General features: G+C 64.0%; 52 protein-coding genes (2 of these 52 only partly in view). 21 read left to right on the top strand and 31 right to left on the bottom strand.

What is annotated here, in order from left to right; all coding sequences use genetic code 11:
• The 3 genes in view from fdhF to JQ621_RS07045 are tightly spaced (at most 10 nt apart) and all read right to left on the bottom strand, a layout consistent with a single transcriptional unit that may run on beyond the window.
• Positions 1–1,062, bottom strand: partial view of a formate dehydrogenase subunit alpha gene (gene fdhF, locus JQ621_RS07055; protein ID WP_212233650.1) — the start only. Its footprint begins 1,812 nt before the window's first position; the window shows 1,062 of its 2,874 coding nt (coding positions 1–1,062); its start codon is at positions 1,060–1,062; the stop codon falls past the left edge of the window.
• 10 nt (positions 1,063–1,072) lie between these two features.
• Complete coding sequence (locus JQ621_RS07050; RefSeq protein ID WP_212233649.1) at positions 1,073–2,629, bottom strand: formate dehydrogenase beta subunit; 1,557 nt, start codon at positions 2,627–2,629, stop codon at positions 1,073–1,075.
• Positions 2,626–3,114, bottom strand: a complete 489-nt coding sequence (locus JQ621_RS07045) for a formate dehydrogenase subunit gamma (protein ID WP_212233648.1) — start codon at positions 3,112–3,114, stop codon at positions 2,626–2,628. The genes JQ621_RS07050 and JQ621_RS07045 overlap by 4 nt, the downstream gene beginning before the upstream one ends.
• Positions 3,115–3,340: 226 nt before the next feature.
• On the opposite strand from JQ621_RS07045, the gene JQ621_RS07040 reads away from it, so the two are divergent.
• Positions 3,341–4,234, top strand: coding sequence for a LysR family transcriptional regulator (locus tag JQ621_RS07040; protein WP_212233647.1), 894 nt, complete (start codon positions 3,341–3,343; stop codon positions 4,232–4,234).
• Between the two features lie 188 nt (positions 4,235–4,422).
• On the opposite strand, the gene JQ621_RS07035 is transcribed toward JQ621_RS07040, so the two are convergent.
• From JQ621_RS07035 to JQ621_RS06970, 14 genes are all read right to left on the bottom strand, one after another.
• Positions 4,423–6,753, bottom strand: a complete 2,331-nt coding sequence (locus JQ621_RS07035; RefSeq protein WP_212233646.1) for a PAS domain-containing sensor histidine kinase — start codon at positions 6,751–6,753, stop codon at positions 4,423–4,425.
• A 219-nt stretch (positions 6,754–6,972) separates the two neighbouring features.
• A complete protein-coding gene (locus JQ621_RS07030; protein WP_212233645.1) occupies positions 6,973–8,346 on the bottom strand; it encodes a cation diffusion facilitator family transporter in 1,374 nt (457 codons plus the stop codon).
• A gap of 244 nt (positions 8,347–8,590) precedes the next feature.
• Entirely contained in the window at positions 8,591–9,562 is a 972-nt protein-coding gene (locus JQ621_RS07025; protein WP_212233644.1) for a zinc-binding dehydrogenase, read from the bottom strand.
• Between the two features lie 88 nt (positions 9,563–9,650).
• Positions 9,651–10,646 carry an NAD(P)H-dependent flavin oxidoreductase gene (locus tag JQ621_RS07020; RefSeq protein WP_212233643.1) on the bottom strand — a complete coding sequence of 332 codons (996 nt, stop codon included), beginning with the start codon at positions 10,644–10,646 and terminating at the stop codon, positions 9,651–9,653.
• A gap of 423 nt (positions 10,647–11,069) precedes the next feature.
• Positions 11,070–11,711 (bottom strand): hypothetical protein, encoded by a 642-nt coding sequence (locus tag JQ621_RS07015; protein WP_212233642.1) that lies wholly within the window; start codon positions 11,709–11,711, stop codon positions 11,070–11,072.
• 50 nt (positions 11,712–11,761) lie between these two features.
• Complete coding sequence (locus tag JQ621_RS07010) at positions 11,762–11,965, bottom strand: hypothetical protein (protein ID WP_092188913.1); 204 nt, start codon at positions 11,963–11,965, stop codon at positions 11,762–11,764.
• Between the two features lie 170 nt (positions 11,966–12,135).
• On the bottom strand, positions 12,136–12,858 hold the full coding sequence (locus JQ621_RS07005; RefSeq protein ID WP_212233641.1) for a hypothetical protein: 723 nt from the start codon (positions 12,856–12,858) through the stop codon (positions 12,136–12,138).
• Positions 12,859–12,905: 47 nt separating this feature from the next.
• Positions 12,906–14,312: a hypothetical protein gene (locus JQ621_RS07000; RefSeq protein ID WP_212233640.1), complete on the bottom strand. Its 1,407-nt coding sequence runs from the start codon at positions 14,310–14,312 to the stop codon at positions 12,906–12,908.
• Between the two features lie 197 nt (positions 14,313–14,509).
• A complete protein-coding gene (locus JQ621_RS06995) occupies positions 14,510–15,295 on the bottom strand; it encodes a fumarylacetoacetate hydrolase family protein (RefSeq protein ID WP_212233639.1) in 786 nt (261 codons plus the stop codon).
• A complete protein-coding gene (locus JQ621_RS06990; RefSeq protein WP_212233638.1) occupies positions 15,295–16,314 on the bottom strand; it encodes a 2-dehydropantoate 2-reductase in 1,020 nt (339 codons plus the stop codon). The genes JQ621_RS06995 and JQ621_RS06990 overlap by 1 nt, the downstream gene beginning before the upstream one ends.
• Positions 16,315–16,413: 99 nt before the next feature.
• The gene (locus tag JQ621_RS06985; RefSeq protein WP_212233637.1) at positions 16,414–16,842 is read right to left on the bottom strand and encodes a CBS domain-containing protein; all 429 of its coding nucleotides are present in this window, start codon (positions 16,840–16,842) and stop codon (positions 16,414–16,416) included.
• A 194-nt stretch (positions 16,843–17,036) separates the two neighbouring features.
• Entirely contained in the window at positions 17,037–18,371 is a 1,335-nt protein-coding gene (oxlT, locus tag JQ621_RS06980) for an oxalate/formate MFS antiporter (RefSeq protein WP_212233636.1), read from the bottom strand.
• A 271-nt stretch (positions 18,372–18,642) separates the two neighbouring features.
• On the bottom strand, positions 18,643–19,932 hold the full coding sequence (gene oxlT, locus JQ621_RS06975) for an oxalate/formate MFS antiporter (RefSeq protein WP_212233635.1): 1,290 nt from the start codon (positions 19,930–19,932) through the stop codon (positions 18,643–18,645).
• 247 nt (positions 19,933–20,179) lie between these two features.
• Entirely contained in the window at positions 20,180–20,317 is a 138-nt protein-coding gene (locus JQ621_RS06970; RefSeq protein ID WP_212233634.1) for a hypothetical protein, read from the bottom strand.
• 296 nt (positions 20,318–20,613) lie between these two features.
• On the opposite strand from JQ621_RS06970, the gene JQ621_RS06965 reads away from it, so the two are divergent.
• Both JQ621_RS06965 and JQ621_RS06960 read left to right on the top strand, forming a co-directional pair.
• Positions 20,614–21,939 (top strand): Hsp70 family protein, encoded by a 1,326-nt coding sequence (locus tag JQ621_RS06965; RefSeq protein WP_212233633.1) that lies wholly within the window; start codon positions 20,614–20,616, stop codon positions 21,937–21,939.
• Positions 21,940–22,075: 136 nt separating this feature from the next.
• A complete protein-coding gene (locus JQ621_RS06960; protein ID WP_212233632.1) occupies positions 22,076–23,995 on the top strand; it encodes a hypothetical protein in 1,920 nt (639 codons plus the stop codon).
• Between the two features lie 29 nt (positions 23,996–24,024).
• On the opposite strand, the gene JQ621_RS06955 is transcribed toward JQ621_RS06960, so the two are convergent.
• Positions 24,025–24,468 (bottom strand): SRPBCC family protein, encoded by a 444-nt coding sequence (locus JQ621_RS06955; RefSeq protein ID WP_212233631.1) that lies wholly within the window; start codon positions 24,466–24,468, stop codon positions 24,025–24,027.
• 307 nt (positions 24,469–24,775) lie between these two features.
• Between JQ621_RS06955 and JQ621_RS06950 the strand changes: the two genes are divergently transcribed.
• Positions 24,776–25,042, top strand: a complete 267-nt coding sequence (locus tag JQ621_RS06950) for a DUF3551 domain-containing protein (RefSeq protein ID WP_212233630.1) — start codon at positions 24,776–24,778, stop codon at positions 25,040–25,042.
• A gap of 155 nt (positions 25,043–25,197) precedes the next feature.
• On the opposite strand, the gene JQ621_RS06945 is transcribed toward JQ621_RS06950, so the two are convergent.
• Positions 25,198–25,635, bottom strand: coding sequence for a DUF2147 domain-containing protein (locus tag JQ621_RS06945; protein ID WP_212233629.1), 438 nt, complete (start codon positions 25,633–25,635; stop codon positions 25,198–25,200).
• Between the two features lie 138 nt (positions 25,636–25,773).
• Here JQ621_RS06945 and JQ621_RS06940 point away from each other — a divergent pair, with 138 nt between their 5' ends.
• The 5 genes from JQ621_RS06940 to JQ621_RS06920 all read left to right on the top strand — a co-directional run bounded on the left by JQ621_RS06940 (position 25,774) and on the right by JQ621_RS06920 (position 29,224).
• Complete coding sequence (locus tag JQ621_RS06940) at positions 25,774–26,340, top strand: hypothetical protein (RefSeq protein ID WP_212233628.1); 567 nt, start codon at positions 25,774–25,776, stop codon at positions 26,338–26,340.
• A 5-nt stretch (positions 26,341–26,345) separates the two neighbouring features.
• Positions 26,346–26,594 carry a helix-turn-helix domain-containing protein gene (locus tag JQ621_RS06935; RefSeq protein WP_212233627.1) on the top strand — a complete coding sequence of 83 codons (249 nt, stop codon included), beginning with the start codon at positions 26,346–26,348 and terminating at the stop codon, positions 26,592–26,594.
• Positions 26,595–26,853: 259 nt separating this feature from the next.
• The gene (locus JQ621_RS06930; RefSeq protein ID WP_312015390.1) at positions 26,854–27,666 is read left to right on the top strand and encodes an alpha/beta hydrolase family protein; all 813 of its coding nucleotides are present in this window, start codon (positions 26,854–26,856) and stop codon (positions 27,664–27,666) included.
• A gap of 43 nt (positions 27,667–27,709) precedes the next feature.
• Positions 27,710–28,822, top strand: a complete 1,113-nt coding sequence (locus JQ621_RS06925) for an alpha/beta hydrolase family protein (RefSeq protein ID WP_212233625.1) — start codon at positions 27,710–27,712, stop codon at positions 28,820–28,822.
• Between the two features lie 180 nt (positions 28,823–29,002).
• Positions 29,003–29,224 (top strand): hypothetical protein, encoded by a 222-nt coding sequence (locus tag JQ621_RS06920; protein WP_212233624.1) that lies wholly within the window; start codon positions 29,003–29,005, stop codon positions 29,222–29,224.
• A gap of 297 nt (positions 29,225–29,521) precedes the next feature.
• On the opposite strand, the gene frc is transcribed toward JQ621_RS06920, so the two are convergent.
• The 3 genes from frc to JQ621_RS06905 form a co-directional block, all read right to left on the bottom strand.
• Positions 29,522–30,799: a formyl-CoA transferase gene (frc, locus tag JQ621_RS06915; protein WP_212233623.1), complete on the bottom strand. Its 1,278-nt coding sequence runs from the start codon at positions 30,797–30,799 to the stop codon at positions 29,522–29,524.
• Between the two features lie 64 nt (positions 30,800–30,863).
• The gene (gene oxc / locus JQ621_RS06910; RefSeq protein ID WP_212233622.1) at positions 30,864–32,597 is read right to left on the bottom strand and encodes an oxalyl-CoA decarboxylase; all 1,734 of its coding nucleotides are present in this window, start codon (positions 32,595–32,597) and stop codon (positions 30,864–30,866) included.
• Positions 32,598–32,683: 86 nt separating this feature from the next.
• Positions 32,684–33,379: a GntR family transcriptional regulator gene (locus JQ621_RS06905; protein WP_200495029.1), complete on the bottom strand. Its 696-nt coding sequence runs from the start codon at positions 33,377–33,379 to the stop codon at positions 32,684–32,686.
• Between the two features lie 344 nt (positions 33,380–33,723).
• Here JQ621_RS06905 and JQ621_RS06900 point away from each other — a divergent pair, with 344 nt between their 5' ends.
• On the top strand, positions 33,724–35,853 hold the full coding sequence (locus JQ621_RS06900) for an acetate--CoA ligase family protein (protein WP_212233621.1): 2,130 nt from the start codon (positions 33,724–33,726) through the stop codon (positions 35,851–35,853).
• A 58-nt stretch (positions 35,854–35,911) separates the two neighbouring features.
• Positions 35,912–36,787, top strand: a complete 876-nt coding sequence (locus tag JQ621_RS06895; RefSeq protein WP_212233827.1) for an IclR family transcriptional regulator — start codon at positions 35,912–35,914, stop codon at positions 36,785–36,787.
• Here JQ621_RS06895 and JQ621_RS06890 read toward each other — a convergent pair.
• Positions 36,765–37,979 carry a hypothetical protein gene (locus JQ621_RS06890; RefSeq protein WP_212233620.1) on the bottom strand — a complete coding sequence of 405 codons (1,215 nt, stop codon included), beginning with the start codon at positions 37,977–37,979 and terminating at the stop codon, positions 36,765–36,767. The genes JQ621_RS06895 and JQ621_RS06890 overlap by 23 nt on opposite strands.
• 250 nt (positions 37,980–38,229) lie before the next feature.
• Between JQ621_RS06890 and JQ621_RS06885 the strand changes: the two genes are divergently transcribed.
• The 5 genes from JQ621_RS06885 (at position 38,230) to JQ621_RS06865 (ending at position 44,169) form a co-directional block, all read left to right on the top strand.
• Positions 38,230–40,032 (top strand): adenine deaminase C-terminal domain-containing protein, encoded by a 1,803-nt coding sequence (locus JQ621_RS06885; protein WP_212233619.1) that lies wholly within the window; start codon positions 38,230–38,232, stop codon positions 40,030–40,032.
• 151 nt (positions 40,033–40,183) lie between these two features.
• Positions 40,184–41,974 carry a glyoxylate carboligase gene (gene gcl / locus JQ621_RS06880; protein ID WP_212233618.1) on the top strand — a complete coding sequence of 597 codons (1,791 nt, stop codon included), beginning with the start codon at positions 40,184–40,186 and terminating at the stop codon, positions 41,972–41,974.
• Between the two features lie 11 nt (positions 41,975–41,985).
• Positions 41,986–42,771, top strand: a complete 786-nt coding sequence (gene hyi / locus JQ621_RS06875) for a hydroxypyruvate isomerase (RefSeq protein WP_212233617.1) — start codon at positions 41,986–41,988, stop codon at positions 42,769–42,771.
• Between the two features lie 12 nt (positions 42,772–42,783).
• Positions 42,784–43,671 carry a 2-hydroxy-3-oxopropionate reductase gene (locus JQ621_RS06870; protein WP_212233616.1) on the top strand — a complete coding sequence of 296 codons (888 nt, stop codon included), beginning with the start codon at positions 42,784–42,786 and terminating at the stop codon, positions 43,669–43,671.
• A 114-nt stretch (positions 43,672–43,785) separates the two neighbouring features.
• Positions 43,786–44,169, top strand: a complete 384-nt coding sequence (locus JQ621_RS06865; protein WP_212233615.1) for a DUF1236 domain-containing protein — start codon at positions 43,786–43,788, stop codon at positions 44,167–44,169.
• Between the two features lie 73 nt (positions 44,170–44,242).
• On the opposite strand, the gene JQ621_RS06860 is transcribed toward JQ621_RS06865, so the two are convergent.
• Positions 44,243–44,839 (bottom strand): thiamine pyrophosphate-dependent enzyme, encoded by a 597-nt coding sequence (locus tag JQ621_RS06860; protein WP_212233614.1) that lies wholly within the window; start codon positions 44,837–44,839, stop codon positions 44,243–44,245.
• Positions 44,840–44,847: 8 nt separating this feature from the next.
• Positions 44,848–45,414 (bottom strand): thiamine pyrophosphate-binding protein, encoded by a 567-nt coding sequence (locus JQ621_RS06855; RefSeq protein WP_212233613.1) that lies wholly within the window; start codon positions 45,412–45,414, stop codon positions 44,848–44,850.
• 239 nt (positions 45,415–45,653) lie between these two features.
• Between JQ621_RS06855 and JQ621_RS06850 the strand changes: the two genes are divergently transcribed.
• The gene (locus JQ621_RS06850; protein WP_212233612.1) at positions 45,654–46,703 is read left to right on the top strand and encodes a hydroxyacid dehydrogenase; all 1,050 of its coding nucleotides are present in this window, start codon (positions 45,654–45,656) and stop codon (positions 46,701–46,703) included.
• 229 nt (positions 46,704–46,932) lie between these two features.
• On the top strand, positions 46,933–47,145 hold the full coding sequence (locus JQ621_RS06845) for a hypothetical protein (RefSeq protein WP_212233611.1): 213 nt from the start codon (positions 46,933–46,935) through the stop codon (positions 47,143–47,145).
• Positions 47,146–47,148: 3 nt separating this feature from the next.
• Here JQ621_RS06845 and JQ621_RS06840 read toward each other — a convergent pair whose 3' ends face one another.
• The 3 genes from JQ621_RS06840 to JQ621_RS06830 all read right to left on the bottom strand — a co-directional run bounded on the left by JQ621_RS06840 (position 47,149) and on the right by JQ621_RS06830 (position 50,890).
• Positions 47,149–47,727 carry a GNAT family N-acetyltransferase gene (locus JQ621_RS06840; RefSeq protein WP_212233610.1) on the bottom strand — a complete coding sequence of 193 codons (579 nt, stop codon included), beginning with the start codon at positions 47,725–47,727 and terminating at the stop codon, positions 47,149–47,151.
• A 6-nt stretch (positions 47,728–47,733) separates the two neighbouring features.
• Positions 47,734–50,091 carry an Orn/Lys/Arg family decarboxylase gene (locus JQ621_RS06835; protein WP_249124696.1) on the bottom strand — a complete coding sequence of 786 codons (2,358 nt, stop codon included), beginning with the start codon at positions 50,089–50,091 and terminating at the stop codon, positions 47,734–47,736.
• Positions 50,092–50,410: 319 nt separating this feature from the next.
• Positions 50,411–50,890 carry an Lrp/AsnC family transcriptional regulator gene (locus JQ621_RS06830; RefSeq protein WP_212233608.1) on the bottom strand — a complete coding sequence of 160 codons (480 nt, stop codon included), beginning with the start codon at positions 50,888–50,890 and terminating at the stop codon, positions 50,411–50,413.
• Between the two features lie 133 nt (positions 50,891–51,023).
• Here JQ621_RS06830 and ald point away from each other — a divergent pair, with 133 nt between their 5' ends.
• The 3 genes from ald to JQ621_RS06815 all read left to right on the top strand — a co-directional run bounded on the left by ald (position 51,024) and on the right by JQ621_RS06815 (position 54,104).
• Positions 51,024–52,139 (top strand): alanine dehydrogenase, encoded by a 1,116-nt coding sequence (gene ald / locus JQ621_RS06825; protein WP_212233607.1) that lies wholly within the window; start codon positions 51,024–51,026, stop codon positions 52,137–52,139.
• A gap of 557 nt (positions 52,140–52,696) precedes the next feature.
• The gene (locus tag JQ621_RS06820; RefSeq protein WP_212233606.1) at positions 52,697–52,915 is read left to right on the top strand and encodes a hypothetical protein; all 219 of its coding nucleotides are present in this window, start codon (positions 52,697–52,699) and stop codon (positions 52,913–52,915) included.
• Between the two features lie 130 nt (positions 52,916–53,045).
• Positions 53,046–54,104: a YeiH family protein gene (locus tag JQ621_RS06815; protein ID WP_212233605.1), complete on the top strand. Its 1,059-nt coding sequence runs from the start codon at positions 53,046–53,048 to the stop codon at positions 54,102–54,104.
• A 74-nt stretch (positions 54,105–54,178) separates the two neighbouring features.
• Here JQ621_RS06815 and JQ621_RS06810 read toward each other — a convergent pair whose 3' ends face one another.
• The 3 genes in view from JQ621_RS06810 to JQ621_RS06800 are tightly spaced (each overlapping or abutting the next) and all read right to left on the bottom strand, a layout consistent with a single transcriptional unit that may run on beyond the window.
• Positions 54,179–55,051: an ABC transporter ATP-binding protein gene (locus JQ621_RS06810; protein WP_212233604.1), complete on the bottom strand. Its 873-nt coding sequence runs from the start codon at positions 55,049–55,051 to the stop codon at positions 54,179–54,181.
• Positions 55,048–55,959, bottom strand: coding sequence for an ABC transporter permease (locus JQ621_RS06805; RefSeq protein ID WP_212233603.1), 912 nt, complete (start codon positions 55,957–55,959; stop codon positions 55,048–55,050). The genes JQ621_RS06810 and JQ621_RS06805 overlap by 4 nt, the downstream gene beginning before the upstream one ends.
• On the bottom strand, positions 55,956–56,431 hold the final stretch of the coding sequence (locus JQ621_RS06800; protein ID WP_212233602.1) for an ABC transporter substrate-binding protein. 946 nt of this gene lie beyond the right edge of the window; the window shows 476 of its 1,422 coding nt (coding positions 947–1,422); its start codon lies beyond the right edge, outside the window; its stop codon occupies positions 55,956–55,958. Before JQ621_RS06800 ends, JQ621_RS06805 begins: the two co-directional genes overlap by 4 nt.

Here is a 56,431-nt window from a genome sequence, read left to right as displayed (position 1 = left end):
ACGCGACGAGGTGATGCCGCCAATGGCGTCGCGGCCGTATTTCGTCTGGATGCCGCGCATCTTCGCGGCGGCAAACGAGAACGCTTCGTCCCAGGAGACTTCGCGCCAGGGATCCTCGATTCGCTCGCGAATCATCGGCTTGAGGATGCGCTCCCGGTGGTTGGTGTAGCCCCAGGCGAAGCGGCCCTTGACGCAGGAATGGCCGCGATTGGCCTTGCCATCCTTGTACGGCACCATGCGCACGACTTCCTCGCCGCGCATCTCGGCCTTGAAGGCGCAGCCGACGCCGCAATAGGCGCAGGTGGTGACGACGGAGTGCTCGGGTTGGCCGATCTCGATCACGGACTTTTCCGTGAGCGTCGCGGTCGGGCAGGCCTGCACGCAGGCGCCGCAGGAGACGCATTCGGAGCCGAGGAAGCTCTCGCTCATGCCCGGCGAAACGCGGCTGTCGAAGCCGCGGCCGGAGATCGTCAGCGCGAAGGTGCCTTGCACCTCCTCGCAGGCGCGGACGCAGCGCGAGCAGACGATGCACTTGGAGGGATCATAGGTGAAGTAGGGGTTGGACTCGTCCTTCGGCAACCAGGCGGGGTTGATCTCGCCATGGGATTTCGCGAAGACGTGGTTTTCACCCTCATAGCCGTAACGCACTTCGCGCAAGCCGACGGCGCCGGCCATGTCCTGCAATTCGCAATCGCCGTTGGCGCCGCAGGTGAGGCAGTCGAGCGGATGGTCGGAGATGTAGAGCTCCATCACGCCTTTGCGCAGCTTCTTCAGCCGTTCGCTCTGGGTATGGACGACGAGGCCGTTCATGACCGGCGTCGTGCAGGAGGCCGGCGTGCCGGCGCGGCCCTCGATCTCGACGACGCAGAGCCGGCAGGAGCCGAACGCGTCGACCATGTCGGTCGCGCAGAGCTTCGGGATCTGGTGGCCGGCATCCATCGCGGCGCGCATGATCGAGGTGCCCTCGGGCACCGTGACCTCTTTGCCGTCGATGGTCAGCGTGACCATCGTGGTCGATTTGGAGCGCGGCGTGCCGAAGTCGATTTCTTCGATCAGAGACATTGTCGTTCTCCTATTCCGCGGCCTGAAGCGTGGTCGGGATGGGCGCGAAATCCTCCCGGAAATGCTTCAAGGCGCTGAGCACGGGGTAGGGCGTGAAGCCGCCGAGCGCACAGAGCGAGCCGAATTTCATGGTGTTGCAGAGATCTTCGACCAGCGCGAGGTTTTCGCTGATACGTTCGCCGCGGATGATCTTCTCGATGGTCTCCACGCCGCGGGTCGAGCCGATCCGGCACGGCGTGCACTTGCCGCAGGATTCGACGGCGCAGAACTCCATCGCAAAGCGCGCCTGCTTGCGCATGTCGACGCTGTCGTCGAACACGACGATGCCGCCATGGCCGATCAGGCCGTCGCGCGCGGCAAACGCCTCGTAGTCGAACGGCGTGTCGAACAGCGCGCGCGGAAAATAGGCGCCGAGCGGACCGCCGACCTGCACGGCGCGAACGGGACGGCCGGTGAACGTGCCGCCGCCGATGTCGTCGACGAGCTCGCCGAGCGTCACGCCGAAAGCCGTTTCGAACAGCCCGCCCTGGCGGATATTGCCGGCGAGCTGGATCGGCATGGTGCCGCGCGAACGGCCCATGCCGAAATCGGCATAGGCCTTCGCGCCCTCGGCGAGGATGAAGGGGATGGCCGCGAACGACAGCACGTTGTTGATGACTGTCGGTTTGCCGAACAAGCCATGATGCGCCGGCAGTGGCGGTTTGGCGCGCACGAGGCCGCGGCGGCCTTCGAGGCTTTCCAGCAGCGAGGTCTCTTCGCCGCAAACGTAAGCGCCGGCGCCGACGCGCACCTCCATGTCAAAGCCACAGGCGGAGCCGCCGATCTTGTCACCGAGATAGCCGCCGCGCCGCGCCGCGACGATGGCCGCCTTCATCGCTGCGACCGCGTGTGGATATTCGCTGCGGATGTAGATGTAGCCCTTGCTGGCACCAACGGTGATGCCCGCAATGGTCATGCCCTCGATGACGAGGAAGGGATCGCCCTCCATGATCATGCGGTCGGCGAAGGTGCCGCTGTCGCCTTCGTCGGCGTTGCAGACGATGAATTTGCGGTCCGCGCTGGCTTGCGCGACGGTCTTCCACTTGATGCCGGTCGGAAACCCAGCGCCGCCGCGGCCGCGCAGGCCTGACGCGGTGACCTCGGCCAGGATCGCATCCGAGCCGAGCGACAATGCGCGCTCCAGGCCCTTGTAGCCGCCATGGGCGCGATAATCCTCGAGCGAGCGCGGGTCGATCACGCCGCAGCGGGCGAAGGTGAGGCGGGTCTGGCGCTTGAGCCAGGGAATTTCGTCGGCGATGCAAAGACGCAGCGCGTGCGGTCCATTGCTCGCCATCGACTCGAGCACGGAGGCGACCTCCTCCGCGCTGACCGGGCCGTAGGCAACGCGGCCCTCGGGGGTTGCGACCTCGACCATCGGCTCGAGCCAGCAGAGCCCGCGCGAGCCGGTCCTGACGATCTCGACCGGCAGGCCGCGCCTCGCCGCGACCTGCGCGAAGGTTGTGGCAATGTCATCGGCGCCGACGGCAACCGCAGCAGCATCCCGGGGAATGAAGATCTTCATGGTCATCGCTGCGCCTCCGCAACAAGTGCGTCGATGCGCTTCTCGTCGAGCCGGCCAATGAGGCGGCCATCGAGCATCGCGGATGGTGCGGTGGCGCACAGCCCGAGGCAGTAGATCGGCTCCAGCGTGACGCGATCGTCCGCGGTCGTGTTGCCGAGGGCGACGCCAAGCCTTGCCTCGGCGCGCGCCGCCAGCGCATCGCCGCCCGCGGCCTGGCAGGCCTCTGCGCGGCACAGCTTCAGCACATGGCGGCCGGCCGGCTTGCGGCGGAAATCATGGTAGAAGGTGAAGACACCGTGGACCTCGGCGCGCGACAGGTTCAGCGCCTGCGCCACCATGGGAATAGCCGCCTCCGGCACGTAGCCGAATGCGTCCTGAAGCGCGTGCAGAATGACGAGCGTCGCGCCTTCCTGGCTTGCATGTTCGGCGACGATGTCGGCGCCGCGTGTCTCGTTCCAAGGCTCGTAAAAAGGCTCAAAAGCCACTGTCATTCTTCGTTCTCAGATTGAGCGTCCCTTCCGCGCAAACTATTTGGAATCGTTCGAAGATCAATAAAGCTGTCTCATGCTGCGATTGCGAATTCTGATCGATCGGAAAGCGCAATCGATCGATAGGATCCTGGCAACGAAACCTGGATCGGCTGCCGGTTTTTGCGTGTTGCTGCAGGTCCGGCGTGATAGCCTGCAGGCCACGACTTGAGACCCAGGGGACGAACGGTTGATCGACAAGCTCGAATTGCTGCTGGCGCTGGCCAAGGAACGGCATTTTGGACGGGCGGCAGAGGCCTGCGGCGTCACCCAGCCGACGATGTCGACCGGGCTGAAGCAGCTCGAGGAGATCCTCGGCGTCATGCTGGTCCAGCGCGGCTCGCGATTCCAGGGTTTTACGCCCGAGGGCGAGCGGGCGCTCGACTGGGCGCGGCGGATCGTGGGCGATGCTCGCGCGATGCGCGACGAGATCAACGGATTGAAGCATCATCTCTCCGGCGAGATTCGCATTGCGGCGATCCCGACCGTGCTCGGCATGGTCGCGACGCTGACGACGCCGTTCCGCGCGCGGCATCCCGAGGTGCGGTTCAGCATCCGCTCGACGACCTCGTCGGAGGTGCTGGGACTGCTCGAAAATCTCGAGGTCGATGCGGGGCTGACCTATATCGAGAACGAGCCGATCGGGAAGGTGCGCACCATTCCGCTCTACAACGAGAGCTATCGCCTGCTGACCGCACCCGATGCGATGTTCGGAGACCGCGAGTCTGTCACATGGAGCGAGGTCGGGCAGGTGCCGTTGTGCCTGCTGACACCCGACATGCAGAACCGCCGCATCATCGACCGCGCGTTGCGCTCGGTCGGCGCGGAGGCAACGCCGACGCTGACGTCCAACTCGCTGCTCGTGCTGTACACGCACGTCAAGACGGGGCGCTGGGCAAGCGTAATGCCGGCGAAACTCGCCGAGACGCTCGGTCTTTCCGACAAGGTCCGCTCGATCCCGATCGTCGAGCCCGAGGTCACCTACAGCATTGGCCTGGTGATCCCGCAACGCGACCCGATGACGCCGCTGATCGCGGCGCTGGTCAACGTCGCGCGCGAAGTGGCGCCGTCGCTGCAATCGTAGGGACCGGAGCGGACGGGCCTGAGCAAGCGCCTCGTCCTTCGAGACGACCGCTTCGCGGTCTCCTCAGGATGAGGCTGCATTGTATCGGTATTCATTCAAACTGCTGCCGCGTACTCCGCCCTCATCCTGAGGGCCCGCCAAAGGCGGGCGTCTCGAAGGATGGCCGCAGGTGAGCTTCCCACCGTGCGCTAAGCCGCTTCCGAAATCCCGGCCGCCGCCTTGATCGCATCCCGCGGCAGGGTCACGCGGACGACGGTGCCGACTTCCAGCTTGGAGCGCAGCCGCATCGAGCCGCCGTGGAGCTGCGCCAGAGAGCGTGCGATCGCGAGCCCGAGACCGGAGCCGTGATAGGTCTTGGTGAGCTGGCTCTCGACCTGTTCGAACGGACGTCCGAGCCGCGCCAGCGAGTGCGGCGCGATGCCGATGCCGGTGTCGGCGATCATCAGCACGACCCTGTCCTCGAGCTGACGGCTGCGCACCACGATGCGTCCGCCGTCAGGCGTGAACTTCACGGCGTTGGAGAGCAGGTTGACGACGATCTGCTTGGTGGCGCGGCGGTCGGCGACGACGGAGATGGATTTTGCGATGTCGGCATCGAGCTTCAGGTGCTTGTCCTCCGCCCGCCCGGCGACGACGCGCAGGGATTCGGCCAGCGTTCGCGACAGGTCGAGCTCTTCCATGTCGAGCTTCATGCGACCGGCCTCGATCTTGGACATGTCGAGGATGTCGTTGATGACCTCGAGCAGATAGTGACCGCTGGTCAGGATGTCGTGGCAGTATTCCTCGTACTTCTCCGAGCCCAGCTCGCCGAACATGCCCGAGCCCATGATCTCGGAGAAGCCGATGATGGCGTTGAGCGGCGTGCGCAGCTCGTGGCTCATATTGGCGAGGAATTTCGACTTGGTCTGGTTGGCTTCCTCGGCCCGGGTCTTCTCGCGCTGGTACTTCTCGGCGAGGTCGGCGAGCTCGATGGTCTGGCGCTCGAGAGCCGCCTGCGAGCGCTTGAGGTCGATGACGGTGGCACGCAGGCGCAGATCGTTGTCGACGAGCTTCTGCTCGTGCTCCTTGATGCGGGTGATGTCGGTGCCGACCGAGACGTAGCCGCCGTCCTTGGTCCGGCGCTCGCTGATATGCAGCCAGCTGCCGTCGTCGAGCTGGGCCTCGAAGGTGCGGGCGCCCGGGCCTTGGGCCGCGGTCTCGTTGTGGCGGGTGCGCACCTCCGGCATGCGGCCCACTTCCAGCACGGTCTCGTAGGAGGTGCCGGGGATCACGGCCGTGTCGGGCAGCTTGTGCAGGCGCTGGAAGTGCGAATTGCAGAGCACCAGGCGGTCGCTCGCGTCCCACAGCACGAAGGCTTCCGGAATGGTCTCGATCGCGTCGCGCAGGCGAAGGTCGGCTTCCACGGTGCGCTCGGCAAGGCTCTTCTGCTCGGTGATGTCGACAGCGATGCCGATCAGGTGCATGCCGGATTCGCCGGCGCCGCGGGTGCGCTCGCAGCGAACGCGGAGCCAGATCCAGTGACCGTCGACATGCTGCATGCGGAAGGTCTGATCGATGTGGTCGATCTTCTCGGAGATCAGCTGGTCGGCGATCTCGAACAGGTCGATGTCGTCCGACTTCACCAGTGCGTTGACCTCGCCGAAGGTGAGCAACTCGTTGCGGCCGTCGAGGCCCAGCATCGAGAACATCGACTGCGACCAGAAGATCCGGCCACGCGACAGGTCCCAGTCCCACAGGCCGCAGCGGCCACGGTTGAGCGCGGTGTCGATCCGGCCACGCACGGCGTCGTTGATGAGGTCGCCTTCGCGCGCGCGGGTCGATTGCCAATGGAAGGCGAAGCCGAGAATCAGGACGACGAAGCCTGTCGTCGCCGACAGCGTCACCGAGAGCGCGGCGTCCGAGCCCCAGATCGGCTCGTTGCGCTCCTGGATCACGGTGACGAGGCCCGGCAGCGACTTGATCGGCCGTGCGGTGGCCATCGCCGCGTTGCCGTTCGGCAGCGTCATGTCGGAGACGTTATTGTCGCGCGGCGGGCTGGCGAGCAGCTGCGCGGTGGTGATCGCATCCAGCAGGCGATCGTTGCCGGCGGGGTCATTGTCGATCGGGATGCGGGCAAGGATGCGGCTGTTGACGCCAGCCGAGGTGACGACGACGTGGCGGCCCGAGACCCTGGCCCGGGACGGGATCATGTCGGGGAGCAGCAAGGACATGTTTTCGATGTTCTTCAGCCGCTCCGCGCGCACCGAGGTGACGCGGTCGATCCGCTCGGCAAGCAGCTCGGCGAGCGCCGAGATGTCGTTCTGGATCACCAGGCGCTTCTGGCGCGTCTGGTCGACGACCTGGACGAAGGCACCGAGGCAGATCGTGATGAGGAAGGCGATGATGAGCGTCGGCACGGCGCGTCGCAGCGCCGGCTCCGCGATCAGGAGCCGATGATAGGCAGGTTTCGCGATCGATTGCGCCAATCCCTTGATCGAATCGGATTGGACGCACGCGTTCGCGGCGTCTGCACGCGCCATGCCTTCGGCCCCCTGAAAACCTGCTAGCTACCCAGTTCGAAAGCAGCCCCACAACGCTTTCGAATCAAAGCGATTTGAATCCAGTTTGCGCAGGCTGTCGAGAGTCAACGAAACGTTAACGCGAAATAATTCTTATCCAATGCAGAGTTGGCGCTGCTCGAACCCGCAAACTCACGTGCATGATGAGTCCGAAACGAGAACGCGGGACTCTTTGCGCCGTCACGCGCGCGGCGGCTCGGCGTGGCTGATGACGCGCTTCACGCTCGGGTATGCGCGGCGCAGCTTGCGCTCGATCGCGTCGACCTGCTCGTGCACTCTGATCACGCTCATCGACGGCATCGCGCGGCAATGAAAGTTGACGATCTCGCCGCCTTCGGTGTCGCGCACACGCACATTATGAATGTCGTGGATCTCGCCGCCGGCGGCATATTCCGTCAGGGCAGCAGCGATGGCCTGTACCCGCTCGGGCGAGGCATCCATGCCGATCGGCAATTCCGGTTCCAGCGGCTCGATATGGACGTCGACCTCGACGTCCGCGCCGAATTCTTCCTTGATGTTGCGTTCCAGCGTGTTGGCGACGTCGTGGGCGGCCTCGAGCTGCATGTCGGCGTCGACCTCGAGGTCGATGCTGACGATCAGCTTGCCAACGAGGTCGTGCACCGTGACGTGGTGGATGGCGAGGCCCGAATTATGTGCGATGACCATGATGCGATCGCGCACGGTCTCGTTGTCGCGCGCGACCGGCACCGCGGCAAAGGTCAGGTCGGCATCGCCGAACGCCTTGGTCACGGCGGCTTGCGCGTTGCGCTTGATCTCCTCGACGCGGTCGATCGGGTAGGTCCTGGGCACGTTGACGATGCTGTCAATGAAGGTTGTCGCCCCGACCATGCGGACGCGCAGGCGATCGACGTCGATCACGCCCGTCACGCCGCGGATCGCGTCGGTGGCTTTCTCCAAGGCGCCTTCCGGCGCGCGGTCGACCAGCGTTTGCACGGTCGAGCTTGCCATCCGCAGGCCGAGCAGGGCGATCATGACGGCCACCGCGGCTGCCGCCGCCGCGTCACCCCACCAGAAGCCGAAGGCTGCGAGAATCAGACCGACGATCACGGCGCATGAGCCCATGACATCAGAGGCAAAGTGCAACGCGTCCGCGGCGAGCGCCTCGCTCCTTGTCTCGCGGGCGGCCCTGTGCAGCGCGCGGGCGCGCCAGAGATTGACGACGATATCGACGACCAGCACCACGAAGGGCACGGCCGAGATGGTCGGCGGCGAGGTTCCTTCGCGCAGCCGGCTGTAGGATTCGACCAGGATGCCGCCGGCGAGCACGTAGAGCAGGGCGGTCACGCCGAGCGCGGAGATGCTCTCGAGCTTGCCGTGGCCGTAATGGTGCTCCTCGTCGGCCGGCTTGTCGGAGACCCGCACGACCGCCCAGGTGATGATCGTCGCGACCAGGTCGATCGAGGAATGCAGCGCCTCGGAGATCAGCGCCAGCGAGCCGATCGCGATCCCGACCACGAATTTGGCCGCCGCCATGCCGCCGCTGGCGAGGATCGAGATCGCAGCGACCGATGTCTTGTCATGTTGTCCGCTCATGGCGGGGGATTTAGCAGGGCGACCGTGAACATCAAGCGACGATCCACAGAAGTAGTCGCGAGTGACTTGCAGGAGCGGGCTGTTGCGAATGCTTCTGAATTGAAGGCTGGCTTTGCCGCTTGCTCGGTGTCGTAGGGTGGGCAAAGCGCAGCGTGCCCACCATTCGTCAGCAATCATGAAAAACTCGTGGGCACGGCGCTACGCGCCTTTGCCCACCCTACGAGACCGGAATCCGGAGCGACCGCTACGGCATTGTCACCACGATCTTCCCGAGATGCTTGTTCGCCTCCATGTGCTCGAACGCCTTGTCGATGTCGTCGAACGCAAACACCTTGTCGATCGGCAGTTGCAGTTTTCGCGCTTCCACCGCGCCCCAGATATCCTTGCGAACCTCTGCAAAAATCTCTCGAACCTCCTCGATGGTGCGGGTGCGGAAGGTGACGCCGATGTAGCTGATGCGCCGGGCCGCGTGGAGGTCGAAGTTGAAGTCCGCATGGGTGCCGCCGAGCCGGCCGACGTTGACGATGCGGCCCAGAACCCTGGTCGCGGCGAGGTTCTGGTTGGCGACGTGTCCGGAGACCTGGTCGACGATGAGATCGACGCCTTCGCCGTTCGTTGCCTTCAGCACCTGCTCGACCCATTTGGGATCGGACGAGTCGACCGCGAGATCGGCGCCGTATTCGGTCAGCCGGCCACGGCGATAGGCATCGGTCGAGGATCCGATCACGAGCCTTGCGCCCTTGAGCTTTGCGATCTGCATCGCCATCAGCCCGACGCCGGAGCTTGCGCCCTGGATCAGCACGGCCTGTCCGGGCTGCACGCCGCCGACGGTGACGACGGCATTGTGCATCGTCGCGAGCGCGACGGGCAGGGTGGCGGCCTCCTCGAAGTTCATGTTCGAGGGGGCGCGGAACAGCCTTCCGTGGTCGGCCAGCGTGTACTCGGCGAAGGCCGCGCCGCCCGATCCCATGACGCGGTCGCCGACCTTGACACCCTTTGCATCCGCTCCGAGCTCGGCCACGTCGCCGGCCCATTCCATGCCGAGCACGGTGCCGACGCCGCCGGCCGCACCATGAGCGTGCCCCCTGCGCATGCCGGTATCGGCGCGATTGAGGCCACAGGCGCGCACGCGCACCAGCACCTGCGTGCCCTTAGGTTTTGGTTGAGCGACGTCGGAAATCTTAGCGCCATCAGGACCGTAGACGTATGCCTTCATGCGTTACCTCGAACTCAATTGAGTTTGTAGATGAAGCTCGATGCTGCTCTTCGCCTCTCCCCGCGTGCGGGGAGAGGGGGCGCACCTGTTACTCCGCAGCCTGTGCGGTTGGTTGAACGATCATGCCTTCCAGCCTGTTCCTGATGATCGCCTCCGCTTCGCGCACGATGCGCGAGATCAGTTCGCCGCAGCTCGGGATGTCCTGGATCAGGCCCTGCACCTGGCCGGCCGACCAGATGCCTTCGTCCGAATTGCCGGTCGCGTAGACCATCTTGCCGCGGGCGCCGGCGACGAGCTCGCGGATGTCCTCGAACTTGGCGCCTTGCTTCTCCATCGCGACGACCTTACTGGAGATCTCGTTCTTGGCGACGCGCGAGGTGTTGCGCATGGTGCGGAAGATCAGCTCGGTCTCGCGCTCGTCATTGGCGACGATCTTCTCCTTGATGAGCTGGTGGATCGGGCTCTCCTTGGTCGCCATGAAGCGGGTGCCCATGTTGATGCCCTCGGCGCCGAGCGCCAGCGCTGCGACCAGGCCGCGGGCGTCGGCAAAGCCGCCCGAGGCGATCATCGGGATCTTGACCTTGTTGGCCGCGGCAGGGATCAGGATCAGGCCGGGCGTGTCGTCCTCGCCGGGGTGGCCGGCGCATTCGAAGCCGTCGATCGAGATGGCGTCGACACCCATCCGCTCGGCCGAGAGGGCGTGGCGGACGCTGGTGCATTTGTGCACGACCTTGACGCCATTCTTCTTGAACTCGTCGACATGCTCCTGCGGCTTGTTGCCGGCGGTCTCGACCACCTTGATGCCGGCTTCGATGATCGCGGCGCGGTATTCGGCGTAGGGCGGCGGCTTGATCGCAGGCAGGATGGTGAGGTTGACGCCGAACGGCTTGTCGGTGAGGTCGCGGCAGCGCGCGATCTCGCGTGTCAGATCCTCCGGCGTCGGCTGGGTCAGCGCCGTGATGAAACCGAGTGCTCCGGCGTTCGCGACGGCCGCGACCAGTTCGGCGCGGCCCACCCACTGCATGCCGCCCTGGACGATCGGGTGCTCGACGCCGACGAGTTTTGTGAACCGTGTCTGCAGCATTGATCTGTTCCCCCTGGGTGGCCCGCAGGCTCTATTTTTCAATTGATGGCGGCAGGATGCCGCTGGAGGCAGGAAATGTCTATTGCGCCGCCATGCGGTGAGTCATGCGGGCTGTGGGGAAGATTCCGCCCGGCGGATAATTAGGGCTGAGCGCTCGCCGCAACCACCGCCGTCGTCCTGGCGAACGCCAGGACCCATAGCCACTGTGAGGAGTTGTTTTGCGAGATGGAGGCCACGGCGTGCTTCGACAACGCTGACCGGGATAATGGGTCCTGGCTTTCGCCAGGACGACGTCAAGGAGATTGGCGCCCGCCGTTTCCACAACATCATTGCGAGCGAAGCGAAGCAATCCAGAATCTTTCCGCGGAGGGACTCTGGATTGCTTCGCTGCGCTCGCAATGACACCGAAGGTGGAGCGAACAGCTACTTCGCCGACAGCCGCACCACCTGCCGGCCGCCGTTCATCTCTTTCAGGTTGTTGACGAAATTCTCCGGCCGCTGCCAGCGGTTGGGGACCTGCAATCCCATGTATTCGGCGATGTCGCCGATGAAGCCGGTGCAATTGGTGGTCTCGGCGTTCCAGACCGGCGAGCTCGCCTGCAGCTTCTTGATGTACGCGAACACGCGCTTGGCGTCGGCTTCGTTCAGATAGACGCGATAGCTCGCGGTCAGATAGTCCGGATCAAGATCGCCATAGCTGGCGCCGGTCTCGGACGGTACCCAGGTGAAATAGCCGAGCACGTAGGACCAGGTATCACCCGCCGGCGTCAGGCCTGCGACCTCGACGGCGCGCTCGCTGGTCTTGCCGTACCAGACGAAGGCATGGCCCCAGCTCGCCGCCGTCCGCGCGCGGAAGTCGACATAATAGGGACCTTTTTCAGCCCGCGTCACCGAGCGCCGCGTTGCGGAGCGCGATGCGGCGTCGCTCTGGACAAGCGCACTGGCATCGGCCATGCGCCTGTTGGTTTCCTTGGCAGAGGCCGAAGGCATCGCGCACGCGATTATGGTCGCGAGCACGAGGCCCGCGAGCATGCAGGATCCCGATCGATCAAACCTGTTCGTCACGCGATGCCCCTCGACTGTCGGCCGCTTACGCAAATTCCGCCTGCTGCGCCTCAGTAGCGCGCGGCGACCGGGCCGGGCGCCTTGCCGATCGGAGCCTTGCCAATCGGGCTCTTGCCGATCGGCATCTTGCCGATCGGGGCCTGCTCGGCCGGATAGACCGGCACCGGTTGGCGGCGCGGCAGATCCGCAGCGTTTGCCGCTGTCACCAGAGCAAGCGTCGCACCCAGAACAATTACAATCTTCTTCACAGTCATACCCCTAGAAGGTTTGGTCCAAACACGGCATCGCCGTGCCCCCAGACACGCCTCCCAGAAGGGCGGCCGAATGCGTCCAAGTTGCGGCACCTCAGCGACATGTTGGCGGCATCTCTTGGGCGCGCGAAAAGTCGATGCGTGTCGGAATGTTTCGGCGCGAGGCGCGTGCTTCAGCGGTCGGCGCTGAGGCGAAAGTGCATCTCGATCTTCGCTGGCGATGGCTCGCTTGCGGTGCGCCAGGGCGAAAAGCCAGGCGTGGGGTCCGGGTCGGACGGAAGATCGATCGACCAGTGCTGCGTGGGCATATCAGGCAGCGTCAGGCTGACGGCGCGATGGCGCGTCTTGTACATCAGCGATGCGGAGGAAATGATCGCCTTGCGGTCACCGTCATGCGCGCGCCAGTTCGGAGGCAACATCGCGTTGGCATAGCCTGTGGCTTCCTCGACCTCGATATGCACGTCCTGCTCTTTGTCCGGCAGGGTCATGCCGGGGGGAAGCCGAAACTCGATTGCGAGCGTCATGAAGCCGTGGCTGAGATTGGGTGAGCGGATGAACTCGTACCACCCCCAATAGCCGAGCGCCGCCACGATCAACAGAACGGTGATGGCGAAGGGAAAGGACAGCCGGCTGGCGCGGGGAGGCGCGGTCTCCGGGCTTTCTGCTGCGTCGCCAGGCTCTGGCGCCGCGTTGCGGACGAGGCCAAAGCGCACGAACAGCCAGACGCCGGCGATCAGGCCGACCACGCCGCCGATCGGGCCGATGTCGAAGAAGGCCCCCATGGCGATGCCGCCATCGCGGTCCGGCCCGGCGAGCATGACCACGAGCGCGGCAAGGCCGGCCCAGCCGGCGAGCGCGCCGAGCAGACCGGACAGCAAGCCGAGGATGATACGCATGTGCTGATAGTCGCAGCCAATTCAATCGCGGTTCGAACGGTCCGCTTTCACCCGATCCGGTTCAGGCTGTTGCGGATGGTCGAGAAGATGCCGCCGATGTCCTTGCGGAGCGCATCGAGCGTGTTGAAATTGTCGAAGATGCGGGCGAGGCGGTCTTCGACCTCGCGCTTGCTCTTGGTCAGCGCATCGACGCGCGAGCTGAGGGGGACGCCGCCGCTCGACTCGATGTCGGCGACGGTTTTGGCCAGGAGATCGCGGGTGACGCTGACGTCGGCGATCATGGCCTCGATGCCGAACACCGGCGCCTTCAGCGGGACGAGATCGGCTTGCGACTTCGACAGCTCCGCCTTGAAGGCGTTCAGCGTGGTCAGCGTCTCCTGCAATGCGCCGAGGCGCTGGCGCGACTGAAGCACGAATTCGTTCAGTGCGTTCTGGCGGTCGGCCAGCGTCTTGCCGTCGGGGCCGGTCTCGACCTCGGTCAGCGAGCGTTCCAGCTGGGCCTGGCGCTGGCCGAGCTCCTCGAAGTCGAGCCTGACAGCCTTGAGGATGTTGGCGCTGTCGTCGATGCGGGCGAGGCGCTGCTCGATCTCGATCTTGTTGTTCGACAGCGTCTCGACGCGCGCGCTGAGCGGGGCCTCGCCGCCGGTCTCGAGCTCGTCGACGCTCTTGGCGAGACGCTCATGGCTGAGGCTGAGCTCGGTGATCAGGGCGTTGATGCCGGCGTCGGACGAGCGCAGCGGCACCAGCTCGGCATGGGACTTCGCCAGATCTTCCCTGTACCGGTTGAGCGTCGCAAACGTGTCCTGCACCGTGTTGACCCTGCCCAGCAGGGCGGATACGTCGCGGGCGATGTCCTTCAGCCGGTCGGCGAGGTTGTTCTTGCGGTCGTCGGTTTCGAGATCGAGCAACGCGCGTTCCAGCTGATTCTGGCGGTCGCGGATCTCGGTGAAGACAGGCTCGACCGCGCGGCGCTGATCGGCGACCTTGCCGACCATCTCGCGCAGCCCCTGCTGGCGGCGGCGGATTTCGGCGAGCTGGTCGTGCATGTCGGTGGACTGGTTGCGGCCCTGCTGGAGCAGCGCGCGCTGTTCGGTCTCGCCCAGCTTGTCGTGCAGTGCGGACACGGCCTGTCTGGGATCGCTCTCGATCAGGTGCTGGACGGTGGTGTCGAGGTGGTTTTGCAGGGCATGCGCGACGACGACGTCTTCCCGGGTTTTCCTGAGGCGGTCGCGCAGCTTGTGCAGGCGTCGATCCTGATCCGACAGCCGCCAGGCCGAGGCGCCGATCAGGGCCAGCCCGGCCGCCAGAATGGCACCGATGGCGATGCGTTGCGGTACCGGCTGGCTCGCAAACAGCGCCGGCAGATGGGTCATGTCGTAGCCAAACGCCAGCGGGGCGAGAAACGCGATGGCGGCGAGCAGGACAAACCAGGCAACCAGGAAAAACAGCCACATCGCGACGTCCCCGCGCCCGTGCACATTTCCGCCATGATTGCTATTGGAGAGCGGAACCGAGATCAAGGGGCGGGCGAGGTGCCGGACCTGCCGGATGGCGCAATCCACGGCTTGATGTGTGTGCAGGTCCGCGGAGGGCGGCTGGCTCAGCCGTCATTCCGGGTTCGCGCTACGCGCGCCCCGAAATGACGGCGGAGCTACAGCCGAAACTCGTTGGTCAGCTCGCCGATGCCGTCGATCGCGACGGTCACCGTATTGACCGGCTCCTTCATGACGCCGACGCCGACCGAGGTGCCGACGGCGATCAGGTCGCCGGGGAGCAGGGTCATGTCGCGGGAGATCTTGCTCACCAGCTGCTGCGCCGAAAAAATCATGTCGGAGATCGGATAGTTCTGCCGCTCCGCGCCGTTGAGGATGGTGCGCACGGTGAGCCTGGCCGGATCGAGGCCGGTCGCAATCACCGGGCCGAACGGGCCGTAATCGTCGATGCCCTTGGCGCGGGCCCACTGCGGAAAGGTGGGGTCGCTGGTCAGGATGTCGTTGGCGGTGATGTCGTTGACGCATGTGTAGCCGAAGATGAAGCCATCGGCTTCGTCTGGCGAGACGCGCGCGCAGGTCCTGCCGATGACGATGCCGAGCTCGCCTTCATAGGTCGTCTTGCCGTCGTAATAGGACGGGCGGCGGATCACGGCGCCTGGGGTCGTGATCGTGGTGGTGGCTTTCAGCAGATAGAGCGGCTCGGGCGGTTCGGGCTGGTTCAGCTTGGCCGCGAGCGCGCGAAAATTATTCCACAGCGCAACGATCTTGCTGGGCGCGCAGGGCGCGAGCAGTTCGACCTCCGACGGCGCCAGAATCTTGCCGGTGGCGGTGTTGCCGCCGAACATCTCGCCCTCATGCACGCTGATGCCTGATGCGGTCAGCGTGCCGAAGCAGGTCGCGCCGGCGTGGCGGAAGCGAAGCCACTTTTTCAACTGATCCGGCATCACGCTACCGCCAGCGCGCGAGGATCTGATGGCGCGGAGACGCCGTCATAGAGGCCTGCGATGCGGGCGCGTTGGGTCACCATCGCCAGCACCGAGTCGAGCGCCGGCGTCGGGCGACCGGTCAAGCGGCCCATTTCCTGCACCACGGTGACGAGCGGGTCGATCTCCATCGGGCGGCCGCGCTCGAGATCCTGCAGCATCGAGGTCTTGTGCGCGCCGACCTTGCGGGCGCCCTCGATGCGGCGCTCGACATCCACCCGGAATTTGACGCCGAAGGTTTCGGCGATGCCCTGCGTCTCCACCATGATCGCGCGTGACAGCGCGCGCGTGGCGGGATCGGTGCAGATCACGTCGAGCGTTGCGTGGGTCAGCGCGCTGATCGGGTTGAAGCAGACATTGCCCCACAGCTTGAGCCAGATCTCGTCGCGGATGCGGTCGAGCACCGGCGCCTTCAGGCCGGCCGCGACGAACAGGTCGGCGAGGCGCTGCACGTCGGCGGTGATCTCGCCCGATGGCTCGCCGAGCGGGAAATTGTTGCCGTAGACGTGGCGGATCACGCCGGGCGCCTCGAGCTCGGTGGCGGGATAGACGATGCAGCCGATCGCGCGCTCCGGCCCGAGCTCGCGCCATTGCCGCCCGCCCGGATCGATGCTCTCCAGCGTCGCGTTCTCGTAAGCACCGCCGTGCTTGTAGAAATACCAATAGGGGATGCCGTTGACCGCGGTCACGATGCGGGTGCGCGGTCCGAGCAGCGGCTGCATCTGCTCGATCACGCCGGTGATCGAATGCGCCTTCAGCGTGACGATGACGTAGTCCTGCACGCCGAGCTCGGCTGCGTCGTCGGTGCAGCGCGGATGGACGGTGTGCCTCTCCTCGCCGGCGAGCAGCGTCAGGCCGCGCTCGCGCATCGCGGCGAGGTGCGCGCCGCGTGCGACGAGGCTGACATCGGCGCCTGCGCGCGCCAGCTGCACGCCGAGATATCCGCCGATCGCGCCGGCGCCGTAGATGCAGATCTTCATGAAGTCCTCGCGGGTGTCCGGAATTTGGGACGAAAGATCCGGTCCGGCCCGGATGTCTCCGAGCCGGGGCCGGCAGTCGCAGGGGAAGAGTACCGCTGTCTAGGCTGCTGCTTGCGGCGCGCCGTTGAGCGCTTCGTCAACGGCAGCGGCGATGTCGCGCATGCTGATGACGGAGACGAGGCTGTAATCGTCGATCACGGGCAGGTGCCGGATGTGATTCCGGTTCATCAGATGCCGGACGTGCTCGATCGTGTCCGAGGAGGTGCAGGAGACCAGCTGCTGCACCGACACGAGCTGCGAGACCTTGACGTTGACGGCGCCCGCGCCGTGCTCGGCGACCGCGCGCACCACGTCGCGCTCTGTGAACATGCCGACCGCGGTGTTTCCTTCCGAGCGGACCACGTCCTTGACCACCAGCGCGCTGATGTTGTTGGCCCGCATCAGCTTGGCGGCGATTTCAACCGTTTCGTTCATTCGCACCGTGACAACGCGCGGCGTCTTCTTGCGCAGAATGTCTCCGACCAGCATGGCAACCTCCCAGGGGTGAACGGTGAAGGAAGTGTGGTATACATAATGCCAATCGTCAAGCGCTGGGTTTGGTTGATCCGAAAAATCTTGCGGCAGTCATACTGACGTTTGTCGTCCCGGGATGAGGGAAGGCGGCAACGAAAAAGGGGCGCATCGCTGCGCCCCTTTTGACCGTCGTGCCGCCGCGTGGCGGCTCAAGCCGTCCCGGTCTTGGCCCTCGTCTCGGCATTGGCAGCTGCGGGGTTTTCGCTCTCCGCTTCCTTGCCCAGGATGAAGGAGCGGCGCAGCGGCTTGATCACGAACAGCGCCATCAGCGCGGCCGTCGCGTTCAGCGCGACCGCCACCACGAACACGGCCTTCCAGCCGTAAGCGGCCGAGATCACGCTCGCGAGCGGGACGAGCAGGGAGGCGGTGCCCTTCGCGGTGTAGAGCATGCCGTTATTGGTGGTCGCGTATTTCGAGCCGAACGTGTCGCCGCAGGTCGCTGGGAACAGCGAGTAGATCTCGCCGAACACGCCGAAATAGACTGCGGTCGCGAGCACGAACACGACGGGCACGTGACCATAGGCCGACAGCGTCAGCAGCATCAAGGCCGCGGTGCCGAAAGCGATGAACATGGTGTTCTCGCGGCCGATCGTGTCGGACACATAGCCGAAGAACGGACGGCCGAAGCCGTCGAAGATGCGATCGAGCGAGATCGCGAACGTCAAGGCCGCCATCTGGAAGCCGACGAGAGAGACCGGTGTGTCGGCGATCTTGAAGTCGTGCGCGATCGGCGCGATCTGCGCCGCGGTCATCAGGCCGCCGGAGGCGACCATGACGAAGACGAGGTACATCACCCAGAAAATAGGCGCCCGCAGCACCTGCGGCGGGGTGAAGTCGATCTTGGTCTGCGGCAGGTTGAGCTGCTTCTTCTTCGGCGGGATCGAGAGCCGCGGCGGCTGGATGAAGAAGGCGAGCACGAACACGATCACGCCCTGGCCGATGCCGAAGGTGAGAAACGCGTGCTGGTAGCCGCTCGAGACGATCATGGCTGCGATCGGCACCACGGTGAGCGCCGCGCCCGCGCCGAAGCCGGCGGCCGTTGCGCCGGCGGCGAGGCCGCGGCGATCCGGAAACCATTTCAGCGCGTTGCCGACGCAGGTGCCGTACACCGCGCCCGCGCCGATACCGCCGATCACGGCGGCGGTGTAGAGCAGGGGAAGCGAGTCGGCGTAGGAGTTGAGCACCCAGGACAACGCGATCATCACGCCGCCGAACATGATGACGATGCGCGGACCGTATTTGTCGACGAACCACGCCTCGACCGGCACCAGCCAGGTCTCGGTCACGACGAAAATCGTGAAAGCCAGCTGGATCGCGGCGCGACCCCAATGATGCGCCTGATCGATCGGATCGACGAACAGGGTCCAGCCATATTGCAGATTGGCGATCATCGCCATGCAGACGATGCCCATCGCGAGCTGGAGCCAACGGAAACCTGTGCGAAGAGGCGCGGCCGTGACGGCGCCATCCGTGCTGGACATCATGAACAACCTCCCGTGCGCTCGTCTGGTGACGACACGTGCCGCCCAGATGACGGAGTGTCGCAATATTGTGGCTTATGGTCGCAAGCGCGACAGGCAGCTTGGTATACCATATTCCAGAATGCAAGCCCTATCTTGGGCGCAAGCTCAAGAAAAGTGCAAAGGGAAATGCAAGGTTGCCTTCGGTTTGCGGTATTAAGGTATATTCGGAAAAATGAAACACGCCCGGCCGTGCGCCGGGCGCAGCGCGCAAGATGATGCTGTGCGAGCGAGGTCAGATGGTCGATTGCGCGACCACGACCTTGCGCCATGGCTTCAGCAGCAGCAGGGCCAGCAGTGAAGCCAGGATGTTGGCGCCGGCGGCCAGGATGAACACGTTGTCCCAATGGCCGGAGCTTTGCTGCACGTAGTTCGCGAGCGGCACCAGCAGCGCGGCGGTGCCCTTGGCGGTGTAGAGCAGACCGGCATTGGTGGTGGCGAACTTCGCGCCGAACGTGTCGGTGCAGGTCGAGGGGAACAGCGAGTAGATCTCGCCCCAGGCGAAGAACACGAAGCCCGACAGGATCACGAACCAGATCGGATCGTGGCCCCAGAGGTAGAGCATCCAGATGCCGAAGCCTTCCATGCCGAAGGCGATGAACATCGTGTTCTCGCGGCCGATCATGTCGGAGATCCAGCCGAAGAAGGGGCGGGTCAGGCCGTTGAGCACGCGGTCGATGGTCGCCGCGAACGTCACGGCGGTCATGGTCATGCCAACAAGCGTCACCGGCACGGCATCGACCTTCCAGTCGAGCGCGATCGGCTTCAGATTCGCCGTCACCATCAATCCGCCGGCCCCGACGATCACGAACATGAAGTACATCAGCCAGAAGATCGGCTGACGCAGAACTTCGGTCGGCTGGTAGTTGCGCCGCGTCTGCAGCAGCGCGGCATTCGCCACGACGTTCGGCACCTGGCCCGGCTTCGGCGCCAGCAAAAAGAACGCGAGAATGCAGATGATGATGCCTTGTCCCAGGCCGAAATAGAGGAAGGTGGTCTGGAAGCCGCTATCCCTGATCATCGCCTGGATCGGCGCGACGGTCAGTGCCGATCCAGCGCCGAAGCCGGCCGCCGTGATGCCGGCGGCAAGGCCGCGCTTGTCGGGAAACCATTTCAGCGCATTGCCGACGCAGGTGCCGTAGACGCCGCCGGCGCCGATGCCGGCGACGATCATGCCGAGATAGTAGCCGTTGAGCGTGGTGGCCTGCGCGTTGATCGCCCAGCCGATCGCGCAGAGCACGCCGCCGACCAGCACGACGATGCGCGGGCCGTATTTATCGACAAACCATCCTTCGACCGGAACCAGCCAGGTCTCGAACAAGACGAACAGAGTGAAAGCCCACTGGATCGAGGCGCGATCCCAACCGAACGTCTTCTGGATGTCGGGGACGAAGAACGTCCAGCCATATTGGTAGTTGGCGATCATCACCATGGCCGCGACGCCGATCGCCAATTGTGCCCAGCGATACGTGTCGCTGACGCGCGCGGCTGTCGGGGCTGTCGTGGCCTGCACCATGTCCGTCATGAATCCTCCCATGAGCGCTTCTGTTTTTCGAGCGAGCGTTGGCGGCATTCTTGTATTCGTTATGCCAAGCTTCAAGCGCGCGCGGCCCATTGTGCGCTTATGACGCAAGCGCGTTGACCGAGTTGCGTAAGTGGGCCTGATCCCAAATAGAAATGGCCCCGCGGTGCAGGGCCATTCTTCGAAAGTAGGAGTTCGCAGTTTTTACAACCGGCGCGACAATTCGACGCGCGGCGGCCTCGCGTTGCGCTTACAGGCCGAAGCGGGGGAGATCGCCGTTCTTGTTGGCGATGGCGGCGCTGGCCATCAGGAAGCGGTCGATCGCGGCCATGAAGCGGGCGAACAGCGAGGCGGAGGGCGCGAGCGCGACGGAAGCGGTCTTGGACATCGGAATTCCCTTTCCTAGGACAGTCAGCACTGCTGTCTCATTTCGAGAGTTGTTTTATGTATACCAGATGCCAATGTCCATGCATGCCATTGCATGGCAGCATGCACCTTACCGCATTGCAGCATAATGTTTCGGCAAAACGGGTCATTTCAGGCTCGGAACGCGGCGTTTCGGGCCCAAAGAGGGCGGAAAGCCGCCTGGGCCATCCCGACGCGTGCCCGACTGCACCTCTTGGCACCGCAGTGCAAAACCGTTAGTGGTTCGCCCCCTTTTCCAGTCAACCGTCAGAGTGGTTCATGTCGAGCGCCTCGCCCGCCGTCTCGATCGGCATCGATTTTGGGACCAGCAACACGGTCGTCGCGCTCGCGGTGGACGATCGCCGGGTCGAGGCCATCCGCTTCGACCATGGCGGACAACGCCACAGCACGTACGTGTCCGCGCTGTGCTTCTGGGAGGACCGGCCGGGCGCCGGCGCCCAGGCTGAAGGCGGCCCGTGGGCGATCGAGCAGTTCCTCGAAGGACGCCACGTCTATCGCTTCCTGCAGTCGTTCAAGACGTTTGCGGCGAGCTCGAGCTTCAACACCACGCAGGTGTTCCGTCAGCGCTTCAAGTTCGAGGATATTCTGGCGGCATTCCTGCGTACGTTGGCGCGCCATGGCGGCGACAAGTTCGGTTTCGAGGCGGCGAACATCACCGTCGGGCGTCCCGTGCGCTTTGCCGGCGGCAATCCTGATGATGATCTGGCCATGCAGCGCTATCGCGCGGCGTTCGAACGCCTGGGGGCCGGTCATGCGCGGTATGTCTATGAGCCCGTCGGTGCGGCGTTCTCCTTTGCCCGCCGGCTGGAGCGTGATGCCACCGTGCTGGTGGCGGATTTCGGCGGCGGCACCAGCGACTTCTCGGTGATGCGCTTCGCGCGATCAGGCGGGCATTTGCGCGCCGAGCCGCTCGGCCACGCCGGCATCGGGATCGCGGGCGACACGTTCGATTATCGCATCGTCGATCACGTCGTCTCGCCGCGCCTCGGCAAGGGCTCGAGCTTCCGCTCGTTCGACAAGGTGCTGCCGATCCCGAACAGCCACTACACCAACCTCGCGCGCTGGCATCAGCTCGCGCTGATGAAGAGCAACGGCGATCTGCGCGAGTTGCGCGAGCTTGCGCGTACCGCGCTGAAGCCCGACCTGCTCGAGGATTTCATCACCATCGTCGACCTCGATCTCGGCTTTACGCTGTACCGCGCGGTCTCCGACGCCAAGGTCGCGCTGTCGGCGAAAGACGAAGTCGACTTCCGCTTCAAGGGCGGCGGTGTCGAGATCGGCTCGGCGATCACGCGCAAGAATTTCGAGTCCTGGATCGCCGACGACATCGCGCGTCTCGGCGCCACCGTCGACAAGGTGCTGGGCGAAGCGCGCATCACCGCGCGCGAGGTGGAGAAGGTGTTTCTGACCGGCGGCACCTCTTTGGTGCCTGCGGTGCGAAAACTCTTCGCCGACCGGTTCGGCAACGAGCGGTTGATGTCGGGCGACCAGTTCGAGTCGATCGCCTATGGTCTCGCGCTGATCGGACACAGTCCGGAGCCGGATCGCTGGACCGCGGACGGCGGGCTGAAGGCGGGCGCGTAGATCACGGCTTTTCGCCCCTTTCTGATTTCGTCTGCGGCTCCCACGGTTCGTCATAAGAAATATGGTGGAGGTGACGTGTCGCGCCGCGAGGGGGTTAACCCGCGCGGCTGCGCGGCGGTGCAGGGGTCCCGCGCGCATGATGGCACGCCGCCGCTTCTCGCATTTCAAGTCGTTCGGGATTTCCTCGATGCAAATAAAGCACCTTGCGAGCGCAGCCATGGCCGCGCTCGCGGCCATGATCGGCACTGCCGATGCGATTGCGGAGCCGGCCGGCAGCACGAATCCGCAGGAGCATTCGACCTACCAGACCAAGGGAATCGTTCTCGACGCGCGCGACATCGCCCGTTGGGCCAGCGCAAGCTATTGGGAGCAGAAGGTAGCGGGAGCCTTTGAAGTGTTGGTCGACTCCCGCATCCAGGCCGATCCGGAGGAGCGCGATGCCGTGCTGGCCACGATCTGGCGGATGAAGCCCGATTCCGTCACGGCAGAAACCAGGATCGTTGCGCTGATTGGCAAGCGGCCCGCGAAGCAGCCGGCAACCGACATTGCCTATCAGATCGTTTTCAGCCCGCGATCGGGTGGGCGAGACAAGGACAGGGTCGAAGCTCGCTTCATCGCTGAAGGGCCCGGTGCCAAACCCGTCGTAATTCCCTCGCCGGCAGCCGGGACCATTCCGCGCATGCCATCGACCTATTCTTACTTGGGATTTCCCCAGAGCAACAGCATTGCCAGATATTCGGCGGAGCATCCCGACGAGATCAAGAGCGTTCTGGGCTGGATTGGCACGAGTGCCAATCCCAGCTTCGATCAGATCCTGACCGTGCGCCGCGTCGAGGGCGACGTGGTCCGATCGGCCAGCTTTTTCGTCACCGGCACGAAGGTTCCTGCGGGGCCCATCACGAGCCTACGCATCATGTTTCTCGGCGACAGAGCCCCCGCGACGTCGGAATTGCCGGCGGGGTACAATGCGCGGGACGTTGCGGACTTTCGGATCGAAACGTTACAGGCTGAAACTCGCGAGCAGGACAGGTTGGGGGCGATCACGGGGATTGCCGAGCTTCCCGCCGAGGAGCAGCTTCCGGCGAAATATGCGGTCTTGCAGTATTTCGACAACCGCACGCGCGACGCCGAAATCGACGCCATCGTTCCCGTTCCGAATACCGACAAGCGTGCTTTGTTGACCCTGCGTTTCGGTGCGGGTAACAATGTCACCGTGCAGCGGATCGGGGAGGATCGAAAAGGTCTGACTCTCGGAAAGCCCGGCGATGTGCGCGAGGTGAACGGCTTCCCGGCCAATTCGGCCGACATTCCTGCGATGATGGCCTGGTTGAAAAAGCGGTACCCCGCCATCACACCCAGGGGTGCGACACCTGCGGAGTTGCTGAACAGCGTCACTGCGGAAATCCAGACGCGAAGCGCAACGTCGGCTTGGTTCAAGGAAAATTATGGCATCGACATCCTGACGCCTTCGGCGGCCCAGGGACAGCTCGGACGGTTGTTTCAATACAGCGCGCAGCAACTCGAGAACCTGAAGGATTTCGCGCCGTCCGAGTTGCAGATGCTGGAAGTGACCTTGGAGAAGATGAGCGATCGTCTCGTGGCAAAGCTCAAGGGTGTGCAGATGGCGCGCCAGAAGATCGCGGTCGAATTGATCGGCGTCACTTCGACCAAGTTCGCAATCAACAACCGCGGCGAAGCCGGTCTGGCACTCCTGCACGGCAACGACCGCATGATCCTGATCTTCGACTCCTTGAGTCTCAACTCAGAGGCGTTTTTCGTTGGAGGTGCTGAGGGGCAGCGCGCAGTTGTGGCCGATACGTTCTGGGTTTTTGCCCATGAGTTCGGTCACATGATTGCAGCCATGCCGGGCACGAAGGAGGCGTTTGCCAGCCTCGTCAGGACGAAAGCAAGCCAACCTGTGACCTGGTACGCGGCTTCGAATCCAAAGGACGAGTTCTTTCCGGAAGCGTTTGCACTCTACCTCGGCGATCCCGAGTGGTTAAGAAACAGCCGGCCAGACCTTTTCAGGTGGTTTGAGACCCTGAGCAAAGGATAGGCCGGCTGCGGAAGCCTGCGTCCCACAGGCTACTGGTTGATCTCCGGTTCAACTAGCCGCGCCAGATTGCGCAGCGATTGCTGCCAGCCGAGATAGCAGGCCTCGACCGGGATTGCGTCCGGAACGCCGGACTGCGTGATCTCGACCTCGGTACCGACAAGGACCTTCTTCAGCGTCACGATCACCTGGATTTCGCCCGGCAGGTTCGGATCGTCGAACTTGTCGGTGTAGCGGAGACGCTCGCCGGGAACGAGCTCGAGATATTCGCCGCCGAAGCTATGGCCGTTGCCTGTCGTGAAGTTGCGGAACGACATCCTGAACGTGCCCCCGACCTTCGGCTCCAGATGATGCACGGTACAGGTGAAGCCGTCCGGCGGCAGCCACTTCGCCATCGCGTCCGCTTCCAGGAAAGCGCGATAGATTTTCTCGGGGCTGGTCGTGAGAACGCGGTGCAGGCGGACGGTGCCGGGCATGATCGTTATCCTTCATGAGTTGATGGGCCTCGAGTCGACGTTGATTGCCCATTCATGGCCCGAGGACGAACGAAGCAGTGCCGATCCGACAAGGGATCGCTGATTTCTCACCGCGCCTGTTCCCGGTGTCCGCAGGTCTTCACCGTGGCTTGAGGCAGGTCAACATCACGACCTTTACCTGGACGGCCCTGCGCGGTTACAAGGGCAGGACACGCTTGGCATCGACGGTTCGGGAACAGATCCGTATGGCTGAGGGCGCTCCGTCATCACGGTGAATGCAACGATCGCGTCAACGGAAGGCCACAAGATGCGCATGCTATGCTTGATGATCCTGGCAGGTACGACAGCGATCCTCGGAGCGGTCCCGGCCACGGCTCAGCGCTACGATCCACGTTATCAGGTGTGCCTTCAGTCGTGGCACCAGCGCGGCCTCGTCATCTTCGACTGCAGCTACAATTCGATGGATCAATGCCGGGCGACGGCTTCGGGGCTCTCTGCCATGTGTCTGGAGAACCCTTACTGGCAGGGACCGTCTGGCCGCCACTCGCGACGACGCCAGGGCGGAGTGAGCTAAAGCATGATGTGTTTTGGTTGAATCGATGCGAACCGAGAGCTCAGATCACCTCTTCCCGTCGGGGAGAGGTGATCCCGGACGCCGATCGAACCTGACTCCATCGCGCTTTGGAAAGGGCCGCCGGAGCCGGCGGCCTCTGTCGGCCGATCGGGACCTCAACGTGTCCAGTCTTCACCGGCGCATAACGATCCCATGCAGCCCTGTACATTGAGATGGCCCGACGGCAGCAACGTCACCGTGCTCACATAGGTCTTGCCGTCATCGGCATTGTAGATCCGGCCCGACCATTTGTTCGCGCCGGCCGTGTGCATGTCGATGAAGAGGGAGATGCCGATGATCTTGCGGCCGCGCAGCGCCGGATCGGCATTATGATCGTCGAGTTGCGGCTTGCCCGTCTTCTTGTCGAGCGGCTCTTTCAGCCAGACCACGCGGCCGCACAGCGCGTTGCCGCAGCGGCTCACCTTGATCTTTGCATCGCCGGACTGGGTCAGCCAGACGCCGCCCGGGTCGCTGGCCGTTGCGGCTTTGGCATCTCCAAGCGGCGAGATGGTCAACAGGGCTGCGAGCACGTGCCGGACGAGGGTGGAACGCATGGGGGCTCCATATCAAATGAACTATCATGAATTATTTCATGATAAACGATCAATATATCGCGCTTAAGGTTGAGTCAAGCCGATGGAACGGGCATACTGGCTCCCGTGGATGCCCCTTACATTGCGGAGTGCCTGGAGATGATTGCGGTGGGGATTTCGGTCCGCGAGGCCCGACAGCGCTGGTTTCGGCGCCTCGATCTTGCGTTCTGGATGATCTGGGCGGTATTCCCGGTGGTGATTTGGCTCGCCTATCGCGCCAACACGACGGCCTCCGCGTCGATTGCGGCCAGCCTTAGTCCCGAGCAGGCGAAATGCGCGGGCATCGTCGCCAACCCGCTCGACATGTCGCGCCACGGGCAGCTGCTGTTCTGGACGTTGTTTTCGTTTCAGCTATCGTTCTTTGCCGTGCTGATCGGCATCCTTCATCGCATGGTGCATCGATTCGCCCGCGGGCGGATCTTCGTGTCCGAGACGCTCCAGGGCGTGTGGTGGATGGGAATCATTCTGGTCATTTGGCCGTTCATAGATTTGATCACCACCAACGCGGTGGCTTATGCCTTGCATGAGATCGGCGACATCAAGTTCTTCGTGCCGTCCTACAATCTGGACATCGGAACGATCGCAGGCGGGGTGTTCCTGATGGCGCTGAAGTTCGTCATCGATCACGCCATCCTGCTGCAGTCCGAACACGAATTGACGATCTGAGGTGAATGCCGGTGCCGATCGTCGTGAACCTCGATGTCATGCTCGCGAAGCGCAAGCGCCGCCTCGGGGACCTCGCTGACGCCATCGGCATTTCGATCCAGAACCTGTCGATCCTGAAGACGGGCAAGGCGAGAGCGATGCGCTTCTCGACTCTCGCCGCGATCTGCCGCGAGCTCGACTGCCAGCCCGCGGATATCCTCGAATATGTCGCGGGCGAGGAGGGAAGCGATCGCGATGCGGGCGAGGGAAGCTGAACTCGTGAATCTCGGGGCGCGCGCGGCGAGCCGGACGGAGCCACAATTCCGCTATCGTTGCCCGCTCAACTCCTGCGCGAAATCAGGAGGGATTCCGTTGCGCAAGACGGTTTGGGCTTTCGCCATCGCGCTTTGCTGCCTTGGCGCACCTGCCAGGGCTGCGGGCATTCAGCTCCTCGACTCCGATCCGGCCCTGTCAGGCGCGATCTGGTACCCTTGCGCGGCGGAGCCGACGCATGTGGCGCTTGGCACTCTTTCAGTGGGCGCCGAATTCGACCTGAACGGTGCTAAGGATTGTCCGGTGACGGGCGCAAAGCTGCCACTGGTGATCTTCTCGCATGGAAGGGGCGCGTGGTTCGGCGCGAACCACGACACCGAAGAGGCGCTGGCCGATGCAGGCTTCATCGTCGCCGCCATCAATCACCCCGGCGACACCGCCAACGATTCGTCGCGACGCGATACGCTGTCGGTCTGGGGATCGCGTCCGGCGGACGTGGTGCGCCTGCTCGACTTCATGCTGAAGGACTGGAAGGACAGGGCAGTGATCGATCCGGCCAAGGTCGGCTTCTTCGGTTTCTCGCTTGGTGGCTATACCGGCCTGGCGCTGATGGGGACCAAGCCGGATTTCACCTGGCTCGCCGCAAACTGCAAGGAGACGACCGGAGCGTGCGCCCAGCTCCACAACGGCGAGACACCGCCTGACCCACCGCAGGATGCTCGGATCAGCACGGCGGTGATCGTCGACCCCGCTCCGGCGGTTCTGACCCGGAAGAATGTCACCGCGATCAAGATCCCCTTCCAGTTCTGGCGGTCGCAATTCGGCGGTCCTGGCGTGGGCGACGGTTCGCCCGTGGCGCGCGTCGCCGGGTGGCTGGAAGGCAAGCCGGACATGCATGTCGTTCCGGCCGGCCACTTCGCCTTCCTTGCACCGTGCGCGCCCGAGCAGGCCGCCGCGATCCCGCGCATCTGCACCGACACGCCGGTGGGGTTCGACAGGGCGAGCTTTCACCGCGAATTCAACGCGGCGGTGGTGAGGTTTTTTGGCGAGCAACTCGCTGGCGGGGGTCAGTGAGCATCGCGTTCGCGCAGAGGCAACGATGAGGCGACTTGGCTGCGTGATCTGCTTGCTTGTGCTTTTGCTGGCGCCGGTGTCAGCCGATCCGGCGCTGCCTGGTCTCGTTCGGGAGGATCAGATGCTGCCGATCACGCTCGCCGATGGCAGCCAGGTCAAGCTCGAGACCATGATCCTGCGGCCGGATCGGCCCGGGCGGTTTCCGCTGGTCGTGCTGGTTCACGGGACGATTGCTGGGACCGGGGACGCTCTTCGCGCCGCGCTGGCGCGGGAAACGCCGGCCAGCCTGCTCAATCCGGCTGTCGCGTTCGCTCAACGTGGTTATGCCGTCGCATCGATCATGCGCCGGGGCTTTGGTCGCTCGGATGGACCATTTGCCGAGACGCTGTCTGGGTCTTGCGACGATCGCGACTATCTCGCCGTCGCGCGGATCGCGGCCGAAGACGTGACCGGCGCGCTCGCAGCGCTCCGCGGTGAACCGTGGGTCGAGCCCGATCGGGTGCTGCTGATGGGGCATTCCACCGGCGGCTTTGCGGTGACGGCTGCGGCTGCGGAAAATCCTGTCGGCGTCGTCGGTGTTCTCAATTTCGAGGCGGCTCACGGTTCTGTCCCCGGCCGCACCTGCAGCCCCGATCATCTCGTCGCGGACGCCGGCATCTTTGGCCGGACGGCGCGAATTCCGGCGCTGTGGATTTATTCGGAGAATGATCGCAGCGCGCCGCCGGCGTTGGGCCGTGGCATGTTCGATGCTTACGCCGCCTCAGGTGCGCCAGCGCAATTCCAGATCTTGCCGCCCTTCGGCGTCGACGGGCATGCCATGGTGCCGATGGGCCCTGCCGACATCTGGTGGCCGGTCGTCGCGAGTTTTCTGAACCAGTTGCGCCTGCCGACGTCGGTGCTGGTCGAACTGCCACCGCCCGCAGCCATTCCGGCGCCGACGCTGCTCAACGCAACGTGCAAAGGCTATTTCGATGCCTATGTGAAAGCGTGGACCGACGCCAAGGCCTATGCCTGGAATCGCGACGGTCATTGTTCATCGGTGACCGCCGCTCAGCGAACGGCCGACGATGCCAAGAGCGAGGCGATGCGCCAATGCGTGGCGGCCTGGAAAGTCTGCTCGCTCTATGCGGTTGGGCAGGCGCTGGCGCCGGGGTAGGGCGCCACAAGAGGCCCATGATGCATCGCCCGGCGATCATGGATTGCAATCACTGAGCCGCTCAAGCTGCTTGGCATGGTGGCCCTTCGAGTGTGCACGGGATCACGGACGGTTCGGTTCACATCCGCCAGAGTGCCGACCACGCCGCAAATGGTGCGGCCTCAATCCAGGAGCACGACAATGAAAGCCTCTCGTATCGTTCTATCGACGTTCGCAGCTACGGTCGCGCTTGCCGCACTGACCGCGTCCTACTCGCCCGCATCCGCCGGTGTATTCGGTCCGGATTACGGTTGGATGGGCAACAAGAAGTATATGGATTGCCTGAAATATGTGGGCGCGTTCGGCGCCGACTATCCGGGCCGGGACAAGAACATCCAGGCCTGCAAGCGCAATTACCTCTGATGAAGGCCGCGCCTGAAACGAAGAGGCTACCGGACATGGGTTGCCTCTTCGATTCCAGGTTGCACATTCGATCTATGCCGTTTGCTCTTTCGGATCGTGGCATCTTACCCCTGTTTTGCCCGACGGATCAAGAAGAATTTCTAAAAATACGAAATCGCGCCAGGCGCCAACAGGTTGGCTACTGTGCATGGGGTTGTTTTCGCGTGGCCGGTTGTGGTCTCCGACCCTGCGGCCTCTCGGACGCGAAAAGGGCCGCCTCGATGGGCGGCCCTTTCGTCTCACGTGTCGTGATCTCGCTTACTCGGCGGCCTGCTTCTGCGGCGGGTCGAGCGCGCCTGACTTGTGGATCTCGGCGACCTGGTGGTCGCTGAAGCCGAGCACGCTGCGCAGGATCTCGTCGGTGTGCTCGCCGAGCAGCGGCGAGCGCTGCACGTCGCTCGGGGAGTCCGACAGCTTGATCGGGTTGCCGACCGAGAGGTACTTGCCGCGGGTGGGGTGATCGACCTCGACCACGGTGCCGGTCGCGCGCAGCGACTGGTCTTCGGCAAGCTCCTTCATCGACAGGATCGGGCCGCAGGGGATGTCGTCCTTGTTGAGGATTTCCATCGCCTCGAACTTGGTCTTCGTCATCGTCCACTGTTCGATGCGCGCGAAGATCTCGTTCAGCCGTGGCAGGCGGGCCGCCGGCTTGGCGTAGTTCGGGTCGGTCTTCCAGGTCGGCTCGCCGATCACGTCGCAGATCTTCTCCCACACCGGGGCCTGGGTGATGAAGTAGATGTAGGCGTTGGGATCGGTCTCCCAGCCTTTGCACTTCAGGATGCGGCCGGGCTGTCCACCGCCCGAGTCGTTGCCGGCGCGCGGCACGGCATCGCCGAACGGAATGCCTTCGCCGAACTGGCTGTACTCCTTGAGCGGACCATGGGCGAGGCGCTGCTGGTCGCGCAGCTTGACGCGGGCGAGGTTGAGCACGCCGTCCTGCATCGCGGCCGTGACGCGCTGGCCCTTGCCCGAATGGGTGCGCTGATAGAGCGCGGTGACGATGCCGAGGGCGAGGTGCAGGCCGGTGCCGGAATCGCCGATCTGCGCGCCGGTGACGAGCGGCAGGCCGTCGCGGAAGCCGGTGGTGGAGGCGGCGCCGCCGGTGCACTGCGCGACGTTCTCATAGACCTTGCAGTCTTCGTACGGTCCGGGGCCAAAACCCTTTATCGACGCGACGATCATCTTCGGGTTGATCGCCTGGATCTTCTCCCAGGGGAAACCCATGCGGTCGAGCACGCCGGGGCCGAAATTCTCGACCAGGACGTCGCACTTCTTGATCAGCTCGGTGAGGACTTCCTTGCCCTTGGGGTTCTTGGTGTCGAGCGTGATCGAGCGCTTGTTGTGGTTGAGCATGGTGAAGTACAGGCTGTCCACGTTCGGGATATCCTGCAGCTGGCCGCGGGTGATATCACCCACGCCGGGGCGTTCCACTTTGATCACATCGGCGCCGAACCATGCCAGCAGCTGCGTGCAGGTCGGTCCCGACTGGACGTGGGTGAAGTCGAGAATGCGAACGCCCTCGAGCGCTTTGGTCATCTTGTATGCTCCGTACTCTGTGTCTGCCCCTGCACCCGGCAGGGAATTAGGGTTGAGGGGGGACTTACTTCTTCTTCTGCAGAACGCTCTGCGGATTGAGGTTGCCGATGCGGCCGCTCTCCGAGCCCGCCGCCGGATCGATCACCGCGTTGATGAGCGTCGGCTTGCGCGAGGCCATGGCCTCGACGACGGCGCGCTTGAGCTCGTCCGGCGAGGTCGCGTTCACGCCGACGCCGCCGAAGGCTTCCATCATCTTGTCGTAGCGCGCGCCCTTGACGAACACCGTCGTCGCCGGATCGGCATTGACGCTGTTGACGTCGGTGCCGCGATAGATGCCGTCATTGTTGAAGATGACGACGCAGATCGGCAAATTGTAGCGGCAGATGGTCTCGACCTCCATGCCGGAGAAACCGAACGCCGAGTCGCCTTCAACGGCCAGCACGGGGTGACCCGTCTCGATCGCCGCCGCGATCGCCTGGCCCATGCCGATACCCATCACGCCCCAGGTGCCGACGTCGAGGCGCTTGCGAGGGCGATACATGTCGATCACGCCGCGGGCGAGGTCGAGCGTGTTGGCGCCCTCGTTCACGAGGATCGCCTCGGGGTGATCCTTGATCACGTTCTTCAGCACGCCGAGCGCGCCGTGATAATCCATCGGCGACTTGTTGTTCATCAGCTTCGGCGCCATCTTGGCGACGTTCTCGTCGCGCTTGGTCGCGATGGCCCTGGTCCATTCGGCCGGCGGGGCGGTCCAGCCGGAGCCCATCGCCTGGTTGAAGGCGGAGACCACCGAGCCGATGTCGCCGACGACGGGTGCGACGATCTCGACGTTGGAGTCCATTTCCTTCGGCTCGATGTCGACCTGGATGAACTTCTTGGGCTGATCGCCCCAGGTCTTGCCCTTGCCGTGCGAGAGCAGCCAGTTCAGCCGCGCGCCGATCAGCATGACGACGTCGGAGTCCTTCAGCACCGTTGAACGCGCAGCTCCGGCGCATTGCGGATGCGAGTCGGGGAGCAGGCCCTTGGCCATGCTCATCGGGAGGAACGGCACGCCGCTCTTCTCGACGAAGGTCTTGATCTCTTCATCAGCCTGCGCGTAGGCCGCACCCTTGCCGAGGATGATGAGCGGACGCTTTGCGGCCTTGAGCACGTCGAGCGCGCGCTTCACCGAAGCAGGCGAGGGGATCTGCGCGGGCGCGGCGTCGATCACCTTGACCAGCGACTTCGCCCCGGCCTCGGCATTCATCACCTGGCCGAACAGCTTTGCCGGCAGGTCGAGATAGACACCGCCCGGACGGCCCGAGACCGCGGCGCGGATGGCGCGGGCAAAGGCGATGCCGATGTCCTGGGCGTGCAGCACGCGATAGGCCGCCTTGGACAGCGGCTTTGCAATCGCGAGTTGGTCCATCTCTTCATAGTCACCCTGCTGGAGGTCGACGATCTCGCGCTCGGAGGAGCCCGAGACCAGGATCATCGGGTAGCAGTTGGTGGTGGCGTGGGCGAGCGCGGTGAGACCGTTGAGGAAGCCGGGCGCTGACACCGTCAGGCAGACGCCGGGCTTCTTGGTGAGATAGCCGGCGATGCCCGCGGCATAGCCCGCGTTCTGCTCGTGGCGGAAGGAGATCACGCGAATGCCGGCAGCCTGCGCCATGCGGCCCAAATCCGTGATCGGGATGCCCGGCACATTATAGATGGTGTTGATGCCGTTCAGCTTGAGCGCGTCGATGACGAGATGGAAGCCATCCGTCAGGTCCTGCTCGGTGCCCGGTGCTTCGGACTTGGTCGCGGTGTTCAGCATGGGCCTTGTCTCCCTGGTCTCAAGGTCGCGGGGCGAATGGTTCGCCCTTCTGATGAGTGTTGCTAGGTGAAGAGTTACGTGAACAGTTACGTGAACAGTTCTTGGCCATGCGCTTCGACGTAAGCGGCAAGGCCAAGGGTGTGGTCGCGGGCGCGCTTCTCGGCGAGCTCGGTGTCGCGCGCTTCGAGTGCTTCGATCATAGCGAGGTGCTCGGGCAGGGACGTCGCGGTGCGGTCCTTGCGTCCGATGGTCAACTGGCGATAGCCGCGCACATGCAGCAAGAGGTCGTTGGTGAGATCGACCAGCACCGGGGACTCCGACAGCGAGATCAGCGCCTGATGGAAGGCAATGTTGGCGCGGGAATATTCCTCGACGTGATCCTCGGGCAGGCGGTCCTTGCCGAAGTCCTTGAAATAGTCGCGCAGCGCGGTGATGTCCTTCTTGCGCGCGGTCGTGGTGATGAGGCGTGCCGCCATGCTCTCCAGCGCCGCCCAGGCGCGGATCATGTCGACGATCTCGCTCTTGGTCCGGCGCACCACCATGATGCCGCGGCGCGGAACCGTTTTCACAAAACCGTCCTGCTCGAGCATCGCGATGGCTTCGCGGATCGGCGTGCGGCTGACACCCAGACGCTCGGACAATGCGCGCTCGTCCAGCATGACCGGCTCGGGCGTCGAATAGATGTCCATCTTGAGGATGGCTTCCTTCAAGGCGTCATACGCCTTGTTCTTGAAGCTACTCTCCGGGGCAATACGAACGATTGCGATGTCTGCCTCGGCCATGTTCGGCAATGCCTTGGTTGGTTTCCGCAGTGACACGACGATTCTCCTCCAGTGGGAGTCGTCTTTTACAGGAATATTGACTGGAAAGTTTTTGGCATACCAAATGCCAGAATGTCAAGCTGTCGATTTTTTGCGGCGTTATGGGCCGTGCTCTGACTTGACAAGTTGGCTTCTGGCATACCAAATGCCATCGCTAGCCATTTTTGATCCAAGCTGGCGAGGTAATCAAGGCATTTCGCCGCCCCGTTCCGCCATACGGAACAGAGCGCGGCGATGGCGAGTATCACGGCAGCCGCATCATGCGCGCTCTGCAAAGCAAGAACTGAAGGTCAAGGGAGAAGCTCATGTCCAATTCCAAAGACGTCGTCCGCAAGGTCCTTGACCAAGTCAAGGCCGACAGCCGCACCAGCCTGACCGCGCCGGAAGGCAAGGTGGTCTGCGACGCCTACGGCATTCCGGTGCCGAAAGAGGGCGTGGCGAAGTCGGCCGGCGAGGCTGGCAAGATGGCGTCCGCGATGGGCTTCCCGGTCGTGATGAAGATCGTCTCGCCGGACATTCTCCACAAGACCGAGGCCGGCGGCGTCATCGTCGGCGTCAAGACGGCCCAGGATGCCGAGAAGGCCTACGAAACCATCCTCGGCAACGCCAAGAAGTACAAGGCCGATGCCAAGATCGAGGGTATCCAGGTGCAGCAGATGCTGGCCGGCGGCACCGAAGTCATCGTCGGCTCGATCACCGACGGCTCGTTCGGCAAGCTGGTGGCGTTCGGTCTCGGTGGCGTGCTCGTCGAAGTGCTCAAAGACATCACCTTCCGCCTCGCGCCCGCGACCAAGGAAGACGCGCTGTCGATGCTCGACGGCATCCAGGCGCATGAGATTTTGAAGGGCGTCCGCGGCGGAGAGGCGGTGAACCGCACGGCGCTGGCCGACGTCATCGTCAAGGTCTCGCAGCTCGTCACCGATTTCCCTGAGATCGTCGAACTCGACCTCAACCCTGTCTTTGCTACCGCCAAGGACGCGATTGCCGCCGACGTGCGCATCGTCGTCGACTTCGCCTACAAGCCCAAGCCGAAGCCGCGTCCGACCGAAGAGATCGTCGCCGCCATGAGCCGCATCATGCAGCCGAAGGCGGTCGCCGTGGTCGGCGCCTCCGCCGAGGACGGCAAGATCGGCAACTCGGTGATGAAGAATCTCATCAACGGCGGCTACAAGGGCGAGATCTATCCGATCCATCCCAAAGCTTCCGAGATCCTCGGCTACAAGGCCTACAAGAGCGTCAAGGACGTGCCTGGTGTGATCGACACGGCCGTGTTCGCGATTCCCGCGAAGTTCGTCGCCGCTGCGCTGACCGAATGCGGCGAGAAGAAGATCCCGGGCGCGGTGCTGATCCCGTCGGGCTTCGCTGAAGCTGGCGCGCCCGAGCTGCAGGCCGAGATCGTCGAGGTCGGCAAGAAGTACGACATCCGCCTGATGGGGCCGAACATCTATGGCTTCTATTATACGCCCGCCAATCTCTGCGCGACCTTCTGCACCGCCTACGACGTGAAGGGCCACGCCGCGCTGTCGTCGCAGTCGGGCGGCATCGGCATGGCGATCATCGGCTTCTCGCGCTCGGCGAAGATGGGCGTGTCGGCGATCGTCGGCCTCGGCAACAAGTCCGATATCGACGAGGACGATCTGCTCGCCTTCTTCGAGCAGGATCCGAACACCAACCTGATCGCGCAGCACTGCGAAGACCTCAAGGACGGTCGCGCCTTCGCGGAAGCCGCCAAGCGCGTCTCCAAGAAGAAGCCGGTCATCGTGCTCAAGGCCGGCCGCACCTCGGCAGGCGCGAAGGCAGCCTCGTCGCACACCGGCGCGCTCGCCGGTAACGACAAGATCTACGAGGATGTCCTGGCCCAGTCCGGCGTGATCCGCGCCCGCAGTCTCCGTCAGCTGCTCGAATTCGCCCGCGGCGTGCCGGTGCTGCCGACCCCGAAGGGTGAGAACGTGCTGATCATCACTGGTGCAGGTGGCTCTGGCGTGCTGCTGTCGGATTCCTGCGTCGACAACGGCCTGTCACTGATGTCCATGCCGCCGGATCTCGATGCGGCCTTCCGCAAGTTCATCCCGCCGTTCGGTGCGGCCGGAAATCCCGTGGATATCACCGGCGGCGAGCCGCCGATCACCTATGTCAACACGGTGAAGCTCGGCCTGTCGGACGAGCGTATCCACTCGCTGATCCTCGGCTACTGGCACACCATCGTGACGCCGCCGATGGTGTTCGCCCGCAACATGGTCGAGGTGAAGAAGGAGATGGAGGCCAAGGGTTTCGTGAAGCCGATCGTGGCGTCACTGGCCGGCGACGTCGAGGTCGAGGAAGCTGCCGAATATCTCTACCAGAACGGCATTCCGGCCTATGCGTACTCGACCGAGCTTCCGGTCGAGGTGCTCGGTGCCAAGTACAAGTGGGCGCGCGGCGCGGGCCTGCTCTGAGACGAAGACTTTCGCCTCTCCCCGCGCTCGGGGAGAGGTGAGAACGATCAGGTTCGCGATGGGCAAGAACGTGATCCGGCGCAAATCGCTCGAACCTCGGTCTCCATCGGAGACCGAGCCCGAGGCCCGTGATGGTGGCGTGCAGTCCGTCGACCGCGCGCTATCGATTCTGGAAACGCTCGCAGAGGACGACGAAGGCTATCGCCTCAGCGACCTAGCCGTTCGGACGGGACTATCGGCCTCCACCGTGCATCGCCTGCTGGCAACGCTGGAAAGCCGCCGCTTCGTGCAGTTCGACCGCGCCGAATCCAAATGGCATGTCGGCGTGCGCAGCTTCACCGTGGGCGCGAGCTTTGCTCGGCGGCGCAATTTTACCGCACAAGCGATTCCCTATTTGCGCAAGCTGCGCGATCTCACCCGCGAGACTGCAAATCTTGCAGTCGTCGACGACGAGTTCATCATTGTTCTCACTCGCATGGAGAGCCGCGAGATCATGCGCTCGCTGACCAAGGTCGGCGGTCGCGTCGCGATGGTGACCTCAGGTGTCGGCAAGGCCGTGCTGGCGACCTATTCCGACGAGGATGTCGGCGCCGTGATCCGTCATCACGGCATGCCCAGGCTCACGGAAAAGTCCATCGTGCGGCCGAGCGATCTCTTCAAGGAGCTCGCGACGGTCCGCAAGCAGGGCTTTGCTGTTGACGACGAGGAGGCGCAGATCGGCCTCCGCTGCGTCGCGGCGGTGGTCTACAACGCGCTCGCCGAGCCGCTCGCGGCGATCTCGATATCGGGCATGACCAGCCGCATCACCGATGACCGATTGCCGGAAGTTGGCCGAATGGTGCGAGAGGTGGCGGCTGAGCTGACGGCAGCGCTCGGCGGCATCACACCGAAGGTCGCCGAGAACGATCCGGTCAAATCGCCCAGCCAGCCCTGATCACGTAAACATAGAGAACGAAGGTTGCGGTCGAGGCGGAGGCGAGCGCGAGCCCTCCGGCGGCGGACAGCCGTTCGAGCTGAAGGACTTGGCTGTTCGAGAGATAGCGCTGAAGCGCGAACAGCAGGAATGGAACGCCAATCAGGAATGACTGGAAGTAGAGCCCGAGACCGAGGCCGGCGAGAACTCCGATCCATCCAACGATCTGTGCGAAGCTCCGGCTGACCGAACCGATCAACGCATTGAGGATCAATCCGCCGTCGAGCGGATAGATCGGCAGCAAATTGGCGGCGTTGATGATGGCGAACATCTGCACGGCCTGAAGCAGATCGGCGCCTCCGATCGATCGATACATCATAAAGAGCGCGAGTGTCGGAATCAGACTGAAGCCCGGTCCCATCAGGGCGATGAAGCCGAGGCGGCCTTCGGTGCGATAGGCGGTTTTCGGAACGGCGGCGCCGCCGAAGAAGGGGATGAGGTAGATACCGCGGACACCGACGCCGGCCATCAGCATCGCCGCGACATGGCCGGCTTCGTGAATGGCGACGACGATCGCGAGCAACAGTCCCTCACGCCAACCGAACAGATAGCAGAAGCTTAAGAGTGCCAGCACCGAGAGAACCAGCCCGTGATTGGCAAGTCCGGCGATGCGGCTATGCGTGCCAACCTCCGCTTCGCATTTCTGCTTGATCAGGGTCGCCATCCGCCGCAGGGCGAGCGGATAGATGATGCGGTCACGGAAAGCACGTGCCGTCAGTTCGCTCGACATCGTGAGCGTCGTGCCCTGCGCGGCTACCTCGATCTTGAATCGGGACTTGGCGTTGCGGCCGCCCTCCGGCGGCACGGACAGTTCGTGGGCCACCACCTCAGAAATGATGACACCCTGGACCTCGTCACGCATGAGTTCGCGGCTGACGGTCTGGCCCCGGGGCTGTCCGCTGACGAGGATGCGCGTCAGCCACAGGCCATCGCTGTCCGGAACGGGTTCGCGTGACAGCTCGAGCAAGGGCGGCCCTTCGAGCACGAGGTGGTCGGCGGTGCTGATCCGCCAGACGGCATCGCGCGGCGCGTTGACGAGGACGCTGAATTCCTGGCTGAGCCGGTTCTGTCCCCGCAGTGCGTCGATAAGACCTTGCAGCGCATAGAAGGCGATCCGGAGCAGTTCGATCGGGAGTGCGAGGAGTCTGAGCATGGCCTGGGTTGGTCGCGGCCGTCGGAGGGAAGTTCATTCGAAGCTGTATGCGATGCACGAAGGCGGTGCCAGCGGGGTTGTGCTATGCTCTGGCGGCAATGGGTGGGCTGGGGAGGCACCCAGCCCGCCGGCAAAACGCCATTTGCCCATCATGCCCAACGCCTGAGCAGAAGTGCCGCTTTAATTGAGTTGCCTCACTCGCGTCGGGGCGCAACCATCGCCGGACGATCCAAGTCCGCCGGGAGTTCCGATGACCAAACTCACCCGTTTTGCCGTCGCGCCGCTGCACATGATGACCCGCCGTCTCGCCGATGTCGCCTCGGCGCGCGTCGCGCCCGACCTCGTCATCACGGGTGCGCGGGTGCTTTCGACCTATTCGGAACGCATCCACCCCGGGCGAGAGGTCTGGATCACCGGCGGCCGCCTCGCCGCGGTAAAGCCGGCCGGGGCGGCCAGGAAGGTGTGGAGCGACGTTGCGGTTTATGACGCCGCCGGCGGCATCGTCGCCCCGGGGCTTGTCGACCCGCACATCCATATCGAATCCTCGATGGTGACGGCCTGCGCCTACGCGGAGGCCGCGCTGCTCAACGGCACCACCACAATCTTCTGCGACAGCCACGAGATCGGCAATGTCATGGACGTCGCCGGCGTCGAGGCGATGCTGGAGGACGCGCGCGAGGCGCCGCTGTCGATCTTCCTGACGGTGCCGTCGACCGTGCCGGCAACCTCGGCCGCACTGGAGACCGCGGGCGGGGATCTCACACCCGACAAGATCGCCGGCCTGTTCGACCGCTGGCCGGAGGCCGTCGCGCTCGGCGAGAAGATGGATTTCGTGCCTGTGACCATGGGCGACGAGCGCAGCCATGCGATCCTTGCCGCGGCCTTGAAGCGGGGGCGGCCGGTCTCCGGCCATGTCTATGGCCGGGAATTCGTCGCCGCTTATGCGGCGAGTGGCGTGACCGACACCCATGAGGCGATCGATCGCGACATCGCCGACGATCTGCTCGATGCCGGCGTCTGGGTATTTCTGCGTGGTGGCCCGCCGACCACGCCATGGCACTCCCTGCCACAGGCGATCCGGACGATCACCGAGCTCGGCGCCTCGCACAAGCGCACCGCGGTGTGCACCGACGACCGCGACGCCGATGATTTGCTTCTGTTCGGCCTCGACTGGGTGGTGCGCGAGGCGGTGAAGGCGGGGATGTCGCCGGAGCAGGCCTGGTCGATGGGGTCGCTGCATGGCGCGACGCGGTTCGGCATGGAAGGCGACATCGGCGGGCTCGGCGGCGGCCGCCGCGCCGATCTCGTGCTGATGGACGATCAGCTCAAGCCGCAATGCACGTGGTATGGCGGCGAGCTGGTCGTCGAACGCGGCAAGATCACGCCGCGCCTCGATCAGGCATTGTCACAGCGCTACCAATATCCGAAGGCCGCTTATGTGACCGTTAAGCTGCCGGAGAAATTGAAGCTGACGCCGGAGCTTCCGGCCAAGGCCTGCACCGTCAACGCGATCAAGACCGCGCTGCCCGGCATCACGCTGATCCATGAGAAGGTCGCGATCGAGCCAGCCAAGGACTGGCCGCAGCTGTTCGCGCGCTATGGCCTGTGCTTCGTCACCGTTGTCGAACGCCACGGCAAGTCGGCTGGCAATATCGCCTATGGTCTCCTCAAGGATTTTGGCCTCAAGCGCGGCGCGGTTGCCTCCAGCGTCGGTCACGACAGTCACAACATCATCGTCGCAGGTACCAACGAGGATGACATGCAGGTGGCGATCTCGGCCATCAGGGAACAGCAGGGTGGCGTCTGCGTCGTCGCCGACGGCAGGGTGAGGGCGCTGGTTCCGCTGCCGATTGCGGGCCTGCTCTCGGACAAGCGAGTGACCGAGGTGGCCGAAGAGGTCAAGGTGCTGAAGAAAGAGTGGACCGAAGCCGGCTGCACCATCCCCTACATGGGCTTCAATCTGATTCCGCTATCGGTCATTCCGGAAATTCGCATCACCGACAAGGGCCTTGTGCTGGTGCCGCAGATGGAACTGGCGCCGCTGTTCGAGTGATCCTGTTTCACAAATATCTTGATCTAACCGCTTGAGACGGCCACGGTTTTCCCATGGCTGCCACATCGTGGAAAATAAAATCTGCTTCGTTGAGATCGCCTCCCGCGCACCCGATGATCTCGCTCGCTGACTTAACCGAGCGAGGTCCGAAATGGCGAAGATGCGAGCTGTCGATGCGGCCGTGCGTATCCTTGAGAAGGAAGGCATCTCGACGGCCTTCGGTGTTCCCGGGGCTGCGATCAATCCGCTCTACTCGGCGCTGAAGAAGCGCGGTTCGATCCGCCACATTCTGGCGCGCCATGTCGAGGGCGCCTCGCACATGGCCGAGGGCTATACCCGGGCCAAGGCCGGCAATACCGGCGTCTGTATCGGCACCTCGGGGCCGGCGGGCACCGACATGATCACCGGCCTCTATTCGGCGATCGCCGATTCCATTCCAATCCTCTGCATCACCGGCCAAGCGCCGCGCGCGCGGCTGTACAAGGAGGATTTCCAGGCCGTCGACATCGAGTCGATCGCGAAGCCCGTGACGAAGTGGGCAGTGACGGTGCGCGAACCGGCGCTGGTGCCGCGCGTGTTCAGCCAGGCCTTTCACGTCATGCGCTCGGGCCGGCCGGGGCCGGTGCTGATCGACATGCCCCTCGACGTGCAGCTTGCCGAGATCGAGTTCGACGACGAGACCTATGAGCCGCTCCCGGTCTACAAGCCGACCGCCTCGCGAAAACAGGTCGAGAAAGCGCTGGAGATGCTCAATGCCGCCGAGCGGCCGCTGATCGTCGCAGGCGGCGGCATCATCAATGCGGATGCTTCGGATCTCCTGGTCGAGTTCGCCGAGATCGCAAATGTCCCTGTCGTGCCGACGTTGATGGGGTGGGGTGCGATTCCCGACGATCACGTGCTGATGGCCGGCATGGTTGGCCTCCAGACCAGCCACCGCTATGGCAACGCAACGATGCTGGAGTCGGACTTCGTGCTCGGAATCGGCAATCGCTGGGCCAACCGCCACACCGGCTCGGTCGAGACCTACACCAAGGGCCGCACCTTCGTGCATGTCGACATCGAGCCGACCCAGATTGGCCGCGTGTTCAATCCCGATCTCGGCATCGTGTCGGACGCGAAGGCCGCACTCGAACTCTTCGTCACCGTCGCCAGGGAGTGGCGACGTTCCGGCAGGCTCCGCGAGCGCCAGGCGTGGCCCGCGGCCTGCCGCGATCGCAAGAAGAGCATGCTGCGCAAGAGCCATTTCGACAATGTCCCGATCAAGCCGCAGCGCGTCTACGAGGAAATGAACAAGGCTTTCGGCCGTGACACCACCTATGTCACCGTGATTGGCCTGTCGCAGATCGCGGGTGCGCAGTTCCTCGGCGTTTACAAGCCGCGCAACTGGATCAATGCAGGGCAGGCGGGGCCGCTCGGCTGGACGTTGCCCGCCGCGCTCGGCGTGCGTGCAGCGTGTCCGGATCGCGACATCGTCGCGCTGTCGGGGGACTACGACTTCCAGTTCCTGATCGAGGAGCTCGCGGTCGGGGCGCAATTCAATCTGCCTTACATCCACGTCGTCGTGAACAATTCCTATCTCGGGTTGATCCGGCAGGCCCAGCGCGGCTTCGAGATGGACTATCACGTCCAGCTCTCGTTCGAGAACATCAACGCGCCCGAGATCGGCGCTTACGGCGTCGACCACGTCGCGGTCGCCGAAGGCCTCGGCTGCAAGGCGATCCGCGTCACTGATCCGAAGGACACGCAAGCGGCGTTCGCCACGGCGCGCGAACTGATGAAGAAGCATCGCGTGCCCGTCGTCGTCGAGTTCATCCTCGAACGCGTCACCAACATCGCGATGGGCACCGAGATCGACAACATCGTCGAGTTCGAGGAGGTGCTGGACTTAGCCATCGACGAGGTCGGGACCATCAAGCCCGGCGTGTTTCAGCCGGCAGAATAGAGGAACGCTACATGCCGAAATTCGCCGCCAACCTCACCATGCTCTTCAACGAGATGCCCTTCATCGACCGCTTCGCTGCGGCGAAAGCGGCAGGCTTTTCCGGGGTCGAATATCTTTTCCCCTATGATTTCGACAAGGCGCAATTGCGCGAGCAGCTCGAGGCCCACGGATTGACGCAAGTGTTGCACAACCTGCCCGCCGGCAACTGGGGTGCCGGCGAGCGCGGCATCGCGATCATGCCCGGTCGCGCTGCCGAATTCCGCGATGGCGTGTTCCGCGCCATTGACTATGCCAAGGCGCTCGATTGCGACCAGCTCAACTGCCTCGTCGGAATCGCGCCTGCGGATGCCGATCCGCGCGAGCTGCAGGAAACGCTGGTCGGCAATTTGCGCTTCGCCGCTTCGACGCTGGCGCGCGAGAACATCAAGCTCTTGGTCGAACCGATCAACACGCTCGACATTCCCGGTTTCTTCCTCAACGGCACCGAGCAGGCGATCCAGCTCATCTCCGAGGTGCGGTCGAACAATCTGTTCGTGCAATACGACATCTACCACATGCAGATCATGGAGGGCGATCTTGCCCGCACCATGCAGGAATATCTGCCTGAGATCGCTCACATCCAGCTTGCCGACAATCCAGGCCGGCATGAGCCGGGCACTGGCGAGATCAACTATCCCTTCCTGTTCCGTCATCTCGACGCGATCGGATATCGCGGCTGGATCGGCTGCGAATACAAGCCGCGCACCACGACCCTGGAAGGCCTGTCTTGGCACGCCGCGCAGACTTTCGAGACCTGAGGATACCTTGACATGATCGACATCGGCTTTATCGGACTTGGCACCATGGGACGGCCGATGGCCGGCCATCTTCTGGCCGCGGGCCATCGCGTTTTCCTGCATGACGTCGCGCCGGTCGCGCCGGATCTGATCGCGGCGGGCGGCGTCGCCTGCAAGTCTGCGAAGGAAGTGGCGGAGGAGGCGGACGCCGTCATCATCATGGTGCCGGATACGCCGCATGTCGAAGCCGTGTTGTTCGGCAAGGACGGCGTCGCAAGTGGAATCTCCACGGGCAAGATCGTGGCCGACATGAGTTCGATCTCGCCGCTGGCGACCAAGGAGTTCGCCAAAAAGATCGAGGCACTCGGCGCGGACTATCTCGATGCGCCGGTGTCGGGTGGCGAGGTCGGCGCCAAGGCTGCGAGCCTCACCATCATGGTCGGTGGTCCCGAGCGGGCCTTTGGCACCATGAAGCCGGTGTTCGACAAGATGGGCAAAAACATCACGCATGTCGGTGCCAATGGCGACGGCCAGACGACGAAGGTCGCCAACCAGATCATCGTCGCGCTGACCATCGAGGCGGTCGGCGAGGCGCTGCTGTTCGCATCCAAGGCCGGCGCCGACCCTGCGCTGGTGCGCAAGGCGCTGATGGGCGGCTTTGCGTCTTCGCGGATTCTCGAGGTGCATGGCGAGCGCATGGTGAAGCGCAACTTCGATCCCGGCTTCCGCATCGAGCTGCACCAGAAGGATCTCAATCTCGCGCTCGAAGGCGCGCGCGCGCTCGGTGTGTCGCTGCCGAGTACGGCGGTGGCGCAGCAATTGTTCTCGTCCTGCACTGCGCATGGCGGCAAGGGCTGGGATCACTCGGCGATGGTGCGGGCGCTGGAATTGATGGCGGGGCACGAGATCGCAGCGGGTTGAACTGTTACGCGGTAACAGTCGCCAGTGTTGATGTGCGTTTCATCACGCGGGAACCGGAACAATGCTCCGGCCCCGCGGTTGATGGCGCACAACAATCACTGGAGACATCAGGACATGAAAACCCGTCTTGCGATTTCGTTGGTTGCCGCGTCGCTGCTGGCGTCGAGTGCAGCCTTTGCTCAGTCGACCACTGCCGAGGGCGCCGCGAACGGCGCGCGTGCGGGCGGCGATATCGGAGGCCCTGTCGGCGCGATGGTCGGCGGCACCGTCGGTGCGGCGGTCGGCGCGGGTCTGGAAATTCCGAATGCGATTCTCGGCGGCATCCCGCGCGACGACTCCGTCGTGGTTCACGAGCGCGTCGTGGTCGGCGAACCGCTGCCTGACACCGTGGTGCTGCGTCCGGTCCCGAACTACACCCAGTATCGCTATGCGGTCGTCAACGATCGCCGCGTGATCGTCGAGCCGCGTACGCGCCGGGTGATCAAGATAATCGATTGATCGCCCCAGAAGCGCTCAAATATCGGACCCCGCGGAGCGACGCTCCGCGGGGCGTTGCCGTGATGACGAAAGCCTAAAGCGGCTCGCGCACGCCGAGCCCGTGCATGAAGCGCTCGCGGATTTGCACGGGATCTCTGCGCGTGGTGCCGACGCCCGGCTTATCGTCGATGCGCAGCGCGATGAGGCTCGGCTCGTCCACCGACATGGCCTGGTCGATCAGGCGCTCGAAATCCTCCTCGTCTGCGGCCCAGGCGCTGTTGGTGAGCCCCGAGCCCAGGGCGATCGCGACGAGATCGGCGACCCCCGCGGCCGGGGTCGGTTGCGCGCCGGTGATCTGGTAGATGCCGTTGTCCATCACGATCATGATGAGGTTCTTCGGCTTCAAGGTCGCTATCGTCGATAGCGCGCCAAGCTGCATCAGCAGCGAGCCATCGCCCTCGAGCGCGAAGACGCGGCGGTCAGGCTGCGCCAGCGCCACGCCGAGCGCGATCGGAAAAGCGAGGCCCATGCTGCCCAGCATGTAGAAGTTTTGCGGGCGGTGGCCGGCAGCCCAGAGATCGAAATTGGTGTTGCCGATGCCGCCGACGACAGCTTCTTCATGCTTGAGCTTCGCGATCAGGCGCTGCGTCACGTCGAACCGGTTCATCACCTTGGTGTTGCGCGCATCCATGGCCGGACTCACTTGTCGAAAACCTTGCCGCCCGTGAGCAGCGGATTGAGGATCAGCGCCACTGGCGCCTGCGTTGTGACGGCCTGCTTGATCGAGCGGTCGGCGATGAATTCGAGCTCGTCCAGCCGCGTGATGGTGTGATGCTCCAGCGCCAGCGAATCCAGCACCGGGCGCATGGTGCGGCAGACCAGCGACTGGCCGTAATTGAACTCGCCGAGCGTGCCGCGCTCGGAGACGAACATGATCAGCGGGATCTGGTAGGGCACCGCAAGCGAGGCGAGCGTGTTGGCGAGCGTCGCAAAGCCCGACGTCTGCATCAGGACCGCACCGCGGCGTCCGCCCATCCAGGCGCCTGAGACGATGCCGACGGCCTCTTCCTCGCGGGCAGTCGCGAAGGTCGTGAAGAAGGGATCGGCGTGCAAGTTCCTGATCAGCGGCGTCAGCACGCGGTCGGGCACATAAGGGACGAGGCTGATCTCGTTCCGCTTCAGAGTCTGCAGCACGATGCCGTGCCAGCTTCCGTCGCCAGCCGCCTGTCCCGCCTGGGACGAGGTCTGCTGCTCCGCAATCGCCATCGCGTTCTCCCTCGTGCCGCGCAGGTTTCTTGGTCTTGTCGCGGCGGTCTGCCGAAACTTGACGGAGCGGGTGGGATTGTCAACATGTCCGGGCCGGCACGTGATCTGCGCCAGACGGCCTGCCATGGCCGGCACCGCCATGTCATAAGCGGGATAATGAGAAAACAGGAGGGACGCACGGACGGGGCGCGGATTGCGCTGACCTTGCGGGTCTCCAGGAGAGAGCCGGAAGGGTCCTGATGTCGGTCAACAGCAAGCGCGTCTTCTACGTAAAATACCTCGCCAACCCGATCTATGTGGATATCCTGAAGGCGCGGCCCGACGTCCGGCTCGACCGCATCGAGAACGAGAGCCCCGAGGATTTCTACGCCCCGATCCTGAGCGCAGCCCATGTCTACCAGATTGGCGCCGCTCGCGACGAACTGGCCCCGCATTTCCATGTCGATGCCGCCTTCCTGAAGCGCACGCCGAACCTGCTGCTGGTTTCCAGCAACGGCGCCGGGTTTGATCCCGTCGACGTTGAAGCCTGCACGGATGCAGGCGTGCTGGTCGTCAACCAGTCCGGGGGCAATGCGCATTCGGTGGCGGAGCACGCGCTGGCGATGATGCTGACCCTGTCAAAGCGCATCATCCAGTCCGACCGTAAACTGCGCCGGGAGGCCAACGTCAACCGGAACGACCTCGTCGGCAACGAGATCGAGCACAAGACAGTCGGCATCATTGGCCTCGGCAATGTCGGCCGCCGCATTGCAGCGCTGTGCAGGGGCCTGTTCGGCATGAAGGTGCTGGCCTACGACCCCTATCTCTCGATGGAGGTGATGGCCGAACGTGGCGGCGAGAAGGTCGAGCTCGACGAGTTGTTGCGCCGGGCCGATTTTGTCTCGATCTCCTGTCCGCTTAACAAGGGCAGCCGCAACATGATCAGCGTGCGCGAATTCGGCCTGATGCAGCCGCACGCCTATTTCATCACCACGGCGCGCGGCTTCATCCACGACGAGGACGCGCTACTGGAGGCGTTGCGCGACAGACGCATTGCCGGTGCTGGCCTCGACGTCTGGTCCAAGGAACCGCCGCCGCCGGAGCACCCGCTGCTGCAATTCGACAACGTGCTGGCAAGCCCGCACACCGCGGGCGTGACGGTCGAGGCACGGCAGAACATGGGCCGCATTGCCGCCGAGCAGGTGCTGGAGACGCTCGACGGCAAGCGCCCGCCGCGCATGATCAATCCCGAGGTCTGGCCCGTTTATGCCGAACGCTTCAAACAGGCTTTTGGCGTGACGCCGGGTTAGGCGGACGATCTCAATATCGCCATGGTCCACTTGGGCTTGAGTGGCGCGCTCTTGTGCCATCTGCGCACAAAAGCTGGGCGGCTCTGCCGTGACGGTTCAGAAGAGCCCAAGCGGCGCAGCCAACGAACCTGCGTCAGGGAATCCGCGCTGAGTTGATCCGCGTCAACAATCTCCCTCCCGCAGCTGGACAAAATGGGATTAGAGTGCGGGGGGGCAGCAAGGAGGACCTATGTCAACTTATGTTGTCAGGTTCATGAAGGATGTGCTCGGCCAATATGGCCGGCAGAGCGAGATCTGCCAGAGCACGCTTGAGATCGACGCCGCCGACGAGGATGAGGCGAGGGAGCGGGCGAAGGCGAGGTTTTGCAAGGACCATGCGTTGCACCACTGGTCGCTGCATGCCGACCGCATTCAGGTCTCGCCGGCTGACTTTCCATCCTGAGGCCTAACGTCCGGGCGCAGGGAGCGATGGTGGCGCGGTGACGCCGGCGCCGAGCGAACGCTGCACCATGGCGGTATCGGCCCAGCGGCCATGCCGATAGGCCACGCCGGAGAGCAGGCCGACGCGCGCAAACCCGAATTTCTCATGCAACGCCAGAGAGGGCACGTTGTCGGCATCGATATAGCCGATCATCTGGCGGAAGCCGGCGGCCGCGCACGTATCGATCAGTTCCTGGAGCAGCAGCCGTCCGACGCCGCGGCCGAGATGCGCGTGATGGACGTAGATCGAGTGCTTGGCCGTATAGCGATAGGCCGGTCGCTTGCGAAACAGCACCGCATAGGCATAGCCGACGACCTCGCCGCGATACGTCGCGACCAGATGTGGAAGGCGGGTCTGCTTCAAATTCTTGCGCCGGTCGCGCAGGTCGTCCGGCTCCGGCGCGCCGGTTCCCTCGACGTCGCGCGGCACGCCATTGCGGACATGATGACGATAGATCGCCATCATCGCCTCGACATCGCTCTCGCGTGACGGCCGGATCAGGACCGGTTCGTCATCTGCACGTGCAACTGCTGTCTCGTTCATCGGCACTTACTCGGCGACGACGTAGGTATAGAGCCCGATGCGCCCCTTGGCATCGACTTCCTTGTAGACGCCCTGGATTTCCACATCGAATCCCGGGAACGTATTGAAGCAGGTCTCGAACATCTTGAGATAGTCCACCATGGGCTTGGCGCGTTCCGTCAGCCGCTCGCCGGGGACGATGGTGGCAATCCCGGGCGGATAGACCACGAAGGGCGTGGTGGCGATGCGGCCGGCGATTGCCTCGATCGGCAGATAGTCGACGTCGTTCTTGAACAGATAGCGCGCAGCATCGCGCGGGGACATGGCGATCTCGGGCATGTGCTCGGGCACGAACTGCCGTGCCTGGAGCCCGCTGACGTCGGCGGAGCGGAAGAAGCGGTGCATCTCGTTGCAGAGATCGCGCAGCCGCGCGCCGGCATAGCGCGCCTGTCGCCGCTGACAGAATTCCGGGATGGCGTCGGCGAGCAGTGCATTGTCGTCGTGCAGCTTCTTGAAGGCGACGAGGCCTGATATCAGCGTGCCGGCCTTGCTCGCCTCGACACCCGGCGTGAGCAGGAAGAGCAGGGAGTTGAGGTCGTTCTTTTCGGGCACGATGCGGTTTTCGCGCAGATATTGCGCGACGACCGGCGCCGGGATGCCGTGCTCGGCATAGGCGCCGGTGGCACGGTCGAAGCCGGGGGTGAGCAGCGTCAGCTTGTTCGGATCGGTCATCGCAAAGCCCTCGGCCATGCCGGGGAAGCCGTGCCAGTTGCTGTCGGGCGAAAGGTGCCACAGCGCGGGATTGGTGGCGAGTTCGTCGGTCGACAGCGTTTCCCAGGCGACGTTGTGGGCGCCGCCGGGGCGGCTGACGTCGGGAATGGCGACGCGATCGGGCACGAAGGGCTCGAAGAACCAGCGGCGGTCCGGATTCTGCTCCTTCTCCTCAAATTCACGGCGCATCGCACGGATTTTCTTGCGCAGCTCGATGCCGAGGCGGATCGTGTCATCCCAAAGCACCTCGCCCGATCGCCCCTTCATCATCTGCGCTCCGACGTCGAGCGAGGCGAATAGCGGATAGAACGGCGAGGTCGAGGCGTGCTGCATGAAGCTTTCGTTGAAGCGACGGTGCTCGACGCGCCGCTTCTGGCCGCGGATGTGGCGGTCCTTGATGTGAATCTGCGAGGCCTGCGAGAAGCTCGCGAGCTGCTTGTGGGTCGACTGCGTCGCGATGATGCCCGGTGCTTCCGGCGGAAGGTTGGCAAGGCCCATGGCGAAGCGACCCGCATAGAGCGGATGGAATTTCATGAAGCCGGCCCAGGCCTCGTCGAACAGGATGTATTCGCAGAGGTGACCAATGCGCTTCAGGATCATCTCGGCATTGTGGATCGTTCCGTCATAGGTGCACTGCTCGACAACGGCGACGCGGAATGGCCGCTCCTTGCGCCAGGCGTCCTTATCCGTGACCAGAGGGTGATTGCGGATCGCCTCACGCAGGGCCTTCTCGTCGAGCAAGTCCCAGCGCATCGGGCCGATCAGGCCCCAGGCGTTGCGGATGGTCGGGACATAGACCGGAATGCCGCCATTGATCATCAGCGCGCCGTGATGGGCGGCCTTGTGGTTGTTGCGGTCGAACAGCACGAGGTCGCCGTCGGTGACGAGCGCGCCGAGCGCGACCTTGTTCGAGGTCGAGGTGCCGTTGAGCACGAAATAGGTTTTTTCCGCGCCAAAGATCTGCGCGGCTTCCTTCTGCGCCTTCAGCGCCGGGCCCTCATGGGTGAGGAGGTCGCCGAGATCCAGCACGGAATTGTCGAGGTCGTCGCGGAACACGGATTCGCCGAGATGTTCGACGAAGACCCGGCCGATCGGGCTCCGGTTATAGAACACGCCGCCATTGTGGCCTGGGCAGGTCCAGAGCTGGTTGCCTTCCTCGGCATAGTCGACGAGGGCGCCGAAGAACGGCGTCTTCAGCGTCTCGGCATATTGCTTGAGCCTGCTGATCAGGTTCTTCGCGATGAAGGTCGGGGTTTCCTCGGACAGGAAGACATAGCCGTCGATGAAGTCGAGCACTTCGACCGGCAGATCCTCGAAGCGCTTGCGCCGGATCAGGAGGATGATCGGGAAGTCGAGGCCGCGGCGCCGCATCAGATTGATCAGCGCCGACGTCTTGCCCTCAAGCCCCTTCTTGCCCCAGTCCACCACCATGCAGCCGATCGCCGCGTCGGTCTGCACCGCCATCTCGGCGTCTTCCAACTTGCGGGCCCGCACCACCTCGAAGCCGGAGCGCTGGATCTCCTCGATGATCTGGTTGAAGCGGACGCCCTCGAGGTCGTCGGCGTCGAACACTGGTGCGGCGAACAGGAAGTTGAAGCGCTTGAAATAGTCCATGGCATGTCCCGAATGTGCGGAGACGGACAGGTCTCTGCACATTCGATGACAGTTATATGACGGTGATCCACCCCGCTGTGGGGTGGGCACGTAGGGCCATTCGTTGGCGTCGGTGTGCCAATGCGGCTCGTGCCTCGCACCGGGCTTGAGCTTGAGGATCAGCCCGGTCATCCCGCTCGACACCGGAAACTCCTTGGCGAAGGCCACGTAGAGCTGGCCGCCGGCGGCGACGCGGATCTTGCAAAGGCGGATCAGTCGGCGTCAACGGCGGCGGTCAAGCTGGGCAGGCGATCTGCCTCCTGCCTCGTCTTGAGCGGCCTCATCGCTTCCCTTCCCCGAACACCACGGTCGGCACCGCACGGTTGATGACCTCGCGTAGTGCGAAACTCGATTGCACGCGCGCGACGCGCGGCAGGCGCGACAGCTCGGTGCGGTGGATGCGCTCGAAATCCCGGATGTCGCGGGCGAGCACGATCAGGATGTAGTCGTCGGTTCCCGACATCAGAAAGCAGCGGACGACCGAGGGGCATTTCACCACCTCCGCTTCGAACGCCTTGAGCGCCTCGTCGCTCTGGCTCTCCAGCGCGATGCGCACCAGCACCGTGGTGGTGAGGCCGAACTGCGCGAGGTCCAGTGCGGCCCGATAGCCCTGGATGTAGCCGTCATCCTCCAGCGTCTTCTGGCGTCGTGCCAGCGCCGTGCTGGAAAGGCCGACCTTGTTGGCAAGCTCGGTGTGGCTGGCACGCGCATTGGTCGTGAGTTCCGCGAGAATGGAAAGATCTTTGCGGTCGAGGGCCAAGGTTTCGTTTCCAGCGTCAAATGGCGTTTCCGCGACCGAAACCGGCGCGGGAGAGGCAAGCCTAACGGATATTTGCGCGAAACCAAACTGCCCGCCTCGTTACGATCACGGGGTGAATCAAAAGGAGGCGAGGATGCGCGTCGGTGTGCCCAAGGAGATCAAGATCCAGGAATATCGCGTCGGGCTGACCCCGGGCGCCGTCCGTGAATATGTGGCGGCTGGACACCAGGTGACGGTCGAGACCGGCGCGGGCAGCGGCATCGGCGCGTCCGACGAGGTCTATCAGCGAGCAGGGGCCTCCATAGCCGCGACCGCGCGCGACATTTTCGCGAAATCCGACATGATCGTGAAGGTGAAGGAGCCGCAGAAGGGCGAATGGGCCCAGCTCCGCGAAAGCCAGATCCTGTTTACTTACCTGCATCTCGCGCCGGATCCCGAGCAGGCCAAGGGCCTTCTTGAGTCCGGCTGCACAGCGATTGCCTATGAAACCGTCACCGACGCCGCCGGTCACCTCCCCTTGCTGGCGCCGATGAGCGAAGTCGCCGGCCGCCTCGCCATCGAGGCCGCCGGCGCCGCGCTCAAGCGATCGGCCGGCGGTCGCGGGCTCTTGCTGGGCGGTGTCCCCGGTGTGCAGCCGGCACGGGTCGTGGTGCTGGGTGGCGGCGTGGTGGGAACGCAGGCCGCGCGCATGGCTGCGGGCCTTGGCGCCGAGGTGACCGTGATCGACCGCTCGATTCCACGCTTGCGCGAGCTCGATGATCTCTTTGCCGGACGAGTTCGCACGAGATTCTCCACGATCGAGTCCGTCGAAGAGGAGGTGTTCAGCACCGACGTCGTAATCGGCGCCGTGCTGGTGCCGGGCGCCAGCGCGCCAAAGCTCGTCACGCGCGCGATGCTGAAGGCCATGCGGCCGGGTGCCGTGCTGGTCGATGTCGCGATCGACCAGGGCGGCTGCTTCGAGACCTCGCATGCGACGACGCACGCTGAGCCGACCTACGAGGTCGACGGCGTCGTACATTATTGCGTCGCCAACATGCCGGGCGCGGTCCCGGTGACGTCAAGCCAGGCGCTGAACAATGCAACGCTGCCGTTCGGGTTGATGCTCGCCAGCAAGGGTTTTGCCGCGGTGTTGGAAAATCCTCACTTGCGCAACGGTCTCAACGTCCATCGCGGCCGCATCACCAACAAGGCGGTGGCGGAAAGCCTCGGGTTGGAGTTCGCGCCTGTTGGCAGCGGGCTGGCGGCGTAGAGCTGTCAGATGCGCACGCGCGGGATCGTTGAGCAGGCCGATGGCCGAAGCCGGCGCAGTGAATTCGAGGATCCCTTCGCCATTCTTCGTTTTCAGCGTCGAGATCCCGCGCCGCTTGCTCTCATCCCAGCGCGATGAAGTCAGCTCGGTGTTGACGCGCAGATGTCTGCGGATGGCGCAGACGCCGGCGCCGACGATGAGGACATGCTGTCCGGCAAGCCTCTCTTCGGATCGGAGGGGCGCGTCGACCAGCGCGCTGCGCGCGATGCAAAGCCCATCTCCTCGCGCATCAGCGGCGCACATTCCGGTGCGACGTTATCGTTAAGGCAGGCCCGCTCCATCTTGAGCAACAGGGCGGGGACGTGGACGGAATCGTCCATGCGGCGGGCCGCCGGCCCTGTTCCGGTGCCCGAATAGGGCGGAAGAAGAAAACTATTGCCTCGGGACCGCCCCACGAAAGGAGTTTCCCCTCCGAGGGGCAAAAACGCCAATCGCTTCCATTGCCGTTTGGGGCCGAAACGACGACATTCTGGGGGCAATTTGATGGATTGACGGTCATGGAACGCACTGGATTCGAGCCCTTCGGCGAGCCGCTGGTGTCCTCAACGGACACGCAGCCGAAGTCACGCGCCGCAAAGATCGTGTTGCGGGCGGGGACCGGCCTGTTCTGGTCGCTTGTCGCGGCTATCGTGCTGGCACGTGCGGCCTTCTTCGAGCCCGGCGTCTATGACAGCTTCAGCCACGTCGCCTCGCTGGCCAAGAGCCTCATCTTCTAAGACTGGCCCGATCTTTCAAAAACGAACTATTCCAGGCTGAGGAGAGAACTTCTCTCGGCCCAGATATGCCGAAAACTTATTCCCCAGCTGAGCGAGCCTGCGTATAAATCCTTCTCCAAGGGAGAGATTTGTGTCGCAGAATCAAGCATCCAGCCCGGCCGACGCCAAGCCGACCACGGCCGTTAGCCGCATTGTCGCGCTGATTCCCGGCATCCTCCTTTGCGTCCTCGTCGCCGGCGTTTCGGCCCTCCTGGAACGGGCCGAACTCGGCGTGTTCGAGCACCCCTATATCGAGGCGCTGGTGATGGCGATCCTGCTGGGCATGGCGCTCCGCAGCTTCTGGAAGCCGGCGGCCCGCTGGCAGGCCGGCATCGCCTTCAGCGCCAAACAGCTGCTCGAAGTCGCGGTGATGCTGCTCGGCGCCTCCATCAGCTTTGCCGCCATCGCGGCTTCGGGCATTGCGCTTTTGGCGTCGATCGCTGCGGTCGTTGTGATCGCGCTCTGCGTCTCCTTTGGTCTCAGCCGTTTGCTCGGGCTATCGACGCGGCTGTCGATCCTGATCGCCTGCGGCAATTCCATCTGCGGCAATTCCGCGATCGCGGCGGTCGCGCCGATCATCGGCGCCAACAGCGACGAGATCGCGTCCTCGATTTCCTTCACCGCGATCCTCGGCGTGATGATGGTGCTGGGCCTGCCGCTGCTGATCCCACTGTTGCAGCTCACCGCTACGCAATACGGCATCCTGGCGGGTCTCACCGTCTATGCCGTGCCTCAGGTGCTCGCGGCGACGGTGCCGGCAGGCCTGATCTCCACGCAGATCGGCACGCTGGTCAAGCTGATGCGCGTCTTGATGCTCGGCCCCGTGGTCGTCGGCCTCTCGCTGGTCGCCTCGCGCTGGCAGACCGACGCCAACAAGACCAGTGTCGGCTTCTTCCGCCTGGTGCCGTGGTTCATTCTCGGCTTCCTCGCGCTGGCGACCTTGCGGTCCCTGGAGGTCGTGCCGGGCACGGTGGTGGCTCCGATCACGCGGATCACGGGTTTCCTCACCGTCGTGTCGATGGCCGCTCTTGGCCTCGGCGTTGACGTGAAGGTGCTCGCCAACGTCGGAGGCAGGGTGACGGCGGCGGTGACGCTGTCGCTGATGCTGCTGCTCGGCATCAGCATCGCGCTGGTGCATTGGTTTAAGTGAGGGGCGACTAAAGCCGTGAGTTCCTCTTCCTTCTCCCACAAGGTTGGAAGGGGAAGTAAGGGCGCTGACCGCAACTAAATCACATCCGCCAACGAGTGCCCATGCAGCTCGATGTTGAGCCCTTGCATGCCCATGTCGCTGATCTCGCCGCCCATCGCCTTCAGGCTTTCCTCGCGGATCAGCGACATCAGCCCGCGACGCAGTGCCAGAAACTCCGACGACATCATCATCGATTGCTGCCGCGGCCGCTCCAGCGGAATTGGGATTTCCGCCTTGATCGAGCCGGGGCGCGCGGTCATGCAGTAGACCCGGTCGGACAGGAAGATCGCCTCGTCGATGTCGTGCGTGACGAAAAGCACCGAGATTTTCAACCGTTGCCACATGTTGGTGAGGATCTGCTGCATGATGACTCGGGTCTGCGCGTCGAGCGCGCCGAACGGCTCGTCCAACAGCAGCACTTTTGGGCCCGTCGCGAGCGCACGGACGATGCCGACACGCTGCTTCATGCCGCCGGAGAGTTTTTCCGGATAGTGTTTTTCGAAGGCTTCGAGTCCCGCGAGCCCGAGCAGCGTGCGCGCGGCGCGCTCGCGTTGCGAGCGCGCCATGCCGCGCATCTTCAGGCCGAACTCGACATTCTCCCGCACCGTCTTCCAGGGAAACAGCGAATATTGCTGGAACACCATGCCGCGCTCGGCGCTGGGGCCGTTCACACGCTCGCCGTCCACGGTCACGACGCCCGTGGTAGGCTTCAGGAAGCCCGCGACTGCATTGAGAAGCGTCGACTTTCCGCAGCCCGAGGGGCCGACGATCGAGACGAACTCTCCCGGCTGCACATGGATCTGCGTGTCCGTGACAGCCTGGACCGGTCCCTCGATGCTGTCATAGCTGAGGGAGAAGTTTCTGACCTCGATATGGCCTTTCGGTTCGCCCGCCAGAATCTCGCTCATCTCGTCGACCTCCACGGCATCACCAGATGTCCTGCGCCCCTGATCAGCACGCTCGATCCAAGGCCCAGCACGCCGATCGCGATCATGCCGAGCGCGATGTCGGCATACTGGACCAGCGAATAGGCCTCCCAGGTGAAATAGCCGATGCCGTACTGGCCGGAGATCATCTCGGCGGCGATCAGCGACACCCAGGCGACGCCCATGCCGACGGTGAGGCCGGTGAAGATGTGCGGCAGCGAGGCTGGAAAATACACCTCGCGGAAGATCGACCGCTCGCGTGCGCCGAGGCATTGCGCGGCACGCACCAGCACGGGATCGACCAGCGACATGCCGTGCAGCGTGTTGACCAGGATCGGGAAGAACGAGCCGAGGAAGGTGATGAAGACGATGCTCTGCTCGTTGGTCGGCCACAGCATGATCGCCATCGGCACCCAGGCGATGGCCGGGATGGGCCGCAGCACTTCGGCGACCGGGAAGACGATCTCATGCACCAGCTTGAAGCGCCCCATGACCAGGCCGAGCGGCACGCCGACGATGGCCGCGAGCGAGAAGCCGATGAAGATGCGCCGGCAGCTCAGCACGACATGCATCAGGAATTTGGGGTCGTGGATCGCCTTGGTGAAGCTCGCATAGACCGCGAGCGGCGAAGGCACGTTGGTGAAGCGCACGAAGAACACGACTCGGTAGGTCGTGAGCAGGTGCCAGACCAGCAGGAAGGCGAGCAGCGAGATGATCCCGACCGCGGTCGCGCGGAGCCGCCCCTGGTTCAACCGGTACCAACGCAGGGCAATGGTGCCGAAAGTGGGTGGTGCGACCGGGGGCGTGACGGCGGGTACGGGGCCCGCTTCGGCAATGGCTGCTGGCACGTTGTTGTCCTCGGGATGTCTGGCGAGGGCGGGACTGCTCACGTCTTGCCTCCGCTGACTGCCGCCTTCACTGCGTCGTCGAAGCCCAGCACCTTGCCGCCGATCTTGGCCGCATAGGCCTCCGCGTCCTTCTTCAGCAAGAACGGTGCAACTTCACCATCGCCGACGGCGAAGAAAGCCTGGTCGGCGAACAGCTTTATGCCGCGGGTGTTGTCGAACACATAGGCGATGTTGATCTTCTTGCCCTTGGCCTTGAAGTCGGCATAAGCCCCGAGTGTGCAAGCGGCGGACGAGAATGGCACGATGCCTGCGCCGTCAACCCAGACCTCGCCGGCCTTGCGTGGATCTGTGATCGGCTTATTGCAGAAAGCGTCTTCCCCTGCGATCTCGTAGTTCTTGGTGCTGCCGAGCTGCGCATCATAATCGAGCTTCATCTCGGAATAGGCTTTGCGGAGATAACTGTCGTCGACCCATTTCTTCGGATCGAACTCCTTCATGCGGCCGAGATTCTGCA

The organism is Bradyrhizobium manausense (assembly GCF_018129685.1).
Taxonomy (GTDB): Bacteria; Pseudomonadota; Alphaproteobacteria; order Rhizobiales; family Xanthobacteraceae; genus Bradyrhizobium; species Bradyrhizobium manausense_D.
The sequence above is the reverse complement of the archived record's forward strand: the minus strand, read 5'-3'. Positions and strand labels throughout refer to the sequence as shown.

What these genes read in the sequence shown, in the direction of transcription:
- JQ621_RS07050 (WP_212233649.1), bottom strand. Translation starts at nt 2,629, where the DNA reads ATGACCATGAAGATCTTCATTCCCCGGGATGCTGCTGCGGTTGCCGTC.
- JQ621_RS07045 (WP_212233648.1), bottom strand. Translation starts at nt 3,114, where the DNA reads ATGACAGTGGCTTTTGAGCCTTTTTACGAGCCTTGGAACGAGACACGC.
- JQ621_RS07035 (WP_212233646.1), bottom strand. Translation starts at nt 6,753, where the DNA reads ATGGCGCGTGCAGACGCCGCGAACGCGTGCGTCCAATCCGATTCGATC.
- JQ621_RS07030 (WP_212233645.1), bottom strand. Translation starts at nt 8,346, where the DNA reads ATGAGCGGACAACATGACAAGACATCGGTCGCTGCGATCTCGATCCTC.
- JQ621_RS07025 (WP_212233644.1), bottom strand. Translation starts at nt 9,562, where the DNA reads ATGAAGGCATACGTCTACGGTCCTGATGGCGCTAAGATTTCCGACGTC.
- JQ621_RS07020 (WP_212233643.1), bottom strand. Translation starts at nt 10,646, where the DNA reads ATGCTGCAGACACGGTTCACAAAACTCGTCGGCGTCGAGCACCCGATC.
- JQ621_RS07010 (WP_092188913.1), bottom strand. Translation starts at nt 11,965, where the DNA reads ATGACTGTGAAGAAGATTGTAATTGTTCTGGGTGCGACGCTTGCTCTG.
- JQ621_RS07005 (WP_212233641.1), bottom strand. Translation starts at nt 12,858, where the DNA reads ATGCGTATCATCCTCGGCTTGCTGTCCGGTCTGCTCGGCGCGCTCGCC.
- JQ621_RS07000 (WP_212233640.1), bottom strand. Translation starts at nt 14,312, where the DNA reads ATGTGGCTGTTTTTCCTGGTTGCCTGGTTTGTCCTGCTCGCCGCCATC.
- JQ621_RS06995 (WP_212233639.1), bottom strand. Translation starts at nt 15,295, where the DNA reads ATGCCGGATCAGTTGAAAAAGTGGCTTCGCTTCCGCCACGCCGGCGCG.
- JQ621_RS06990 (WP_212233638.1), bottom strand. Translation starts at nt 16,314, where the DNA reads ATGAAGATCTGCATCTACGGCGCCGGCGCGATCGGCGGATATCTCGGC.
- JQ621_RS06985 (WP_212233637.1), bottom strand. Translation starts at nt 16,842, where the DNA reads ATGCTGGTCGGAGACATTCTGCGCAAGAAGACGCCGCGCGTTGTCACG.
- oxlT (WP_212233636.1), bottom strand. Translation starts at nt 18,371, where the DNA reads ATGATGTCCAGCACGGATGGCGCCGTCACGGCCGCGCCTCTTCGCACA.
- oxlT (WP_212233635.1), bottom strand. Translation starts at nt 19,932, where the DNA reads ATGACGGACATGGTGCAGGCCACGACAGCCCCGACAGCCGCGCGCGTC.
- JQ621_RS06970 (WP_212233634.1), bottom strand. Translation starts at nt 20,317, where the DNA reads ATGTCCAAGACCGCTTCCGTCGCGCTCGCGCCCTCCGCCTCGCTGTTC.
- JQ621_RS06965 (WP_212233633.1), top strand. Translation starts at nt 20,614, where the DNA reads ATGTCGAGCGCCTCGCCCGCCGTCTCGATCGGCATCGATTTTGGGACC.
- JQ621_RS06960 (WP_212233632.1), top strand. Translation starts at nt 22,076, where the DNA reads ATGATGGCACGCCGCCGCTTCTCGCATTTCAAGTCGTTCGGGATTTCC.
- JQ621_RS06955 (WP_212233631.1), bottom strand. Translation starts at nt 24,468, where the DNA reads ATGCCCGGCACCGTCCGCCTGCACCGCGTTCTCACGACCAGCCCCGAG.
- JQ621_RS06950 (WP_212233630.1), top strand. Translation starts at nt 24,776, where the DNA reads ATGCGCATGCTATGCTTGATGATCCTGGCAGGTACGACAGCGATCCTC.
- JQ621_RS06945 (WP_212233629.1), bottom strand. Translation starts at nt 25,635, where the DNA reads ATGCGTTCCACCCTCGTCCGGCACGTGCTCGCAGCCCTGTTGACCATC.
- JQ621_RS06940 (WP_212233628.1), top strand. Translation starts at nt 25,774, where the DNA reads ATGATTGCGGTGGGGATTTCGGTCCGCGAGGCCCGACAGCGCTGGTTT.
- JQ621_RS06935 (WP_212233627.1), top strand. Translation starts at nt 26,346, where the DNA reads ATGCCGGTGCCGATCGTCGTGAACCTCGATGTCATGCTCGCGAAGCGC.
- JQ621_RS06920 (WP_212233624.1), top strand. Translation starts at nt 29,003, where the DNA reads ATGAAAGCCTCTCGTATCGTTCTATCGACGTTCGCAGCTACGGTCGCG.
- frc (WP_212233623.1), bottom strand. Translation starts at nt 30,799, where the DNA reads ATGACCAAAGCGCTCGAGGGCGTTCGCATTCTCGACTTCACCCACGTC.
- oxc (WP_212233622.1), bottom strand. Translation starts at nt 32,597, where the DNA reads ATGCTGAACACCGCGACCAAGTCCGAAGCACCGGGCACCGAGCAGGAC.
- JQ621_RS06905 (WP_200495029.1), bottom strand. Translation starts at nt 33,379, where the DNA reads ATGGCCGAGGCAGACATCGCAATCGTTCGTATTGCCCCGGAGAGTAGC.
- JQ621_RS06900 (WP_212233621.1), top strand. Translation starts at nt 33,724, where the DNA reads ATGTCCAATTCCAAAGACGTCGTCCGCAAGGTCCTTGACCAAGTCAAG.
- JQ621_RS06895 (WP_212233827.1), top strand. Translation starts at nt 35,912, where the DNA reads ATGGGCAAGAACGTGATCCGGCGCAAATCGCTCGAACCTCGGTCTCCA.
- JQ621_RS06890 (WP_212233620.1), bottom strand. Translation starts at nt 37,979, where the DNA reads ATGCTCAGACTCCTCGCACTCCCGATCGAACTGCTCCGGATCGCCTTC.
- JQ621_RS06885 (WP_212233619.1), top strand. Translation starts at nt 38,230, where the DNA reads ATGACCAAACTCACCCGTTTTGCCGTCGCGCCGCTGCACATGATGACC.
- gcl (WP_212233618.1), top strand. Translation starts at nt 40,184, where the DNA reads ATGGCGAAGATGCGAGCTGTCGATGCGGCCGTGCGTATCCTTGAGAAG.
- hyi (WP_212233617.1), top strand. Translation starts at nt 41,986, where the DNA reads ATGCCGAAATTCGCCGCCAACCTCACCATGCTCTTCAACGAGATGCCC.
- JQ621_RS06870 (WP_212233616.1), top strand. Translation starts at nt 42,784, where the DNA reads ATGATCGACATCGGCTTTATCGGACTTGGCACCATGGGACGGCCGATG.
- JQ621_RS06865 (WP_212233615.1), top strand. Translation starts at nt 43,786, where the DNA reads ATGAAAACCCGTCTTGCGATTTCGTTGGTTGCCGCGTCGCTGCTGGCG.
- JQ621_RS06860 (WP_212233614.1), bottom strand. Translation starts at nt 44,839, where the DNA reads ATGGATGCGCGCAACACCAAGGTGATGAACCGGTTCGACGTGACGCAG.
- JQ621_RS06855 (WP_212233613.1), bottom strand. Translation starts at nt 45,414, where the DNA reads ATGGCGATTGCGGAGCAGCAGACCTCGTCCCAGGCGGGACAGGCGGCT.
- JQ621_RS06850 (WP_212233612.1), top strand. Translation starts at nt 45,654, where the DNA reads ATGTCGGTCAACAGCAAGCGCGTCTTCTACGTAAAATACCTCGCCAAC.
- JQ621_RS06845 (WP_212233611.1), top strand. Translation starts at nt 46,933, where the DNA reads ATGTCAACTTATGTTGTCAGGTTCATGAAGGATGTGCTCGGCCAATAT.
- JQ621_RS06840 (WP_212233610.1), bottom strand. Translation starts at nt 47,727, where the DNA reads ATGAACGAGACAGCAGTTGCACGTGCAGATGACGAACCGGTCCTGATC.
- JQ621_RS06835 (WP_249124696.1), bottom strand. Translation starts at nt 50,091, where the DNA reads ATGGACTATTTCAAGCGCTTCAACTTCCTGTTCGCCGCACCAGTGTTC.
- ald (WP_212233607.1), top strand. Translation starts at nt 51,024, where the DNA reads ATGCGCGTCGGTGTGCCCAAGGAGATCAAGATCCAGGAATATCGCGTC.
- JQ621_RS06820 (WP_212233606.1), top strand. Translation starts at nt 52,697, where the DNA reads ATGGAACGCACTGGATTCGAGCCCTTCGGCGAGCCGCTGGTGTCCTCA.
- JQ621_RS06810 (WP_212233604.1), bottom strand. Translation starts at nt 55,051, where the DNA reads ATGAGCGAGATTCTGGCGGGCGAACCGAAAGGCCATATCGAGGTCAGA.